Here is a 56,028-nt window from a genome sequence, read left to right on the forward strand (position 1 = left end):
GCCCCTGCTGTTCTTCTCGATCCTGACCCTGGTGGTGGTCTGGCACTCGTTCCCGTTCATCGCCGTCAGCGTGCTGGCGGGCCTGAAGAGCGTGCCGAGCGAGCTGCACGAGGCGGCCCGGGTCGACGGGGCCGGCCCGTGGAAGGTGTTCTGGAAGATCACCTTCCCGCTGCTGCGGCCGGTCTTCGGGATCCTGGTCGTGCTCTCCACGATCTGGGACTTCAAGGTCTTCACCCAGCAGTTCGTGCTGGCCGGCGGCACGCAGGACCGGCCGACGTTCATGCTCTCCATCTACTCGTACGCGGAGGCGTTCTCACCCCCGCCGAAGTACGGTCTCGGCGCCGCGATCGCGGTGATCCTCACCCTGATCCTGCTGGTGGTGACCGGCCTCTACGTCCGCATGGTGCTCAAGCAGGAGGAGGACGCGTGACGCGACGCGGAGGCGGCGGGGGCGCGAAGCGGCTCGCGCTCAACGGCGCGGGGCTGCTGGTGGCGCTCTTCGCCGCGTTCCCGGTCTACTGGATGATCGCGACCTCGCTGAAGCCGAGTTCGGAGATCTTCTCGTCCACCCCCCGGCCGGTGCCCACCGAGCCGACCCTGGAGCACTACCGGCAGATCCTCACCGGGAACCTGATCCCGGGCGTCACCTTCGCCGACTTCTTCCTCAACAGCGTGCTGGTCGCGGTCTCCACCGTGGTGCTCAGCGGCCTGGTGGCGCTGCTGGCCGCCACCGCCGTGGCCCGGTTCCGCTTCAAGCTGCGGACCACCTTCCTGATCATGCTGCTGGTGGTGCAGATGATCCCGCTGGAGGCGCTGGTCATCCCGCTGTTCCTGATGATCCAGCGGCTCGGGCTCTACAACACCCTGCCCAGCCTGATCCTCACCTACCTCGGCTTCTCGCTGCCGTTCGCGGTCTGGATGCTGCGCGGCTTCGTCGCCGCGGTGCCCAAGGAGTTGGAGGAGGCCGCCGCCATCGACGGGGCCAGCCGGGCGCAGACCTTCCGCAAGGTCCTCTTCCCGCTGGTGGCGCCCGGGCTGGTGGCCACGAGCATCTTCTCGTTCATCACCGCCTGGAACGAGCTGATCTTCGCGCTGACCTTCATCAACGACCAGGAGAGCTACACCCTGCCGGTCGCGATGACGTTCTTCTTCGGCCGCGACGACACCGCCTGGGGCCCGGTGATGGCCGCCTCCACGCTGTTCACCCTGCCGGTGATCGTCTTCTTCCTGCTGGTGCAGCGGCGGATGGTCTCCGGGCTGGTGGCCGGCGCCGTCAAGGGCTGACGCCCGCACGAGGACACGCGAAGGAAGGGCTCTCGTCGACGAGAGCCCTTCCTTCGCGTGTCGGGGGCATGCGTCCCGCGGGCTAGGCTGACCGCCATGACGGGCAGGCTGGCTTCGGTGAACCTCGGCGGGGTGACCGAGGCGGATTGGGCGGGCGACGCGAGCGGTCGCAGCGGCATCGACAAGCGGCCGGTCGACGGCCCGGTGCTGCTGCGCGCGGACGGGGTGGCCGGCGACTTCATCGGCGAACGCGCCCACCACGGCGGTCCGGACCGGGCGGTCTACGCGTACGCCGAGGAGGACGCGTCCTGGTGGGCGGAGGAGATGGGCCGCAGCATCCGCCCCGGCGGTTTCGGGGAGAACCTGACCACGTACGCGGTGGACGTGACGGGCGCCGTGATCGGCGAGCAGTGGGCGATCGGGTCGGCGCTGCTCCAGGTGACCAAGCCGCGCACGCCGTGCACCACCTTCGCCGGCTTCTGGGGCGTGCCCGACCTGATCAAGCGGTTCACGGCGCGGGCGACGCCCGGGGCGTACCTGCGGGTGCTGCGCGAGGGGGAGGTTGGCGCGGGGGACCCGGTCGAGGTGGTGGACCGGCCCGCGCACGGGGTGACTATCGGCGAGGTGTTCCGGGCCCTGAACCTGGAGCCGGAGCTGCTGCCCCGGCTGCTCGACGCGCCCGACCTGCCGGACCGGCTCCGGGAGAAGGCGCGCCGCCGGCTCGCCGGCCGGAGCTGACCCGACCGCCGCCATCGCGGCCCGCCCCCGCGCATGGAGGCGGGGCGCCGCATCCCCGAGAAGGATGGACGTGGGCGGCCGGGAACGGGAACGGGCCCCGTCCCGTGGGGGAGGGGGCCCGTCCGGCGTCGGCCCGGCGCGCGCCGGGTGACCGGGTCAGCGCAGCCAGGGCACGCTGCGGTCGAGCAGACCGCGCTGCTTGAGCTCCTTGCGCAGCGGGATCTCGTCGTCGATGTAGCCGTCCCAGTTGATGCCCCAGTAGTTGGCGGTGTGGGTGCCCTCACCGCAGAGCTGGCGCTGCACCGGCGTGCGGTTGGCCCACCACTCGCCGTCCTTGTCGATGTGCAGCTCGTCCAGCGGCCGGATCCACCGGTAGGTGTAGCCGACGAAGAGCATCTTGCGGGTGATGGTCGACAGGTTGGTCGACCGGGAGTGCCACTGGCGGCGGTCGAAGATGAAGGCGTCACCGGGGTTGGCGGTGATCTCCACCGTGCCCTCCGGGTCCGGGTTGTGCACGGAGGTGTCCTCGGGGCGGGGCAGCGAGTTCCACAGGTGGCTGCCCGGGATCACCTTGGTGGCGCCCCGGCCCTTCTCCGACAGGTCGGACAGGACGTAGGCCACCTTGAGCGAGAACATCGGCCGAGGCAGGTTCGGGTCCATCGTCTCCGGGTCGGAGTTCTGCCGGTACCCGTCCTGGTGCCAGCCCCAGTAGGGCTTCTCCGGCTCCGCCGCCGGCGGGGTGACGTCCAGGTGGTTGTGGTGGGTGTAGATGTTCCAGCCGGCCAGGCCCCACATGTACGGGAAGGCGATCGGGTGGGTCAGCAGGTCGCCGAAGAGCTCGTCGCGCTCCAGGAAGCCCAGCAGGTGCAGGGTGCCGTCCTTGGTGGTGGTGCCCTTCGCCTTCTCCTCGGCGTAGACGCGGTCCACCGCCGCCTCCAGCGCCGCCCGGTGGTCCTCCGTCAGCACGTTGCGCAGCAGGAGGAAGCCCTGCTCGTGGAACTCCTTGCGGTCGGTGTCACTGATCGGTTCGTAACCGGTCCGGTCGCCGTAGTCGAACACCTCGACGTACCCCTCCCCATGAGGCGAAACCATTGCTGGCACAGGCCGCCGATCGTAACCCGCTGGTCTCGGGGCGGGACACTGCCCAGCACGATATGCGACCGTTGCCCGGACTGTGGGGAGCGGCGCGGTGACGATTCGTCACGGCTGTGGAGCGCGCCGCGGGTTATCGCCGGGAATGCCGGATTGCGCGGTGACTGCCGGTAAGGAGATCGGGGCCACTACGCCTCGGCGAAGACCTCCGCGACGACCTGCCCGGCGGCCGGGGCCTCGTCGGTCCGGTTCCAGGTGCCGTCGCGGGCCGTCCACTCCAGGTCGCCGAAGCGCACCCGCTTCACGCCGTGGTCCTGCGCGTGGGAGACCAGCCAGTGCGCGTACCGCCAGCCCCGGCGCTCGTCGGCGGCCGGGACCGTCAGGCCCGTCAGGTCCGCCGCGGTGCTCGCGCCGGCCAGGCCCCAGTCCAGCAGGAGGCCGCGGGTCAGCGCGCTCGCCGCGGCCTCGCCGCGCATCGCCGGGTCGCGCCCCACCGTGCAGGCGACCGCGCCGGTGGCGTGTCCGACCAGGGCCCGGGTCAGCACCTCGGACTCGTCCGCCCATTTCTGGTACGCCTCCGGGAAGGCCGAGCGCTGCACCTTCTGCGCCGCGTCGGTGACCCGCATCCGCTCCCAGCCGCGCACCTTCTTCAGCCCGGCGTAGAACTTCCCGGCCGCGTAGCGGGGGTCACGGATCTGCTCCGGGGTGCCCCAACCCTGGCTGGGGCGCTGCTGGAACAGCCCGACCGAGTCGCGGTCACCGCCGGCGAGGTTGCGCAGGCCGGATTCCTGGTAGGCGGTGGCCAGCGCGACGACGACGGCCCGCTCGGGCATCTTCCGCTGGATGCCGATGGCCGCGATCGTCGCCGCGTTGGCCATCTGGTCGGGGTCCAGGGCCACGCGCCCGTCCGCCTGCACCGTGCAGGTCCGGCTGGCCAGGGGGAGGCGCAACTGCCCGCCCATCTGCCGGATGACGATCCAGATCCCGACCGCGGCGAGGACGACGAGGACGACGCCGCCCGCCACGACTGCCCGAGTACGCACCCACACCCCCTGATCGACAGTCCGACAAGCGTACGTCCCTCGTGGTGCCTTCCGGGGTCGTCCGACCGGTTCTCCACGCCTGCCCGCGCGACGCGCGCCGGCGTTACCGGTCGGCGCCCGCGGCGGCGTCGCCGTCGGCGGCGGGCACCCAGCTCGCCGGCCGCTTCTCCCGGAACGCCAGGACGCCCTCGCGTCCCTCCTCCGACAGGAAGTACCCGGTCGAGAGGGTGGACAGGCCGGCGATCTCCGTCCGCAGGTCCACGGCGGGCGGCCGGCGCAGCAACTGCTTCGCCCCGGCCAGCGCGCCCGGAGCCCCCCGCACCAGAGAGTCGCAGTACCCCGCAACCGCCGCTTCCAGTCCGTCCGCCGGCCCGGCGGCGGTGACCAGGCCGATCTCGGCCGCCCGCCGGCCGTCGAAGGTGTCGCCGGTCAGGTAGAGCTCGGCCGCCGCGCGGGGGTGCAGGCGGGGCAGCACGGTCGCGGAGATCACCGCCGGCACCACGCCGATCCGCACCTCGGTGAAGGCGAACGTCGCCTCCAGCGCGCACACCGCCAGGTCCGCCGCCGCGATGAGACCGAGGCCGCCCGCCCGGGCCGGGCCGGCCACCTTCGCCACCACCGGCTTCGGGCACTCCCAGACCGCCGCGAGCACGTCGCCGAGCATCCCGGCCGGCACGGTCCCGCTGGCGTACGCGGCGGCCGTCTCCTTCAGGTCCGCCCCGGAACAGAAGACCGGGCCCGTGTGGTCGAGCACGATCACGCGTACGGCGTCGTCGGCGACCGCCTCGGCGAGGCCGGCCAGCAGCTGGGTCATCAGCGGCGTGGAGAGCGCGTTGCGGTTGTGCGGGCTGTCCAGGGTGAGGGTGGTCACCCCACGGGCCGTGGCGGCCCGCACGAGCACGTCGGGAGAGGTCATGGAAGGGCACACTAGTGGCCATGCCCGGCGTCCTTCCAGAAGGCGAAACCGTCCCCGTCGACGGTTCGCTGCCCGCCACCGCCACCCGAGCCGTCGGCGCGCGTGGCTTCGGCGTCTACGTGCACGTGCCGTTCTGCGCCAGCCGCTGCGGCTATTGCGACTTCAACACGTACACCGCCGCCGAACTGGGCGGCGGGGCGGGCCGGGAGGGCTACGCCGACACCGTGCTGGCCGAGCTGTCCCTCGCCCGCCGGGTGCTGGGCGACGCCCCGCCGCCCCGGGTCGACACGGTCTTCGTCGGCGGCGGCACCCCGACCCTGCTCCCCGCCGACGACCTGGCCCGGATCCTCGACGGCATCGACCGCACCTGGGGGCTCGCGCCCGACGCCGAGGTGACCACCGAGGCCAACCCGGAGTCGGTCACGCCGGAGTCGCTGAAGGCGCTGCGGGCCGCCGGCTACACCCGGATCTCGCTGGGCATGCAGTCCGCCGCGCCGGGCGTGCTGGCGATCCTCGACCGTACGCACAGCGCCGGCCGGGCCGTCGCCGCCGCCCGCGAGGCGCGCGACGCCGGGTTCGACCACGTCAACCTCGACCTGATCTACGGCACGCCGGGGGAGACCGGGGCGGACTTCGCCGCCTCGCTGGACCAGGTCGTCGCCGCCGGGGTGGACCACGTCAGCGCGTACGCCCTGATCGTGGAGGACGGCACGCGGCTGGCCGCCCGGATGCGGCGCGGCGAGCTGCCGTACCCCTCCGACGATGTCGCCGCGGACCGCTACCTCGCCGCGGAGGCCGCCCTCGACGCGGCCGGTCTGTCCTGGTACGAGGTGTCGAACTGGGCCCGCGACGAGGCGGCCCGGTGCCGGCACAACCTGCTCTACTGGACCGGCGCCGACTGGTGGGGCCTCGGCCCGGGGGCGCACAGCCACGTCGGCGGCGTGCGCTGGTGGAACGTCAAGCACCCCACGACATACGCGAAGCGGCTGGCCGCGGGCGACTCGCCCGGCCTGGCCCGCGAGGTGCTCACCGCCGACGAGGCGCACATGGAGGACGTCATGCTCCGGCTGCGCCTCGCCTCCGGGCTGCCCCTGGCCGCCCTCGACGACGCCGGTCGGGCCGGCGCCGCGCGGGCCCTCGCCGACGGGCTGCTGGCCGCCGACGAGCACGCGGCCGGTCGGGCCGTGCTGACGCTGCGGGGCCGGCTGCTCGCCGACGCGGTCGTCCGTGACCTGCTGCCCTGAACCGCGTGCCGGGGCCGGCCGGGGGAGCGGCCGACCCGGGTCACCTGGTGAAGCCGTAGGTCATCGGGTAGCGGTAGAGCACGCCCTCGTTGGCCTTGACCCCGCCGACGATGCCGAAGATCAGCGGCACCAGCCAGACGAGCATCGGGACGAAGAACAGCACCCCGCAGGTGATCAGCGTGACCACCCAGCTCAGCACCCCGACGATCGTCCAGGTGAGCTGGAAGTTCAGCGCCGCGACGGCGTGCGCCCGGGCGGTCGGCGACTGCTGCCCCCGGGCCATCAGCGCGATGAGCGGCGCAAGCCAGCCGAGCAGGCCGCCGCCGACGATCACGCCGACCGCGCCGCCGAAGTGGGCGATCAGGGCCCAGTTCTTGTCGTCGTTGCTGGCGTAGCCGCCCGTCGGCGGTCCGTAGCCGCCACCGGCCGGGTAGCCGGCCCCCGGCGGGCCGTAGCCGCCGGGCGGCGGGAAGCCGCCGGGCGGGGGATAGTCACCGGGCGGCGGATAGTCACCGGGCGGGGGGTAGCCGCCCGACGGCGGCTGGTCGCCGGTGGGCGGCGGATAGCCACCGGGTGGAGGATGGCTGCCCGGGCCCGGCGCCCCGGACAGTGGTGCGGTGGGGTCGCCGGAGCCGGCGTGGCCGGGAACCCCCGACGGAGCGGTCGGGTCCGGCGGGAAGCCGGGGTCCCCCGCTCCGGGAGGGCGAGGTGGTTCAGTCATGGAGGTCACGGTAGGGGCAGCCGGCAAGGCGGCACCAGCGTGACACCGGCCGGGCACGCCCGGACGACCGGTCCCCGGGGCCGTCGGGCGGGCCCGCGCGGTCGCCGATCGGACTGATCGCCCCAGGTCGATCATCGCGCCGGCGGCCCTGCCGACGTAGACTGGCACTCGCTACAGTCGAGTGCCAGCAGCCCGCCCCGGCCCCCGCGTGCCGGGGCCGACGTGCGACAGGAGGTGGGGAGAATGGGTCTCGACGACCGCAAGCTCGCCGTACTGCGCGCGATCGTCGAGGACTACGTCGCCACGCAGGAGCCCGTCGGCAGCAAGGCGCTGGTCGAGCGGCACCAGCTGGGGGTCTCACCGGCGACCGTCCGCAACGACATGGCCGTGCTGGAGGAGGAGGGCTACATCCGCCAGCCGCACACCAGCGCCGGCCGGGTGCCCACCGACCGGGGCTACCGGCTCTTCGTGGACCGGCTGTCCCGGGTGAAGCCGCTCAGCCCGGCCGAGCGCCGGGCGATCGAGCGTTTCCTGGTCGGCGCCGTCGACCTCGACGACGTGGTGCACCGCACCGTCCGGCTGCTGGCGCAACTGACCCGGCAGGTCGCCGTGGTGCAGTACCCGAGCCTGGCCCGATCCTCGGTGCGCCACCTGGAGCTGGTGCCGATCTCCACCACCCGGCTGATGCTGGTCATGATCGCCGACACGGGCCGGGTCGAGCAGCGGCTGGTCGAGCTGCCCGCGCCGATCCCCGCCGATGACGTCACGGACCTGCGCCGGCTGGTCAACGAGAAGCTGGTCGGCACCCGGCTGTCGGAGACCCCGCCGCTGGTGCAGGCGCTGGTCGAGGAGTCGCTGCCGCACCTGCGGCCGGCGATGACCACCCTCTCCACCGTGCTGCTGGAGACGCTTATCGAGCGGCACGAGGAGCGGATCGCGCTGGCCGGCACGGCCAACCTCACCCGCGGCGGCCTGCTCGACTTCCAGGGCTCCCTGCGTCCCATCCTGGAGGCGCTGGAGGAGGAGGTCGTCATGCTCAAGCTCATCGGCGAGGCGGAGCCGAGCACGACGCGGGTGCTGATCGGCGACGAGAACGAGATCGACAACCTGCGCGCCGCCTCGGTGGTCAGCACCGGCTACGGGCCGGGCGCGACCAGCGTCGGCGGCCTCGGCGTGCTGGGGCCGACCCGGATGGACTACCCCGGCACCATCGCCACGGTGCGGGCCGTGGCACGCTACGTGGGCGAGCTGCTGGCCCAGAACTGACCAGTCAGGGCCGACGGCCGGCTCCGGCCGCCGACCGGCGCAACGCGAGACGAACATGAGGACACGGAACGCAGTGGCCAGGGACTACTACGGCATTCTCGGGGTGAGCCGGGAAGCCTCCGACGACGAGATCAAGCGCGCCTACCGCAAGTTGGCGCGGCAGTTCCACCCGGACGTGAATCCGGATCCGGAGGCACAGGAGAAGTTCAAGGACATCAACGCCGCGTACGAGGTCCTCTCGGACGACCGGAAACGGCAGATCGTCGACCTGGGCGGCGACCCGCTCGCCCCCGGCGGCGGGGGTGCGGGTGGCCCCGGCGGCCCCGGCGGCGCCGGGCCGTTCGTCGGCTTCCAGGACATCATGGACGCGTTCTTCGGCGGCGCGGCCGGCGGTTCGCGGGGTCCGCGACCGCGGACCCGGCCCGGCGCGGACGCGATCCTGCGGCTGGAGCTGGACCTGCACGAGACCGCGTTCGGCGTCGAGGCGCCGATCACCGTCGACACCGCCGTGCTCTGCACCACCTGCTCGGGCGCCGGCACGGCGGCCGGCACCCACCTGGCCACCTGTGAGGCGTGCGCCGGCCGGGGCGAGGTGCAGTCCGTGCAGCGCACCTTCCTCGGTCAGGTGGTCTCCGCCCGGCCGTGCACGGTCTGCCAGGGGTACGGCACCACCATCCCGCACCCGTGCCCGACCTGCGCCGGCGACGGCCGCGTCCGCACCCGGCGTTCGCTGACCGTCAAGATCCCGGCCGGTGTCGAGGACGGCATGCGCATCCGCCTCGCCCAGCAGGGCGAGGTCGGCCCGGGCGGCGGCACGGCCGGCGACCTCTACGTGGAGATCCACGAGCGGCCGCACGACGTCTACTCCCGCAAGGGCGACGACCTGCACTGCCGGGTCACGGTGCCGATGACCGCGGCGGCCCTCGGCACCCGGCTGACCATCAAGACGCTGGACAGCGAGGAGACGGTCGACGTCAAGGCCGGCACCCAGCCGGGCAGCACGCTGCGGCTGCGCGCCCGGGGCGTGCCGCACCTGCGCGGCACCGGCCGGGGCGACCTCTACGTCCACCTCGACGTGCGTACCCCCACCAAGCTCGACGCCGACCAGGAGAAGATGCTGCGCGACTTCGCCAAGACCCGGGGCGAGGAGGTCGCCGAGCTCACCAAGCAGGGCGGCTTCTTCTCCCGGATGCGCGACGCCTTCAACGGCCACGCCTGACCGGCCTGACCGCCCCGGCGCCCGCCGGGGCGGCTAGCCTGATCGTCGTGTCCGCGCCGCTGTTCCTGGTCGAGTCGCTGCCCACCGCCGACCAGCTCACCCTGGGCGGCCCCGAGGGGCACCACGCCGCCACCGTGCAACGGCTGCGCGTCGGCGAGGAACTGCTGCTCGCCGACGGTCGGGGCGGCACCGCGTCCGCGGTGATCACGGCCGTCGGCAAGGGCACCCTCGACCTCGACGTCACCTCCCGGGGGTACGTCGACGCGTCCGTCCCCCGCCTCGTGGTGGTGCAGGGCATCGCCAAGGGCGACCGGGGCGAGCTGGCCGTGCAGGCGATGACCGAGGCCGGGGTGGACGAGATCGTGCCCTGGGCGGCGTCCCGCTCGGTGGCGCAGTGGCGCGGCGACCGGGGCGTACGGGCGCGGGAGAAGTGGGTCGCCACGGCCCGGGAGGCGGCGAAGCAGGCCCGCCGGTCGTGGCTGCCGGTGGTGGCCGGCGCCCCCGACGAGTCGACGACCCGGGTGGCCCACCGGATCGCCGGCGCCGCCGCGGCGTTCGTCCTGCACGAGGAGGCGGGTGAGCGGCTGACCGCCGTCGAGCTGCCCGCCGCCGGTGAGATCGTGCTGGTCGTCGGCCCGGAGGGCGGCATCGCCGACGCCGAGCTGACCGCCTTCACCGAGGCCGGCGCCCGGCCGGTGCGCCTGGGGCCCTCGGTGCTGCGTACGTCCACCGCCGGCGTGGCCGCCCTCGCGGTCCTGGCCACCCGCCTCGGCCACTGGTGACCGGCGGGCGGTCACGACACCCCGCCCGCCCCGCCCCACTCCCGCGTCGATGATGCAGTTGTGGTGGGCGAGATGTGTGTTTTCGCGCCCTTGGTCAGGCACCACAACTGCATGATCGCCCGAGACCTGGCGGTGTCGCCGCCCGGCGGGGTCAGCTGCGCAGGTAGGACGCGCCGTTGAGGTCGACGATGGTGCCGGAGGCCCACTCCGCCTGGGGGGAGGCGAGCCAGTGCACGGCGGCGGCGATCTCCTCGGGGCGGGCCACCCGGTTGAACGGGCTCTGCGCCCGGATGGCGGCGCCCCGCTCCCCGCTCAGGTGCCCGGTGGTCATGTCGGTCTCCACGAAGCCCGGGGCGACCGTGGCGATCGTGATGCCGTACGGGGCGAGGGCCACCGCCAGCGACTGCCCCAGCGCGTTCAGCCCCGCCTTGCTCGCCCCGTACGCCGGCTGCTCCGGCTCGCCCCGGAAGGCTCCCCGGGAGGAGACGTTGACGATCCGGCCGCCCCGGTCGCGCATGTGCTGCGCGGCGCACCAGATGACGTTGCCCGCGCCGGTCAGGTTGGTCTCCAGCACCTGCCGCCACTGCGCGCGCCACTGCTCGTAGGAGGCGCCGAAGACCGGGTGCGGGGCGTCCCGCTCGCCGTACACCCCGGCGTTGTTGACCAGCACGTCGAGCCCGCCGAGCAGGCCGGCCGCCTCGTCGACCATGGCCCGTACGGCGTCCGGGTCGGTGAGGTCGGCGCGGACCACGACGTGCCCCTCGCCGGGCAGTTCGGCGCGTAGCCGCTCGGCCAGCTCGGCCGAGTCCCGGTGGTGGATCGCCACCCGGTCGCCGCCTGCCGCGAACGCGGTCGCCACCGCCCGTCCGATGCCGCGCGAGGCCCCCGTCACCAGTACCGCCCGTGAAGTCACGCCGGCCATCATGCCTGGCCCACCCCGGGTGCAAGGAAGGGACCCTTCCTCTACCGGAGGCGTTAACAAGGTGCCCTTCCTTACACTGCCCCGCATGGGAACCGACTGCCTCTTCTGCCGCATCGTCGCCGGCGAGATCCCGGCCACGATCGTCCGGGAAACCGCCACCACGCTCGCCTTCCGTGACATCGACCCGAAGGCGCCGGTGCACGTGCTGGTCATCCCGAAGGAGCACTACGCCGACGTGGCGACGCTCGCCCAGGGCGATCCCGCGCTGGCCGGGGAGGTCCTCGCCACGGCCGCCGCGGTGGCCGAGGACGAGGGACTGCTCGGCGACGGCTTCCGGCTGATGTTCAACACCGGCGCGTACGGCGGCCAGGAGGTCTTCCACGTGCACGCGCACGTGCTCGGCGGCGCGCCACTGGGCCCGATGCTGGCCCGGAACCTCGCGTGACGCCGATCGGCGACCGCCTGTCCCGGCTGGTGCGCACGGTCCAGGCGCAGGCCCGGGTGCCGGCGGTGTCGGCGGCCCTGCACCGCGCGGACCGCCCCCTCTGGACGTGCGCCGTCGGTGGGACCGGCAACGACACCGAGCTGGGGCCGGGCACCCGGTTCCGGATCGGGTCGGTAACGAAGACGTTCACCGCCGTGCTGACGCTCCAGTGCCGCGACGACGGCCTGCTGGACCTGGACGACCCGCTGGGCCGGCACCTGGACCTGCCGGCCCACGGCGAGCTGACGGTGCGCCGGCTGCTGTCGCACACCGCCGGCCTGCAACGCGAGCCGTACGGCGACGTCTGGGACACCCTGCGCGCGCCGGACGTCGACGGGCTGGTCGCCGACCTGGCCCGGGCCGAGCGGGTGCTGCCCCCGGCCCGCCGCTACCACTACTCGAACCTGGGCATGGCGCTGCTCGGCCGGCTCGTCGGCCACCTGCGGGGCGGCACCTGGGCGGAGGTGCTCGGCGAGCGGGTGCTGACCCCGCTGGGGCTGGCCGGGACCTCGACGACGCCCGGGCCGCACGCCGCGACGGGGTTCCTGGTCGACGCCTACTCCGACGAGGCGCACCCCGAGCCGCCGACCGACTTCGGGGCGCTCGGTCCGGCGGCGCAGCTGTGGAGCACCGCCTCCGACATGGCCCGCTGGGCGGCCTTCCTCGCCGACCCGGCGGCGCTGGACCCGGCCGGCGCCGTGCTCGCCCCGGCCACGCTCGACGAGATGCGCTGGCCGGCGACGGTCACCGACGAGACGCTCTGGGCCGGCGGCTTCGGGCTGGGGCTGATCCTGGTGCCGCAGGGCAAGCGGATCATGCACGTCGGCCACGACGGCGCGATGCCCGGATTCCTGGCCGGCGTCTACGGCCGGCGGGGCGGGGAGGGCACCCCCGGCGCCATGGGGGTCGCGGTGCTCGGCTCCTCCGGCACCGCCGGCGAGGTGCTCGACCTGCCGCACCGGCTGCTGGCCGCCGCGGTCGAGCACGATCCCGCCGACATCACGCCGTGGCAGCCGGGCCCGCCCGCCCCGGAGGGCGTACGCGGGCTGCTCGGCCGCTGGTGGGGGGAGGGTTTCGAGTACGTCTTCTCCTGGCACGACGGCGAGCTGCGGGCCCGGGGCGCCGACGACCCGGCCGGCAAGCCGCCGTCGGTCTTCGTCCCGCTGCCGGAGCGGCCGGACGTGTTCCGCACGGTCTCCGGCCGGGAGGCGGGGGAGCTGCTCCGGCTGACCCGGGACGAGCACGGCATGGTGGTCCTGATGCACTGGGCGACCTACCGGTTCACCCGGCACCAGGAGACCTTCGAGCGGTACGACTTCCGCGCCGGCTCCTGACGGGCGCGCGTGACCGGACGGGTCGGGGCCGGGGAGCCGCCCCGTCCGGTCCGCCCCTGCCGCGGACGGGGTGACCGGTCCGCTCGTGCCCCACGCGCGGAAATGGGCAGGGTGCCACCGCTGTTGGAAAGATAAGATGGCAGGAACGTCAGCGCGTCGCGCCAGCAGGCCGGCGCCGAGATCGAGAGCAGGTGGCGCAGGGCCCCTCGGCCCGACCTATGACCGGCACCCCACCTCCCGGCCCGCCCCGGGTGCAGACCAGGATCACCGTCCCGGATTCCAAGATCATGGTCAACCTGCTCGGCGCGGGTGACGAGATCCTGCGACTGGTCGAGCGCTCGGTCGACAGCGACGTGCACGTCCGGGGCAACGAGATCACGATCACCGGCGCCCCCGCGGACAACGCCCTCGCCGAGCGGATCTTCAGCGAGCTGCTGGAACTCATCGAGAAAGGCGAGACCCTGACCACTGACGCCGTCCGGCGTACCGTCGGCATGCTCGAGCAGGGCGGCGCCGAGCGGCCCGCCGAGGTCCTGACGCTCAACATCCTCTCCCGGCGCGGCCGCACCATCCGTCCCAAGACGCTGGGGCAGAAGCGCTACGTCGACGCGATCGACGCGTATACCATCGTCTTCGGCATCGGCCCCGCCGGCACCGGCAAGACCTACCTGGCGATGGCGAAGGCCGTCCAGGCGTTGCAGGCCAAGCAGGTCAACCGGATCATCCTGACCCGGCCGGCGGTCGAGGCGGGGGAGCGGCTCGGCTTCCTGCCCGGCACGCTCAACGAGAAGATCGACCCCTACCTGCGCCCGCTCTACGACGCGCTGCACGACATGCTCGATCCGGATTCCATCCCCAAGCTGATGGCGGCGGGCACGATCGAGGTCGCGCCGCTGGCGTACATGCGGGGGCGTACCCTCAACGACGCGTTCATCATCCTCGACGAGGCACAGAACACCACGCCCGAGCAGATGAAGATGTTCCTCACCCGGCTCGGCTTCAATTCCAAGATCGTCGTCACCGGTGACGTCACCCAGGTGGACCTCCCCGGCGGCACGACCAGCGGCCTGCGGGTGGTCCGGGAGATCCTGGAGAACGTCGAGGACGTGCACTTCGCCGAGCTCTCCAGCTCCGACGTGGTCCGCCACCGGCTGGTCGGGGAGATCGTCGACGCGTACGCCCGCTGGGACGAGCGGGAGAACCAGCAGGCGCAGAGCGTGCACGCCGTGCCGGGGCGGTCCGCCCAGGGCGGCCGGGCCGGCCGGCGCCGCTAGACCGAGGGAAGACTGTTGTCCATCGAGATCGCCAACGAGTCGGGTGTCGACGTCGACACCGACGCCGTGCTCGCCGTGGCCCGGCACGCCCTCGACGAGATGGGGGTCAACCCCCTCGCCGAGCTCTCCGTGCTGCTGGTCGACATCGACTACATGACCGAGCTCAACCACCGGTGGATGGGCGGCGACGGCCCGACGGACGTGCTCGCCTTCCCCATGGACGAGGGCAGCGTCGACCACGGGCCCGGCGAGACGTCCGCCGCCGGCGGCGAGCCCGCGCTGCTCGGCGACATCGTGCTCTGCCCGGAGGTGGCGGCCAAGCAGGCGGCCACCGCCGGTCACGCCCCCGCCGACGAGCTGCACCTGCTCACCGTGCACGGCGTGCTGCACCTGCTCGGCTACGACCACGCCGAGCCGGAGGAGGAGCGGGAGATGTTCGCCCTCCAGGCCCGGCTGCTGGCGAGCTGGCGGTCGACCCGGTCCCGGTGATGACCACCCCGACGCTGGCGGCCGGCGCCACCGGCCTGCCCGACCTGCAACTGCTGGTCTTCGCGGCAGGCCTGGTGGTGCTGGCCGGCCTCATCGCCATGACCGAGGCGGCCCTCGCCGCCGTCTCGCCCGCCCGCGCCGCCGAGCTGGCCCGTGACGGCGCGCGGGGCGCGCGCACGCTCCAGGCCGTCGCCGGGGACGTGGTCCGCCACCTCAACCTCCTGCTCCTGCTGCGGCTGCTCGCCGAGCTGACCGCCACCACCCTGGTGGCGCTGGTCGCGGTGGACACCTTCGGCGCGGGCTGGCGCGCGGCACTGATCACCGCCGGCGCGATGACCGTGATCAGCTTCGTGGTGGTCGGGGTCGGCCCCCGGACCATCGGCCGGCAGCACGCGTACGTGGTCGGTCGCTCCGTCGCCCCGCTGGTCCGCTGGCTGGGCCGGGCGCTCAACCCGCTCGCCTCGCTGCTGATCCTGATCGGCAACGCGGTCACCCCGGGCCGGGGCTTCCGGGAGGGTCCGTTCGCCACCCAGGTGGAGCTGCGCGAGCTGGTCGACCTGGCCGAGCAGCGCGGCGTCGTGGAGCACGGCGAGCGGCAGATGATCCACTCGGTCTTCGCGCTCGGCGACACCATCGCCCGGGAGGTGATGGTGCCGCGTACCGAGATGGTGTGGATCGAGGAGCGCAAGACGCTCTCCCAGGCGTTGGCGCTCTTCCTGCGCTCCGGCTTCTCCCGGATCCCGGTCATCGGCGAGAGCGTCGACGACGTGCTCGGCGTGCTCTACCTCAAGGACCTGATCCGACGCACCCAGGGCGGCGCCCCGGAGGACCGGCAGCTCCCGGTCGCCGAGCTGATGCGCCCCGCCACCTTCGTGCCCGAGTCCAAGCCGGTCGACGACCTGCTCTCGGAGATGCAGGCCGCCCGCAACCACCTGGTCATCGTCGTCGACGAGTACGGCGGGACCGGCGGGCTGGTCACCATCGAGGACATCCTGGAGGAGATCGTCGGTGAGATCACCGACGAGTACGATGTCGAGCGCCCGCCGGTAGAGCACCTCGACGACGGGGCGGTGCGGGTCACCGCGCGGCTCCCGGTGGAGGACCTGGGCGAGCTGTTCGACACCGACCTGCCCACCGACGAGGTGGAGACCGTCGGCGGCCTGCTCGCCCAGTCCCTGGGCCGGGTCCCGATCCCCGGGGCGCAGGTCGAGGTCGCCGGGCTCCAGTTGATCGCCGAGGGCACCACCGGCCGGCGCAACCGGATCGACACCGTGCTGGTGAGCCGGGCGGAGTCGACCGACACACAGAACGACCCGGGCCGTGGCGAGCACGCCGAGCCCCGGGACGACACGAACCGATCCGAGGAGAGGCAACCCGCCGATGCCTGAGTCACCCGCCGTACCGGCCGCCCGGCCCACCCCGTCCGACCCGGTCGAGCTGAGCGCCGAGGACGGCAAGCTGGTCGTCCTGGCGCGGGGCGCGCGTGGCCGGGTGGGCGCCGTGGAGGGCGCGGCGGTCCGCGACCAGGACGGTCGGACGTACGCCGCGGCCAGCGTGTCGCTGCCCTCGTTGACGGTCACCGCGCTCCAGCTCGCGGTGGCGTCCGCGGTGGCGGCCGGCGCGACCCGGCTGGAGGCCGCCGTGGTGGTCACCGAGGCGTCGACGCTGGACGGGGCGGGGCACGCGGCGGTCCGCGACCTCGCCGCGGACGCACCGATCCACGTGGCTGCCCCGGACGGGTCCGTCCTGGGCACGGTGGTCGAGTGAGCGATCTCCAGCCGCGCCCCTACCGGGCCGGATTCGCCTGTTTCGTCGGCCGGCCGAACGCCGGCAAGTCGACGCTGACCAACGCGATCGTCGGGCAGAAGATCGCCATCACCTCGAACAAGCCGCAGACGACCAGGCACATCATCCGGGCCGTCCTGCACCGCCCGGAGTCCCAGCTCGTGCTGGTCGACACCCCGGGCCTGCACCGCCCCCGCACGCTGCTCGGCGAGCGCCTCAACGACCTGGTCCGGCAGACCTGGAGCGAGGTCGACGTGATCGGCCTCTGCATCCCGGCGGACGAGCCGATCGGGCGCGGTGACCGGTTCATCACCGGCGAGCTGGCCGAGCTGAAGGCCACCGTGCTGGCGGTGGTCACGAAGACCGACCTGGTGGACCGCAAGCGGCTGGCCGAGCAGTTGCTCGCGGTCAGCGAGCTGGGCGAGTTCGCCGAGGTGGTGCCGGTCAGCGCGGTCTCCGGGCACCAGGTCGACGTCCTGGTCGACGTGATGACCGGCTACCTGCCCGAGTCGCCGCAGCTCTACCCGGACGACATGCTCACCGACGACCCGGAGCAGGTGCTGGTGGCCGAGCTGATCCGCGAGGCCGCCCTGGAGGGCGTCCGCGACGAGCTGCCGCACTCCATCGCGGTGGTCGTCGAGGAGATGGTCCCCGAGGGGCAGCTCATGAAGATCTACGCCGACGTGTACGTCGAGCGGCCCAGCCAGAAGGCGATCGTGATCGGCCACCGGGCGAGCCGACTCAAGCACGTCGGCACCACCGCCCGCCGGCAGATCGAGGAGCTGCTCGGCACCCGGGTCTACCTCGACCTGCACGTCCGGGTGGCGAAGGACTGGCAGCGGGATCCGAAGCAGCTGCGCAAGCTGGGCTTCTGACGCCGAGGGCCGGGACGCGGCGCGTCCCGGCCCCCGAGCCCGTCCGGCGCATGATCGGTATCGGTCGGACGTATGGAAGATGTCACCTTCTGGTGGGTTCCCTTCTGTTTGGCGTGTTCGGCCCGGAGGGTAGGGGATAGGACAGCCCCCGTATCCCCGGACATAGATGCAGGCTGATGCGAAACCGATACCTGGACCTGCTCCGCTTCCTGGCCATCGTTCGAGTCGTCGTCTACCACGTCACCGGTTGGGCCACGCTGACCCTCGTCTTCCCGGCGATGTCGGTGATGTTCGCGCTCGCCGGCTCGCTGATGGCGGCCTCACTGCACCGCTGGGGACCGGGGGCGGTCGTACGCCGGTTGCGGCGCCTGCTGCCGTCGCTGTGGGTGCTCGCCGCCGTCTTCGTACCCGCCATGCTGCTCACCGGGTTGCCGCTGAGCCCGAAGGTGCTGCTCTGGCTCTTTCCCATCGCCGACCCGCCGGCCAACGGCTGGGGCGCGATCGCGCTCAGCGTGATCTGGTACCTGCGCGACTACCTCTGGTTCGTGCTCGCCTCGCCGGTGGCCCTCTGGCTGTTCCGGCGCGCCCCGGTGCCCACCCTGATGGCCCCGTACGCCCTGCTCGCGGCGGCCGAACTGGGCCTGCTCCCGGCGCTGCCGGTGGCGCTGCACCAGTTCGGGCTCTACTTCGGGGCCTGGCTGCTCGGCTTCGCCCACCAGGCCGGCATGCTGCGCCGCCTGACCAACCGGGTGCTGGTGCCGGTGGCGCTGGCCCTGGCCGCGGCCGGCGCGGCCTGGATCCTCACCCACCCCGGACCGCGCGGGTACGACCTGAACGACAACCCCCTGGGCAACGCCCTCTGGTCGGCGGCCTTCGTCCTCGTGCTGCTTGGCCGGGGGCCGGCGAGCGCGCCCTGGGTGGACCGCAGCGCCGCGTTCGGCCGGGTGGTGACCGTGTTCAACCGGCGGGCGCTCACCGTCTACCTCTGGCACATGCCGTTCGTGGTGGCGCTCACCCCGCTGGTCGACGTGGTGGGCTGGTCGCACCAGGACCCGCTCGGCCTGGCGATCCGGGTGGCGCTGGTCTTCGCGCTGGTCGCGGTGGTGACCGCCCTGGTCGGCTGGGTGGAGGACGTGGCGGCCCGCAGGCCGCCGGAGCTGGTCCCCGGCCGCGCCCGCCCCGCCCCGGCCACCGTCCACCCGCCCGCCGCCGGCAGGGCCGGCGAACCGGCCACCGGTCACCCGCCCGCCGCCGGGACGGTCGACGGACCGGTCACCGGGCGGGCGGCGGTGCCGGCGCCCCGCGCCGCGCGGGAGCCGGAGACCGTCGAGATCAGCGCTGGGTGACCGTCACGTTGCCGCTGCCGGTGGAGAGGTCGAGCACCAGCGTGGCGGACGGGTCGTCGGTCACGCCCAGTTCGGCGTCGCCGCTGTCGGTGCTGGAGCGGACCCGGTAGCGGCCCGCCGGCACGACCAGCTCGACGTTCCCGCTGGAGGCGTGCACCCGCGCCGAGGCGGGCGTCGTCAGGTCGACGGTGATGTCGCCGGAGCCGGCCTCGGCGTCCACCCCGCCGCCGAGGCGGTGCCCGGTGATGTCGCCGGAGGAGGTGCGCAGCGTGACCGCGGCGGCGACCTCGTCGACCTCGACGTTGCCGGAGCCGGTCTGCGCCCGGACGGGACCGCCGGCACCGGCCACCTGGATGTTGCCGGAGCCGGTCTCCGCGCGGACGGGGCCGCTGGAGGCGGTCACCCGGATGTTGCCCGAGCCGAGCCGCATCTCCACCGGGCCCACCCTGCTCAGGTCGACGTCACCGGAGCCGGTCTCGCCCTTCACGCTCACCCCGTCCGGGGCGGTGACCTCGTAGGAGACGCTGCACCGGGAGCCGCAGTCGGTGTCCAGCACCAGTTCGGTGCCCTTGATCTCGTACGTCGCGTCGGGTTCACCGCCCTGGTAGCGCACCACCCGCTTGATCCGCACCTCGTCCTGCGCGCCGATGGCGCGGACGGTCACGTCGCCGGCCCCCGGCAGCACCCGGATGCTGTTGATCCGGACCGCCTCGGTGTTGTCGTAGTCGAGCCGGCGGAAGGACAGGTTGTCGCACCCGGCGGCGACGATCAGGGTGGTGGCCGCAGCGAGCGCGGCGGCGGTGCGGTGCAGAGCCATGCGAGCACGCTACGAGGCGAGGCCCGCCCCACGCATCGGGGTTCCGCGCGCGGACACCCCGAGCTGACCCTGATTCCGCACCCCGAGAGAGAATGGTCCGATGGCCGGGTACCGCCGACAGCTCTACCGCGACGACGCGGTGGTCCTGCGCGTGCAGAAGCTCGGCGAGTCCGACCGGATTATCACCCTGCTCACCCGCCGGCACGGCCGGCTGCGCGCGGTGGCCCGGGGAGTCCGCCGCACCACCAGCAAGTTCGGTGCCCGGCTGGAGCCGTTCGGCCACGTCGACCTCCAGCTCGCCGGCGACCCGAAGGGCAACCTCGGCAGCTCGCTGCACACGGTCAGCCAGGTCGAGGGCATCGACCTCTACGGCAAGCGGTTCCTCGGCGACTATTCCCGCTACACGGCCGCCAGCGCGATCGCCGAGACCGCCGAGCGGCTCACCCCCGTCGAACGGGAGCCGTCGCTGCGGCTGTTCCAGCTCACCCTGGGCGCGCTGCGGGCGCTCGCCGAGGGCAGCCATGCCACCACCCTGGTGCTCGACGCGTACCTGCTGCGGGGCATGACGCTGGCCGGTTGGGCGCCGGCGCTGACCGCCTGCGCCGTCTGCGGCACGCCGGGGCGGCACCGGGCGTTCTCGGTGCCTGCCGGGGGCGCGGTCTGCCCGGACTGCCGGCCGCCCGGCGCGGCCCATCCCGCCCCGGCCACCATCGACCTGATGTCCGCGCTGACCAGCGGCGACTGGCGGGTCGCCGACGCCACCGAGACCGGCGTACGCCGGGAGTGCAGCGGCCTGGTCGCGGCACACCTGCAGTGGCACCTGGAGCGCGCGCTACGCTCGCTGCCGCTGGTCGACCGGGGCGCCCCGGCGGCCGGCCCGGTCCCGCCGCCGCGTGGCAGCGGGGCCGGTGCGGACGGCGTGAACAGGGGGAAGACCGAGTGATCCGATCGATGAGGGCCGGGCGTCGCGAGCCGGTGCCGCCGACACCGCACCCGTCGGGCGCCCGCCCGCCGGCGCTGCCCGCCGACGCGGTGCCCAAGCACGTCGCCGTGGTGATGGACGGCAACGGCCGGTGGGCCAAGGACCGCGGGCTGCCCCGCACAAAGGGCCACGAGGCGGGGGAGTTCTCCCTCTTCGACACGGTCGAGGGCGCCATCGAGCTGGGGATCCCCTACCTGTCGGCGTACGCCTTCTCCACCGAGAACTGGCGGCGCTCGCCGGACGAGGTCCGGTTCCTAATGGGCTTCAACCGGGACGTCATCCGCCGCCGCCGCGACCAGCTGGTCGACCTGGGGGTGCGGGTGGTCTGGTCTGGCCGGGCCGGCCGGCTCTGGAAGAGCGTCATCTCCGAGTTGCAGACGGCGGAGGAGATGTCCCGGGGCAACTCGACGCTGACCCTCCAGTTCTGCGTCAACTACGGCGGTCAGGCCGAGATCGCCGACGCCGCCGCCGCCATCGCCCGCGACGTGGCGGCGGGCCGGCTGGACCCGGAGAAGGTCAACGAGAAGACCGTCGCGAAGTACCTCTACCACCCGGAGATCCCCGAGGTGGACCTGTTCCTGCGTCCCTCGGGCGAGGAGCGGATCTCGAACTTCCTGCTCTGGCAGACCGCGTACGCCGAGCTGATCTTCCTCGACACACTCTGGCCCGACTTCGACCGCCGTCACCTCTGGTACGCCTGCGAGCTGTACGCGCAGCGGGACCGGCGTTTCGGCGGCGCGCTGCCCAACCCGGTCGCCCCGCCGCCCGCCTGAGGCTTACCGCCCGGTCGTACGGGGTACCACGGGTGGTCAGCAGCCACCGACGGAGGTGAACCCACATGATCCAGAAACGTATTGCCCAGTGGGCGATGATGGCCGTCGCCGTGCCGTTGGCGGCGGCGGGCGCGCGCCGGCTCAGCCACACGATCGAGGCCCGCCGCGGCCCGTCCGGCATGAGCCGCCTACTCACCAAGGGCGCCGACATGCTTCGCCCGCAGAAGGCCAAGCGTCGCCGCTTCTTCTGACCGTTTTCACCTAACCGTGACCTGACCCCGAACCCCCGACCCGCTCGCCGATCATGCAGTCGTGGTGCCCCGCGAAAGCCCCGCATCGGGGCGTTTCGCCCACCGAAAGTGCATGATCGACTCGTGGGTCGGGGGTTCGGCGTTTCGGGGGTGGGCCAGGGGCGGGGTGGTTAGGGTCGGGGTGGGCCTGTGGTTCCGGGTGGTCGCGGCGAGTCTCGGGGGTGGGGATGCGGGATCTTCGGGACAAGATGATCGTGGCCTTGGACGCCGCCGACCTCGGTGACCCGGTCCGCGCGCAGGTGGCCGAGATCTGTGCCGGGGTCGCCGAGCAGCACTGCCGGGAACTCGGCCACGCGGCGCAGCCGCGTTCCGGGGAGATCGGCGAGCTGGCCAGCGGCGAGCCGGCGCTCACCTGGGCGCCCACCGAGACCGGGCAGCGGGCCTGGTGACGGTCCCCGCGCCGGCCTAGCCGGGGAACCCGGCGGCCGGGTCCAAGCGACGGCCTGTGGTGTGGTGACCGCCCCCTCGCCGGTCGAGAGCCCGCAAGGCCACGGAGCGGGACGCGCTGGCCGTGCAGGTGCGCGAGCTGGCGCCCGGGAGATGCGGGCCGCCGTCGCCTGACGCCCACGGGAGCGGGCGGGGTCAGGCCTCGATCTCGGTGCGGTCGGTGGGCCAGCGGGTGTGGAAGGTGCCCTCGCGGTCCACGCGCTGGTAGGTGTGCGCCCCGAAGTTGTCCCGCAGTGCCTGGATCAGGGCGGCCGGCAGCCGCTGGGCGCGCAGCGCGTCGAAGTACGCCAGCGACGAGGCGAACGCGGGGACGGGCACCCCGGCCCGGGCGGCCTCGGCCACCACCCGCCGCCAGCTCGGCACGCCGTCGTTCACGGTGTCCGCGAACCACGGCGCCACCAGCAGCGTCGGCAGGCCGGGCCGCTCGTCGTACGCCTGGCGGATGCGGTCGAGGAAGCGGGCGCGGATGATGCAGCCGCCCCGCCAGATCGTCGCGGTGCCGCCCAGGTCGATGCCCCAGTCGTACTCGCGGGAGCCGGCGCGGATGTGGTCGAAGCCCTGCGCGTACGCGACGATCTTCGAGGCGAGCAGGGCGCGGCGGACGTCCTCGACGAAGGCGTCGGAGTCCTCGACCCGCCAGGTCGCGCCCGCGTCCGGGAACGCCCGGCGGGCCGCCTCGCGTTGGTCGGCGTGCCCGGAGAGCGACCGGGCGAAGGTCGCCTCGGCGATACCGGTGATGGGGATGCCCAGGTCGAGCGCGCTCTGCACCGTCCAGCGGCCGGTGCCCTTCTGCTCGGCGCGATCCAGCACGACGTCCACGAACGCCCGCCCGGTGGCCGCGTCCGTGTGCGCCAGCACGTCCGCGGTGATCTCGATCAGGAAGGACTCCAGCTCCCCGGCGTTCCACCCGCGGAAGATCTCCGCGATCTCCGCCGGCTCCGCGCCCAGTCCGGCCCGGATCAGGTCGTACGCCTCGGCGATGAGCTGCATGTCGGCGTACTCGATGCCGTTGTGCACCATCTTGACGAAGTGCCCGGCGCCGTCCGGCCCGATGTGCCGGCAGCACGGCACCCCGTCCACCTGGGCGGCGATCCGCTCGAAGATCGGCCCGAGCGTGCGGTACGACTCCGCGGATCCGCCCGGCATGATGCTCGGGCCGCGCAGGGCGCCCTCCTCGCCACCGGAGACGCCGGTGCCGACGAAGTGCAGGCCGTGGGCCCGCAGCGCCTCCTCCCGCCGGCGGGTGTCGGCGAAGTGCGCGTTGCCGCAGTCCACGACGATGTCGCCGGCGTCGAGCAGCGGGACCAGCTCGTCGACCACGGCGTCGGTGGGCCCGCCCGCCTTGACCATCACGATGACCGCCCGGGGCCGCTCCAGCGACGCGACGAAGTCGGCCATCGACTCGGCGGGCAGGAACGTCCCCTCGTCCCCGTGCTCCGCCACGAGGCTGCGGGTGCGCTCGGGCGAGCGGTTGTGCACCGCCACGGCGAAGCCGTTGCGGGCCAGGTTGCGGGCCAGGTTCCGGCCCATCACCGCCAGCCCGGTCACGCCGATCCGTGCCGTCGCCCGCCCGGCCATCCGTCCGCCCTCCGCCGTCGACACCCGCCGGTGCGACCGTATCGCGGGCGGGGCGGCCCGGAGGTCGTGTCGGGCGGCCCGTCACCACCACGTGGCGGCCGCGCCGGGGGTGACGGGGCTGGCCGACGATCCGCCGCCGGGCCGCCTCCACGGGGCGCGACCGGCCAACTGCGGGCCCCGCCGGTAATTCGGGTGCGCGCGAACGGTCGGGCGGTTAGCGTGTGGGCATGCGCAACTGACGCCCCACTTCCGAGCCGACCCGCCGCTGTCTCGCCGCGGGTCCGCGTGCTCCCGGGCGTCCGCATTCCGCACCCGCCGTCGAGGCGGCGGTGTTCCTCGTGGTCGATCCCGGGCAGCAGTCCCGATCCCGCCCGACCGTCGCGTGACGGTCGCCGAACGAGGCGGGTCCCCGTCACCGGACGTCGCTCCGGTGCGGGAGGACCCGCAGACCGAGGAGGCACCGGATGCCAGCCAGGCGCAACCCGAAGAAGTCCCGTACCACCGTCCCCACGCCGTCCGTCGCGGACCTGACGCCCGTCAACCTCGACGAGGTGGCGGTCGCGCCGGTCGTGCCGGCACTGCCGGTCGACCGGCCCGCCGCGCCGAAGGCCGGTCCGCCGGTCTCCGGCGTCGGCCGTTCCGGCCCGCTGCGCGACCAGAAGGCCGGGCAGGCCCGTCGGTACGCCTTCCGGCGCAGCTGACGGTGCCGGCCGGGTGGAGCCGTCGTCACCGGCGACTCCACCCGGCCCTTCCGCGCTCGGCCACCCGGACCGGCGACTCGGCCGGGCCCGTCCGCGCTCGACCACCCGCGCGCCGGCGACTCCGCCCGGTCCGTCCGCCGATCAACGGACGCCGTCAGCCGATCAACGGGCGGAAGGTGCCGAGCAGCACGCTGACGGTCAGCGCGGCCCCGGCGAGCACCGCCGCGCCGGCGATCAGCAGGCCGTCGGCGGCGACGAAGCGCTGCCGCCGGGCGACGGTGCGCGGGACCCCGGCGTCGAAGCCCCGGGCGTCCATCGCCACGGCCAGCCGGGTGCCCCGGCGGATCGCCCCGACGAGCAGCGCGAAGGCCGTCGACACGAACAGCCGCAGCTTCGCCAGCGGGTTGCGGCCGGCCTCGACCCCCCGGGCGCGACGGGCCATGGAGATCATCTGCCACTCCTGCCCCAACAGCGGCACGAGCCGGAACGCGGCCAACGCCCCGATGGCGAACCGGGCCGGCGCCTTCGCGTTCTGGATCAGCGCGTCCGCCAGGTCGGTCGGGTCGGTGGTGGCGAAGACGATCACGCCGGGCAGCGCCACCGCGAACATGCGCAGCACCAGGCCGAGCGCGGTGAGCAACACCCCGGAGGTGACCACCACCGGGCCGGCCTCGACCAGCACCCGGCCGGAGCGCTCGGCCGCGAAGAGCACCAGCGTCACCACCACGCCGACCGCGCCGACGAGCAGCGGCCAGGCCCGTCGCGCCAGCACCCGCAGGCGTACCCCGAACAGCGGCAGCAGGGCCAGCTCGACGGCGATCGCGATGGCCGGCGCCACCGGGTCGAGGGTGGCGATCAGGATGAACGAGAACACCAGCGCCGCGGCGAGCTTGGCCACCGGGTTGCGCCGGGCCAGCAACGCCTCCGGCGCGGCGACCGGCTCGAAACTGATCACGCCCGCTCCAGGGTGTGGCGGCGGTCTGGGTGGGTGACCGGTGCGGCGGTCCGGTCGCTGGTCACGGGCGCTCCAGGGTGAGGCGGCGGTCTGGGTGGGTGACCGGTGCGGCGGTCCGGTCGCTGGTCACGGGCGCTCCAGGGTGAGGCGGCGATCCGCCAGGGCGGCGACGAACTCCGCATCGTGGGTGACGGCGACCAGGCCGTGACCTGCGTCGCGCAGCTCGGCGAAGAGGTCCACCAGCTCCAGCCAGGTGCGCCGGTCCTGGCCGAAGGTCGGTTCGTCGCAGACGAGCAGGCGGGGCGCGGTGGCCAGGGCGGTCGCCACGCTCAGCCGCCGCGCCTCCCCGCCGGAGAGGGTGTACGGGTTGGCCGCCGCGAGCTTCGTCAACCGCAGCCGGGACAGCAGGCCGTCCACCGTGGCCCCGACCGCCGCCTCGGGCTGGCCGGTGCGGCGCGGACCGAGCGCCAGCTCGTCGAAGACGGTGTTGGTGACGAACTGGTGCTCCGGGTCCTGGAAGACCGAGCCGATCCGGCGGGCCAGTGCCGGGGCGCGCCAGCGGTGCGGGGGCGTGCGGGCGTCGCCACCGGCCAGTGCCGTCGTCGCCGTGACCCGGCCGACCCCGGGCTTGAGCAGGCCCCCGAGCAGCAGGGCGAGGGTCGACTTGCCGGCCCCGTTGGGCCCGAGGACGGCGAGCGCCTCGCCGGCGCGTACCGCCAGGTCGACGGGGGCCAGCCGGGGCGGCAGGCCGAGCCGGTCGGCGGCGAGCAGCACGTCGCCGGCCGGCGTGGTCGCGTGGCGGGGCGGTACCGGGCGGCCGGGCACCCAGACGCCCTCGTCGGCGAGCGCGTCGCCGTGCGTGCCGAAGACGGCCTCGGGCGTGCCGTCGGCGCGGACGCCGCCGCCGGGTTCGAGCACGACCACCCGGTCGACCAGGGGCAGCGCCTCGGCGACCCGGTGCTCGACCAGGATCAGCGTGGTGTCGGCGTCCAGCGCGCCGGCCACCGCCGCCCGGATCAGCGCCGCGCCGGTCGGGTCGAGGTTGGCGGTCGGCTCGTCGAGCAGCAGCAACCCGGGGCGCAGGGCCAGCACGCCGGCCAGGGCGAGCCGCTGCTGCTCGCCGCCGGAGAGGGCGGCGGTGGGGCGGTCCCGGGGGTACGGGAAGCCGACCCGCATCAGCGCCTCGTCGACGCGGGGCCAGATCTCCCCGGCGGGGGTGCCGCGGTTCTCCAGCCCGAACGCCACGTCGTCGCCGCTGCGGGCCATCACGAGCTGGGTCTGCGGGTCCTGGAAGACGATGCCGACCCGCTCCCGGCCCTTGCGGGGGTCGAGCCCGTCGATCTCGACGGTGCCCTCCTGCTCGCCCGAGTCCTCGGGCAGCAGCCCGGCCAGCGCGGCGAGCAGCGTGCTCTTGCCGGCCCCGGAGGGGCCGAGTAGCAGCACCCGCTCGCCAACCTCGACGCGCAGGTCGACCCCCCGTACGGCCCACGCCCGCCGCCCGGCGTGCCGCCACCCGAACCCCCGCAACGTCACCGCCCCCACCGCAACCCCTCCCTCCCGGCCCGCCCGCGAGCGTCGATCATGAGGTTGGCGGCAGCCACGGAGATCCACATCGCCGTCAACCTCATGATCGACCTCGATCTCGGTGGGGGGTGGGGGCGGGGTCAGACGGGGGTGCGGTCGCGGGCGGCGGGGAAGCGGTCCAGGGCCCCCGTGGTGGCCAGGGCGCGGGTCAGGGCCCAACCGCCGGCACCGGCGACGACGGTGGCGCTGACGATGGTGAGCAGGGCGTACGGGATCCGGTAGCTGCCCAGGGCGTACTCGCTGTTCCAGACGAAGAAGTCGAACAGGGCGGCGCCGAGGCCGGTCAGCGCGCCGGCGATCAGCGCGGTGGGCAGCCGGAACGAGCGGTACCGGAACGCGGCGAAGGCCAGCTCGGCGCCGAGCCCCTGGATCAGGCCCTGCACGATGGTGACGCCGCCCCACTCCGAGCCGAGCAGCGCGGAGACCGTCGCCGCCACCGCCTCGCAGAAGAGCGCCGCGCCGGGCTTGCGGATCACCAGGCCGCCGAGGACGGCCGGGACCAGCCACACGCCGTACATGATCGCCTGGCCGGCGGGGAAGAAGGCGAACGCCGGGTCGACGGCCCGCCACAGCAGGCCCCAGGCCCAGAAGATGACGCCGAAGGCCACCGCGATCACGGCGGCGACGACGACGTCGACGGTACGCCACCGGGTGGCGGTGTTGTTGTCTCGCATGATTGCTCCCAGTCCCGAACGAGAACCAGGAGAAGACGCACGCCGCGCCCGGAACGTGCCGGACGTCGACGCGGCTGGAGGTCGACCGAACTCCCTGCGCTGGCATTACCCAGATCAGGTTCGAGGGTCTGCGGGCGGTGCCCGCACTCTCAGCGCTGTGCGCTCCCCTGTCGGATGTGAAGTTGTGGCCCGACGCTAACACCTTCGAAGATCATCGGGCAAAGTGATCTTTGCGCAGCTCACCAGCGCGTTCGATCGACGCCCCCGATCCCGGCCCGGTACTCTCGGGCGGCCACTGGGAATCCGGCAGAGGGACACGTACGTGACATCCGAGGCTGACCGCCGCGCGCCGGACGGGCCGCGCCCCGGCGCGGTGGACGTGGCCGCCCCGGGCGTACGCGAGGAGACGCCGGCGGCGCCCGGCGGCCCGGAGCGGCGGATCGGGTCGGTGGAGGTCCTCGCCGGCCTGCTGATCCTGCTGGTCGTCTTCCGCGAGCCGCTCGCCCGCGCCCTCTCCGCGCCCCGGTTGCAGACCTGGACCACCGTCTTCGTCTCGGTCATGGTGCAGGCGGTGCCGTTCCTGGTCTTCGGGGTGCTGCTCTCCGCGGTGATCGCCGTCTTCGTGCCCCGGTCGTTCTGGGCCCGGGCGCTGCCGCGTCATCCCGCGCTCGCGGTGCCGGTGGCCAGCGCGGCCGGCGTGGTGCTGCCCGGCTGCGAGTGCGGGGCGGTGCCGATCGCCGGGTCGCTGATCCGGCGCGGGGTCACCCCGGCCGCGGCGTTGGCGTTCCTGCTCGCCGCCCCGGCGATCAACCCGATCGTGCTCACCGCCACCGCGGTGGCCTTCCCCGACGACCCGGCGATGGTCCTGGGCCGGGCCGTCGCGAGCCTGGTCGTCGCGATGGTCATGGGCTGGCTGTGGCTGCGCCTCGGCCGGGCCGACTGGATCCGGCTGCCGCGCCGGCCGGAGCTGGACGACGGCCCACGCGGGCGGGCGTTCTGGGGGGCGGTGCGGCACGACGTCACGCACGCCGGCGGGTTCCTGGTGATCGGCGCGGCGGCTGCGGCCACGATCAACGTCGTGGTGCCGGAGCGCTGGTTGCAGACGCTCGCCGACGACCCCGTGCTCTCGGTGCTCGCGCTGGCCGTGCTCGCGGTGCTGCTCTCCCTCTGCTCGGAGGCGGACGCCTTCGTCGCCGCCTCGCTGTCGCAGTTCTCGCTGACCTCCCGACTGGTCTTCCTGGTGGTGGGGCCGATGGTCGACCTCAAGCTCATCTCGATGCAGGCCGGGGTCTTCGGCCGGCGGTTCGCGCTGCGGTTCGCCCCGACCACCTTCGCGGTGGCCGTCGCGGTGGCCGTCGGGACCGGGGCGGTGCTGCTGTGAACCGGCAGGCGCAGGCGGTCGTCCTGCTGCTGCTCGGGGGCGCGGTGGTCCGGGCCAGCCTCACCGACCTGCACCTGCGCTACGTCAAGGAAGGGCTGCGGCCCTTCCTGATCGCCGCCGGCCTGCTGCTGGTGGCCGCCGCGGTCATGACCCTCTTCTACGAGCTGCGCCCGCTCCTGCGGCGCACGCCCGCCGGCCACCACGACGGCCACGACGCTCAGGGCGACCAAGGCGCTCAGGGCGGCCACGACGGTGACGGCGGGCACGACGGCCACGGCCACGGCCACCACGAGCCCCGGGTCGGCTGGCTGCTGATCCTGCCCGTGCTGGGCCTGCTGCTGGTCGCCCCGCCGGCCCTGGGCTCGTACGCGGCCGGGCAGGCCGGCACCGCCGTCACCACCCGGCAGCAGCCGTCCGACTACCCGCCGCTGCCCGACGGCGACCCCGTGCGGGTGGCCGTGCTCGACTACGCCTCCCGGGCCCTGTTCGACCGGGGCACCTCGATCGGCGACCGCCGGGTCCAGCTGACCGGCTTCGTCACCACCGGCCCCGACGGCCGGCCGCTGCTGGCCCGGATGGTGCTCTCCTGCTGCGCCGCCGACGGGCGGCCGGTCAAGCTGGGGCTGACCGGCGCGGCCCCCGACGGGCTCGCCGACGACACCTGGATCGAGGTGATTGGCCGCTACAGCGACCGCATCGCCCGCGACCCGGTCAACGACGCCGAGATCCCCTACCTGGACGTGGAGTCCTGGCGGCAGGTGCCCGTCCCCCGGCAACAGTACGAGTGACCCGTGGGCCCGGCAGTCCCGGGCGGCCGGGTGCGACGCTGGGTAGGCTCACGATCATGCGGATCGAGGCCCGGGGGTTCACGTTCGACGTGCGCGTCGGCGGACCGGAGGGCGGCACGCCCGTCCTGCTGCTGCACGGGTTTCCCCAGCACGGCGGGGAGTTCGACGACGTGGTGCCCGCGCTGCACGCCGCCGGCCTGCGCACGTACGCGCCGGACCAGCGCGGCTACTCGCCGGGCGCGCGGCCCGAGGCGGTCGAGGCGTACCGGCTGCCGGAACTGGTCGCCGACGCCGTGGGCCTACTCGACGCGCTGGGCGTCGACGCGGCGCACCTGGTGGGGCACGACTGGGGCGCGATCGTGGCCTGGGCCGTCGCGGCCCACCACCCCGAGCGTGTCCGCACGCTGACCGCGGTCTCCGTGCCGCACCCCGGCGCCATGGCGTGGGCGCTGGCCGAGGACGCGGGGCAGAAGGCGCGCTCGGCGTACATGACGGTGTTCCGCAAGCCGGGCACGGCGGAGAAGGCGCTGCTGGCGCTGAACGCGACCGGGCTGCGCCGGATGCTGCACGGGGTCGGCGGCGACGCGCGGGTGGCCGCGTACGCGGACCCGATGCGCGAGCCGGGCGCGCTGACCGCCGCCCTTAACTGGTACCGCGCGATGTCCCGCCGGGACCTGGCCGCCACCGGGCCGGTGGCGGTGCCGACCACGTTCGTGTGGAGCGGCCGCGACATCGCGATCGGCCGGACCGCCGCCGAGGCGTGCGCCGAGCACGTGACCGGGGACTACCGCTTCGTCGAGCTGCCCCGGGTGAGCCACTGGATCCCCGACGAGGCGCCCGCCCCGCTGGCCGAGGCGATCCTGGCCCGGGTGCACGACCCGGTCTGACCTTCCCCGCGACGCCGGCCGGCGGACGCCGGCCCACCCCTGACGGAGGTACGACATGGACCGAGCAGACACGACGGTGAAGGCCGAGGACTTCCTGGCCGTGGTGACCGACACGATGAACCGGGTGGCCGAGAGCCAGCGCGAGGCGGTGGGGCGGGCCGCCGACCTGATCGCCGAGGCGGTACGCGCCGACGGCGTGGTGCACGCGTTCGGCACCGGCCACTCCGAGGCGCTGGCCATGGAGATCGCCGGGCGGGCCGGCGGGCTGGTGCCCACGAACCGGATCGCCCTGCGGGACCTGGTGCTCCGCGGCGGGGCCCCGGCGGACGTGCTCGGGCCGCTGCTGGAGCGCGACCCGGCGGTGGCGCACCGCCTCTACGAGCTGGCCCCGGTCGGCCCCCGGGACGTCTTCATGCTCGCCTCCAACTCGGGCGTGAACGGCGCGATGGTGGAGTTCGCGTCGCTGGTCAGGGAGAAGGGCCACGGGCTGGTCGCGATCACCTCGGCGCAGCACTCCGGGCAGATGACCTCGCGCCACCCGTCGGGGCGCAAGCTCGCCGACTTCGCCGACGTGGTGCTCGACAACGGCGCCCCGTACGGCGACGCGACGCTGCCGTTGCCCGGCGGTGGCGCGGTCGGCGCGGTCTCCTCGATCACCGCGGCGCTGCTGGCACAGCAGATCACGATCGAGGTGGTGGCCCGGCTGCTGGCGGCGGGGGAGCGTCCACCGGTCTACCTGTCGGCCAACATCGCCGGGGGCGACGAGCACAACAACGCCCTGGAGGCCCGGTACGCCGGCCGGATCCGGCGCGGCTCCTGACCGGACGGGACCGGCGCCCCGGGCAGTGACGTGAGTCGGTTTCGCGCGTCGGCCGGTGGGGCATCAGCGATGCTGCCGCCGGCCGCCCCCGCCGGCAGTACCGTCTGACCGGAGGTAGCGCGTGTCCAAGGAAACCGAGAAGCAGCGCTGGCAGCGCAACTTCGCCGACCTGCTCCAGGAGCTTCGGGTCGCCCAGACCGGCGTGCAGATCCTCTTCGCCTTCCTGCTCACCCTGCCGTTCAGCAACGGTTTCACCCGTACGAGTGGCTTCCAGAAGGACGTCTACATCGTCGCGTTGCTGTCGGCGGCCGCGGCAACCGCGATGATCATCTCTCCGGTGGCGTTCCACCGCGCGCTGTTCCGGCAGGGCCGCAAGCCGGAGCTGGTCCGGTTCGCGCACCGGATGGCCAGTGGTGGGCTCGCCTTCATGCTGATCTCGATGGTCAGCGCGGTGCTGCTGATCACCGACTTCGTGCTGGACCGGAGCATCGCCCTGGTGCTCAGCGGCCTCATCTGCCTCTGGTTCCTCACCTTCTGGGTGTTCCTGCCGTTCTCCCGGCGCAACTGGGGCGACGACGACGCCGACGACGACGAGAACGAGCCGCGGTCCCTCAGCGACTGACCGAGGTCGACGCAACTCGATATTTACCGATCGCTACCCCTGGGTAACACCCGGGGGTAGCGTGCTGTTCGTCGAGCACGTTGACGCATCCGGACCGAGGTTCGAGGGGGCCGCCGTGACCACGACAGAGAACAGCCGACCCGCGCCCGACGGATCAGGCGCCGACCGGCCCGCGCAGACCACCGCCGACGACCCGCCGGCGGCCGGCGCGGCCGGGCCCCTGCCGAAGGAGGCCGGCCAGGTATCCGAGAAGGAGGCCCGACAGGTCGCGGAGGCGGCCCGGGAGTCCTCCTGGGACCGTCCCAGCTTCGGCAAGGAACTCTTCCTCGGCCGGTTCCGGCTCGACCTGATCGACCCCTGGCCGCGCTCCGACCCGGAGGACGTCGCCCGCGCCGACGAGTTCCTCGGCCGGTTCCGCGAGTTCCTCGCCTCCGAGGTGGACGGCGCCGCCATCGAGCGGGACGCGTCCATCCCGGACGAGGTGTTCCAGGGCCTGGCCCGCCTCGGCGCCTTCGGCATGAAGATCGACCGGTCGTACGGCGGGCTCGGGCTCAGCAACCTGCACTACTGCCGGGCGCTCATGCTGGCCGGCTCGGTCAGCCCGGCGATCGGCGCGCTGCTCTCGGCGCACCAGTCGATCGGGGTGCCGCAGCCGTTAAAGATGTTCGGCACCGCCCAGCAGAAGCAGCGCTTCCTGCCCCGGCTCGCCGCCGGCGAGGTCTCCGCGTTCCTGCTCACCGAACCGGACGTCGGCTCCGACCCGGCCCGGCTGGCCACCACCGCCGAGCCCACGCCCGACGGCACCGGCTACCGGCTCAACGGCGTGAAGCTGTGGGCCACCAACGGCACCGTCGCCACCCTGCTCGTGGTGATGGCCCGGGTGCCCGCCGCCGAGGGACGGCGCGGCGGGATCACCGCCTTCGTCGTCGAGGGCGACACCGAGGGCATCACGGTCGAGCGGCGCAACGCCTTCATCGGCCTGCGGGGCCTGGAGAACAGCCTGACCCGCTTCCACGACGTCTTCGTGCCGAAGGAGAACGTGATCGGTGGCGAGGGCAAGGGCCTGAAGATCGCGCTGACCACCCTGAACACCGGGCGGCTGTCGCTGCCGGCGATGTGTGTCGGCGCCGGCAAGTGGGCGCTGAACGTGGCCCGGGAATGGGCCGTCGACCGGGTGCAGTGGGGGCGGCCCGTGGGCGAGCACGAGGCGGTGGCCCAGAAGCTCTCCTTCATCGCCGCGACGACGTACGGCATGGAGACCATGCTGGACCTCTGCTGCCTGCTCGCCGACGACGACCGCAACGACATCCGGATCGAGGCGGCGCTGGTCAAGCTCTACGCCAGCGAGATGGCCTGGAAGATCGCCGACGAGCTGGTGCAGATCCGGGGCGGTCGCGGCTACGAGACGGCCGACTCGCTCGCCGCCCGGGGCGAGCGACCCGCCGCCGTCGAGCAGATGCTGCGCGACCTGCGGATCAACCGCATCTTCGAGGGCTCCACCGAGATCATGCACCTGCTCATCGCCCGCGAGGCGGTCGACGCGCACCTGTCGGTCGCCGGCGACATCATCGACCCGGACGCCGGGCTCGGCCGCAAGGCCAAGGCCGGGGCGAAGGCCGGCGCCTTCTACGCGAGGTGGCTGCCCACCCTCGCCGTCGGCAGGGGACAGCGCCCGTCGGCGTACGCCGAGTTCGGCCCGCTCGCCGCCCACCTGCGGCAGGTGGAGCGCGCCTCGCGCAAGCTGGCCCGCTCGACGTTCTACGCGATGTCTCGCTGGCAGGGGAAGATGGAGCGCAAGCAGGCGTTCCTCGGCCGGGTCGTGGACATCGGCGCGGAGCTGTTCGCCATGTCCGCGGTCTGCGTACGCGCCCACGCCGAGCGGGAGGCCCGGCCCGAGAACGTCGAGCTGGCCGACCTGTTCTGCCGGCAGGCCCGGGTCCGCATCGACGCGCTCTTCACCGCACTGTGGGACAACACCGACTCCGTCGACACGGTCGCCGCGAAGCGGATCCTCGCCGGGCGCTACGCCGCCCTGGAGGACGGCGTGATCACCCCCGCCGACGACCTGCCCTGGGTGGCCCCCTGGTCCCCCGGCCCGTCCACGACGGACGACGCCCGCCGCCGCCTCCCACCCACCCCTGCCTCCTGACCCTGCCCCCAGACCCAGGTCGATCATGCAGTTGTGGTGCCCCGCGTAAGGGGCGAGTGCGGGCGCTCCGGGCACACAACTGCATGATCGCCGGGGTGGAGGGCTAGCGGGCGCGCCGGAGGCCCAGGTGGCGTAGTTCCAGGGCGGCCAGCGCGTCGACGGTGGCGTCGTCGCCGCGGCGCCACGCCTCGGCCACGTCGGGCGCGATCCTGGTCAGCCGCCCCAGCGGCTGGGTGGCCAGGGCGCGCAGCGCCAGCAGGTCCCGGCCGGCGGGGGCGGCGGCCAGCTTCGCCGCCGAGCCGGCCCGGCGCATCCAACGCACCCGCAGCGGCAGCCAACCGAAGAGCACCAGGCCGAGCGGGAAGACCAGCACGGCGACGGCCAGCGCGAGGGCGAGCTGGTCGACCAGCTCCTGCTGGTCGCGCCCCGCCTCGGCCAGCGAGCGGGCGGCGGTGGCGGCCCGCTCGAACGGCGCGGTCAGCTCGTCGCCGACCAGTGGCACCCGGTCGACCTTGCCGCCAGCCTCGGCCAGGTTGTCGGCGAGGCCGCTGCCGGCCCCCTCCAGCTTCTGCCCGGGTACGGCGAGCTTCTGGACCAGGTCGTGCAGCCACAGCGCGCCACGGATCGCGCCGTACACCCAGGCGACGACGAGCAGGTCGGTGATCAACTGTCGGACGGCGGTCGGGAAACGATCGGCGTAGATCTTCACGCCGGACAGCGTGCCACGCGTACCCGTCCCCGGCACGCGACGCGAACGGCGGCGCACCGCCCGGCGCCCGGCGGACGGCACGACGGTGGACGGCGCCAACGGCGGCACGACGGTGGACGGCGCAACGGCGGACCCGCGGCCGGCGCAACGGCGGCCGGCGCGACGGGCGGACCCGCAATCGGCGCGGCGGCGGTCGGCGCTACGGGCGGGGTCAGCCCGCGCAGGCCGGGCAGGTGCCGAAGATCTCCAGGGTGTGGCTGACGTCGGCGTAGCCGTGCTTCGCCGCCACCCGCTCGGCCCAGCTCTCCACCGTCGGCCCCGCGACCTCCACCGTGCGGCCGCAGGACCGGCAGACCAGGTGGTGGTGGTGACCCTCGCTGCACCGGCGGTAGAGGTGCTCGCCGCCCGGCGGGCGCATCACGTCGATCTCGCCGGTGTCGGCGAGCCCCTGGAGCGTGCGGTAGACGGTGGTCAGCCCGACCCGCTCGCCGCGCTCGCGCAGCATCGCGTGCAGCTCCTGCGCGCTGTGGAAGCCCTCCAGCTCGCCGAGCAGCGCGCTCACCGCCGAGCGCTGCCGAGTGTTGCGGACCGTGGCACCCGTCATGATCATGATCCCTCCCCGGCGTGGCTCACCGCGTCGGCCACGATGTGTGCGACGTGCTCGTCGACCAGCGCGTACGCGATCTCGCGACCCCGCCGGGAGCCGCGCACCACACCGGCGCCCCGCAGCACCCGCAGGTGCTGGGAGACCAGCGGCTGCGCGGCGCCGAGCTTGTCGACCAGCTCGTGCACGCAACGCTCGCCCTCGGCGAGCTCGCTGACGATGGCCAGCCGGATCGGCGCCGAGAGGGCACGCAAGAGCTCGCTCGCGCCCTCGAAGGCGTCGTAGCCTGATCCGTCGGTCACCCCGTAACGGTAACCAATCCCACCGACACGCCGCTGACCAGGATCAGTGGAGCACCACCTCGTGCGGCTCCGGCGCGGGCGCGGCGGCGGGGGTACGCCGCCGGCGCAGCACCCGCCACACCGCGCCGAGGACCGCGACCACCCCGAACGAGGCGATCGCCATCAGCACCACCGAGGCGCCGGGGGCGGTGTCGGCGTTCGCCGCCACGTAGACCCCGGAGCCGGCGGCGAAGAGCCCGAGCGCCATCGCCGCCGTCATCGTGCTGCGGAATCCCCGGGTCACCTGCTGCGCGGTGGCCACGGGCACCACCATCAGGGCGCTGATCAGCAGCACGCCGACGGCCCGCATGGCGATCGTCACGGTGACCGCGGTGGCCACGGCGAGCAGCAGGTTGAGCGTGCGTACCGGCAGGCCGGAGACCCGGGCGTACTCCTCGTCGTGGCAGACCGCGAAGAGGGCCGGGCGCAGCGCCAGCATGGTCACCCCGATCGCGACGCCGAGCACCGCGATGGTGGTCAGGTCCTGCGGGGAGATCGTGGTCAGCGACCCGAACAGGTAGGCGTTCAGGTTGGCGCTGGTGCTGTCGGAGAGCCCGACCAGCGTCACGCCGCCGGCGATGCCGCCGTAGAAGAGCAGGGCCAGGGCCAGGTCGCCGGAGGTGCGCCCCCGGGCGCGGACCAGCTCAATGGTGATCGCGCCGGCGGTCGCCACGGCCACCGCGACGAGCACGGGGGAGCGGTTGAGCAGCAGGCCCGCGCCGACGCCGGTGAGCGCCACGTGCCCCACCCCGTCGCCGATCAGGGCGAGCCGCCGCTGCACCAGGTAGATGCCGAGCGCCGGGGCGGCCAGGCCGATGATCAGCGCCCCGATCAGGGCCCGCTGCATGTAGGGGTACTGGAAGAGTTCCATCTCAGCTGCTCCACAGCCCGGCGGGCTCGTCGGGGCCGTGCGGGTGCACGTGGTCGTGGTCGGGCTCCGCGTGGTGGCCGGCGGGCTCGGGCACCGGGCCGTCGTGACAGATCCCACCCTGGTGTACGACGACCGCCCGGCTGATCAGCGACCGCAGCGGCCCGAGCTCGTGGGCCACCAGCAGCACCGTGCCGCCACCGCCGACGAAGTCGTGCAGCGCCGCGGCGAACGCCTCCTGGCTGGCCGCGTCGACCCCGGCGGTCGGCTCGTCGAGGACCAGCAGCTCCGGCTGACCGGCCAGCGCCCGGGCGATCAGGGTGCGCTGCTGCTGCCCGCCGGAGAGGGTGCCGACGGGGTCGCGGGCCCGGTCGGCGAGCCCGACCGCCTCCAGTGCGGCGGTCACCGCCGCCCGGTCCGCCGCGCCGGGCGGGCGCAGCACCCCGCGCCGGGCGAGCCGGCCGGAGGCCACCACCTCGCGGACGGTGGCCGGTACGCCGCTGCCGGCGCCGAGGCGCTGCGGGACGTACCCGATGCGGTGCCACTGCCGGAAACGGCGCAGCGGGCGGTCGAAGAGGGTGACCGAGCCGGAGCTGAGCGGCACCAGGCCGAGCGCGGCGCGGACCAGGGTGGACTTGCCGGAGCCGTTGGCGCCGAGCACCGCGACCACCTCGCCGGCGGTCACGGTCAGCGAGACGTCACGCAGCACGGGGCGGCCGTCGTAGCCGACCACCCCGTGCGCGACGGTGATGACTGGGGATGTCACGAGCAGCTCAACGCCGTCCTCAGGGTCGCAAGGTTGGTACGCATCACCGAAAGGTAGTCGCCGCCGCCGGTCGACAGCCCCTCCAGGGGGTCCAGCACCGCGGTCTTCGCGCCGACCTCGGCGGCGATGGTCTGGGCCACCTTCGGGCTGACCAGCGTCTCGAAGAAGATCGTGGTGGCCTTGTGCTCCCGGGCCTCCTGGGCGACCTCGGCCAGGCGCTGCGGGGCGGGCTCGTTCTCGGGGCTGAGCCCGGTGATGCCGATCTGCTCCAGCTTGTAGCGCTCGGTCAGGTAGCCGAAGGCGGTGTGGCTGACCACGATCTCCCGCCGCTGGCAGGTCTTCAGCCCGGCCGTGAACTCGGCGTCCAGCTTCTCCAGCTCGGCGCGCAGCGCTCCGGCGCGGGCGGTGTAGTCGGCGGCGCGGTCCGGGTCGGCCTGGCCGAGGCGCTCGGCGAGCTTGTCGCCGACCGTGGCGAGGCGGGTGGGGTCCAGCCACAGGTGCGGGTCCTTGGTGCCGCCCTCCTCGTGGCCGGGCTCCTCGGCCTTGCCCGACTCCTCGGGGTGGGCGTGCTCCTCGCCCTCGTGGTCGTGGTCGTGGCCGCCCGCGGCGGCGTCCATCAGCGGCTGCACGGTCGACACGTCGAACGCGCGGTCCTTGGCGTTCTGCTCGACGGCCTCGTCCAGCGCCGGCTGGAAGCCCTTGAGGAGCACGACCAGCTCCGCCTCGGCGACCTGGCCGACCTGGCCCGGGTTCAGCTCCAGGTCGTGTGGCTCCGCGCCGGGCTTGACCAGGTTGCTCACCCTCACCGCGTCACCGCCGATGCGCTCCGCGAGGAACTGCAACGGGTAGAAGGCGGCCACCACGTCGACCCGCTGCGGGTCGGCGCCGGCCGGGCCGTCGTCGGAACAGGCCGTGACACCACCCAGGGCGAGCAGGGCGGTGGTGGCGACGGCCAGGGTGCGCGGGGCGGTGCGGATGTTCATGCCATGAACTGTCCGCGACAACGATAATGATTGTCAAAAACGCATGCTTGCATGTCAGAACAGCTTCACCAGGCCCGCGGTGACCAGCAGGGTGAGCGCCACCAGCCGGATCACCCGCGTCGGCGCCGTCTGCACCGACCAGGTGGTGACCAGCAGCGCGGCCACGGCCGCGGCGAGCAGCAGGGTGAACAGCCCGCCGACCACGCCGGGGGTGAAGAACGCGACAAGCACCATCACCAGGGTGACCAGGAACACCGTCGTCGGGTTCGCCCGGGCCAGCCGGGCCGGCAGGGGGCTCTGCGTACGCTGCATCCCACAGACTCTACGAGGAGGAACCCCGTGCTGGTGACGAACCGGTTCGTGGTGGACGTCGATGTCGCCGACGAGTTCACCGAGCGGGCGCACGCCGCCCTCGCCGCGCTCGCGGCCCGCCCCGGTTACCTGCGCGGCCAACTGGTCCGGGCGTTGGACGACCCCCGGCACTGGTGCCTGGTCACGGAGTGGGAGTCGGTCGGCACCTACCGGCGGGCCCTGGGCGGCTTCGACGTCAAGATCACCGCTGTGCCGCTGCTCGCCGAGTCGCTCGACGAACCGTCGGCGTACGAGGCGCTCGCCAGCGCCGCCCCCGGCGGGGACGTCGTCCCGGCCGCCAGCGATCGGGCCGCTGGTCCTTACCGCTGAGCCCGTGGGCACTACATTGCTTGCATGACCGCTCCCGGACCGGCGACCCCGCCGGCGTACCCTCCGTCGCCCGGCCAGCAGTGGGCGCAGCCGCCCGCCGTGCCCGGCCCGCCGGGGGATCCGGGCGTGCCCGCCCCGCCTGCCGGGCCGGGGGTCACCCCGCCGTTCGCGGCGCCGCCCACCGAGGGGCGCAACACCCGGCTCTGGCTCGGGCTGGGCGCGGGGGCGCTCGCCGTGCTGCTCTGCTGCGGCGGTGGCGGCGCCGCCGTGGTGGGGCTGGCCGTGACCGGGGTGCAGGCCGTTCGCGAGCAGGGACGCACCGTCTCCACCGACTACTACCAGGCGCTCGTCGAGCGCAAGTACGGCGCGGCGTACGACCAGCTCTGCGACGACGCGCAGCGGCGCGAGTCACGCCGCGAGTTCGAGCGCCGGGTGGCCGCCGAGCCGCAGATCGCGGACTTCCGGGTGGGCGACGTGGACGCCGTCTCCCTCACCGTGCCCGTCGACGTCACCTACGCGGGCGGCCGGCAGGACCGGCAGGAGGTCACCCTCGGGCAGGACCAGCAGACCGGCGGCATGGAGGTGTGCGGGGTGAGCTGACCCGCCCCCGGTATTCTGCTGGGCCCGGGACGGCACGGGTCGTACCGTTGTCCCGAACTGTTCCTTCCGTCCTTACCGCGTCCCCGCCGACCGCCAGTCGGCGTAGGAGGAAACATGCCAGCCGACCGTATCGACGCCGTCGTCAGCCTCGCCAAGCGCCGAGGCTTCGTCTTCCCCTCCAGCGAGATCTACGGAGGCACCCGGTCGGCGTGGGACTACGGTCCGCTCGGCGTGGAACTGAAGGAGAACGTCCGCCGGCAGTGGTGGAAGACGATGGTCCAGCAGCGCGACGACGTGGTCGGCCTCGACTCCGCCGTGATCCTGGCGCGCGACGTCTGGGCCGCCTCCGGCCACCTGGACGCCTTCGTCGACCCGCTGACCGAGTGCCAGTCGTGCCACAAGCGGTTCCGGGCCGACCACCTCGAGGAGGCGTACGAGGCCAAGCACGGCAAGCCGCCGGCCTCGCTGACCGAGCTGAACTGCCCGAACTGCGGCAACAAGGGCACCTTCACCGAGCCGAAGATGTTCAACGGCCTGATGAAGACCTTCCTCGGCCCGGTCGAGAGCGAGGAGGGCATGCACTACCTGCGGCCCGAGACCGCCCAGGGCATCTTCGTCAACTACAAGAACGTGGAGACGGTCGCCCGCAAGAAGCCGCCGTTCGGCATCGCCCAGACCGGCAAGTCGTTCCGCAACGAGATCACCCCGGGCAACTTCATCTTCCGCACCCGCGAGTTCGAGCAGATGGAGATGGAGTTCTTCGTCGAGCCGGGCTCGGACGAGCAGTGGCACGAGTACTGGCTCTCCGAGCGCTGGAACTGGTACCTCGACCTGGGCCTGTCGGAGAGCAACCTGCGCTTCTACGAGCACCCGAAGGAGAAGCTCTCCCACTACTCGAAGCGCACTGTCGACATCGAGTACCGCTTCCAGTTCGGCGGCACCGAGTTCGCGGAGCTGGAGGGCATCGCCAACCGCACCGACTTCGACCTGACCACGCACAGCAAGCACTCCGGCGTCGACCTGTCCTACTTCGACCAGGCCAAGGGCGAGCGTTGGATGCCGTACGTCATCGAGCCGGCCGCCGGCCTCACCCGCGCGGTGCTCGCGTTCCTGCTGGAGGCGTACGACGAGGACGAGGCGCCCAACACCAAGGGCGGCGTGGACAAGCGCACGGTGATGCGCTTCGACCCGAGGCTGGCCCCGGTCAAGGTGGCCGTGCTGCCGCTGTCGCGCAACGAGGCGCTCTCGCCGAAGGCGAAGGGCCTCGCCGCCGACCTGCGCAAGCGCTGGGTGGTGGAGTTCGACGACTCGCAGGCGATCGGCCGCCGCTACCGCCGCCAGGACGAGATCGGCACCCCGTTCTGCGTGACGGTCGACTTCGACACCCTGGACGACAACGCGGTGACCGTCCGGAACCGGGACACCATGGCCCAGGAGCGCATCGCGCTGGACCAGGTCGAGCGCTACCTGATCGAGCGCCTCCCCGGCTGCTGAGCTGCGACGGGGCCCCGGCCGGCGCGGAAGTCGCGCCGGCCGGGGCCCCGTACACTTGTCCGGTGACCGCGCCGACCGTTCCCGCACTGCGCCCGCTGACCATCGGGCGGCACGAGGTGTGGCCGCCGGTGGTGCTCGCGCCGATGGCCGGCATCACCAACGTCGGCTTCCGGCAGCTCTGCCGGGAGCAGGGCGGCGGCATCTACGTCTGCGAGATGATCACCACCGTCGCGCTGGTCGAGCGGAACCCGAAGACGCTGCGCATGATCGCGTTCGGCGACGAGGAGCGGCCCCGCAGCCTCCAGCTCTACGGCACCGACCCGGAGATCACCGCCGCCGCCGTGCGGATCGTGGTGGAGAAGGACCTCGCCGACCACATCGACCTCAACTTCGGCTGCCCGGTGCCCAAGGTCACCCGCAAGGGGGGTGGCTCGGCGCTGCCGTGGCGGCGCCGGCTCTTCGCGCGGCTGGTCAGGGCCACGGTGGACGCCGCGTCACCCGCCGGGGTGCCGGTCACGGTCAAGATGCGCAAGGGCATCGACGACGACCACCTGACGTACGTCGAAGCGGGCCTCGCCGCCCAGGACGCCGGCGTGGCGGCGGTCGCCCTGCACGGGCGTACGGCCGCGCAGCGCTACTCCGGCACGGCGGACTGGGACGCCATCGCCACGCTCAAGCAGGCCCTCGAAGTGCCGGTGCTCGGCAACGGCGACATCTGGGAGGCCGACGACGCGCTGCGGATGGTGGCGCACACGGGCGTCGACGGGGTGGTGATCGGCCGGGGCTGCCTGGGCCGCCCGTGGCTCTTCGCCGACCTGGAGGCGGCGTTCGACGGCCGCCCGGAACGCCGCCTGCCCACCCTGGGCGAGGTGGCGCGGACCATGCGCCGCCACGCCGAACTGCTGGTCGACCAGTTCACCGCGGGCTCGCGTACCCCCGCCCGAGGCGAGCGGGACGGCTGCACCGACTTCCGCAAGCACGTCGCCTGGTACCTCAAGGGCTTCCCGGTCGGCAGCGAGCTGCGGCGCGAGCTGGCCATGATCGAGAGCCTGGCCCAGCTCGACGACCTGCTCGGCAAGTTGGACCCGACGGAGCCCTTCCCGGTGGCCACGTTGGGCCAGCCACGCGGCCGCACCAACTCGCCCGGCAAGGTCTTCCTGCCGGACGGCTGGCTGGCCAGCCGCGACGACGACACCGTCCCGGAGGGCGCCGAGCTGGCCGACTCGGGCGGCTGAACCCTTGCCCCCGGCCCACCTCGGCCTCGCCCCACCTCTACCTCGCCCCGCCTCGGCCCGACTCAGGTCCGGGCGCGCGCTGTCCGCCTCGGCCTGACTCCGGTCCGGCCCTGGCCCGGCGGCGACAGCCGGTGGGCGGGCAAGCGCCCCGGGCGTGACGAAAGGGCCGGACCCCTGTGCGGGGTCCGGCCCTTGTCGTCTTCGTGCGGGTGTCGTCGCCGGTTGTCGGTCAGGCCGTGTAGCCGCGGGTGGCGATCCAGTCGGCCAGGTTGTCCACGCTCATCCGGTAGGAGGCCTGGTTCGGGTCGGCCGAGTCGGCGATCGTCACGGTCGCACCGTTGTCGCGGTAGCCGACGACGCTGATGTAGTGCCCGCCCTCGAAGGAGTGGGTGACTCCGTCGGTGTCGGTGGCGGTGCCGGCGATGTTGGCGACCACGGCGTGGCCTTCGTCGATGGCGGTGACGATGTCGGCGCGCAGCTTGTCGGTCTGCGTGTCGTCGGCCTTGGGGTCGCGGATCTCGACGGACTGGTAGGCGTCGGAGCCGGTCTCCTTGTTCAGTACGGGGGTGATGTCGTTGATGGAGTTGGTGCCGGCTTCGGTGGTGCCCATGCGCTGGGCCATGGCGTCGACGTCGATGTTCTTGCCCTGGACGCTGAGGGCGTTGCGGGCGGCGGCGGGGCCGCAGTAGTAGAAGTTGGGCTGGGCTTCGTAGCGCACGCCCAGCTCACGCTCGCCGTGCTTGCGGTCCTGGGCCGCAACCGAGACGGGTGTGGTCTCGGCGGGGGCGGCGAAGGCGGTGGTGACGGGGCCGGCGATGGCGCCGCCGGTGAAGGCGAGCCCGGCAGCGGTCAGAGCGGTCTTACGCAGCATGTCGATACGCATGGTGATGGCACCTTTCGATCGGGGGTGCGCGGACGCGCGAGGGAGCGGCGTGCCGCGAAGGGGGAGGTCAGAACGGATCGCTCCGGCGGCGGGGGGCCTGCTCGGGCGTCCGGGATGTCTCAACGACCCGGGTCGGCCAGCCATTCCGCCGGTCGGTCGGGCCACCCGTGGCGCGGGGGAGCGCCGTGGGTATGCCATGTTCAACGACCCGCGCCGGCCCACGATTCCGCCGCCCAGGTGGCGCCGACCACGGGGACGCACCGGACGAAGGCCACGCCCGGGGCACCCATCCGGACATCCGAAACCCGACAAACGCCCCAAGGGATCGCAGTCCGCCGCCATCGGTCCGTCCGGTGAGCATGGGGTGGCGCGACCGCGCTGTCGAGCTGATGTCGTAAACGACTCACGCTGCCGCGCCGGCACGAACCGCACGGCACCCGGGGCGAGTTGTCGGAGCCGGCCCGGGGTGACTCCTCCCCGCGCTGTCGAACCGTCTCCCCGGCCGCTCTGGGCCGGGACATCGCTGAATCGTCTACGACATCAGCTCGACAGCGCGCGAGGAGCCCACCCGCTCCGGCGTCGGGGACCGCGCCGTCGGCGGGCTGGGCCAGCGAGCCATGCCCGCGTGCCCGCCAGCAACCGACGGCAGCGACCCGTTGGCGATGCCGCCGATGATCCGGTCGGTGGCCTGCCGCGCGACGCCGTCCGCAGCGGCGCACTGGGTGTTCCGCAAGCGCATCGGGGTGGCCCACATCGCGCGGGCGCTGGGCGCCGGGGGGCGGGCGTCAGGCGGACGGGGCGGGCGCGGGGGCCTCCTCGGGGCCGGCCTGGGCGGGGATTGCCGTGTGTAGCCCGGCGCGAGTCCGCCGCTCGGTCTGGGTGGGGATCGCCGTGCGTGGCCCGGCCTGAGTCGGCCGCTCGGCGGGCCAGGGGATCTCCGGCGAGCGGTGGAAGGCCGTGCCGGCCGCGGTCCAGCGCGGGCCGTGCCCGGCCAGCCGGTCGCGGAACCCGGCCCAGTCGTGCGTCGCGCGGGGCGACCAACCCAGCTCGGCGATCGCGGGCAGGCGCGGGAAGAGCATGAACTCGACCTCGGCCCGCGAGGTGACCGACTCGGTCCACAGCGGCGCCTCCACGCCGAGCACCGCGTCGGCCGGTACGCCGGCCAGGTGGGTGCCGGGATCCCAGTCGTACGCCCGCCGTACGTCGATCAGGCCGGCCCAGTCGTGCCCGATGGGGGTGTCCGGGGCGTACTTCATGTCGAGGTAGGCGTGGTTGCCGGGGGAGAGGACGAGCCGCGCCCCCCGCTGGACGGCGTCCGCCGTGACCGGGTCCTCGCCCTTGGTGCCCCACCACTGGAGCACCCGCCCCTCGGCGTGCGCGACGGGCGCGATCTGGTGCCAGCCCACCACCGTCTTGCCGGTCCCGGCGACGATGCGCTGGGTCCGCTCGACGAAGGCCGCGTACGCGTCGGGGCGGACCTTGAACGCCTCGTCGCCCCCGATGTGCAGCCACGGCCCGGGAGTGAGCGCGGCGATCTCGCCCAGCACGTCGGCGACGAACTCGTACGTCCGCTCGTTCGTGGGGTCGACGTAGCTGAAGCCGACGTCGGTGCCGGTGTACGGCGGCGGCGCGATACCGTCCGGGGCCAGCTCACCGTATGCGGTCAGCGCGGCGTTGGTGTGCCCCGGCAGGTCGATCTCCGGCACCACGGTGACGTACCGCTCGGCGGCGTAGGCCACGATCCGCCGGTAGTCGTCGCGGCTGTAGTGCCCGCCCGGACCGCCGCCCACCTCGCTCGCCCCGCCGACCTCCGTCAGCCGCGGCCAGGAGTCGACCGCGATCCGCCAGCCCTGATCGTCGGTGAGGTGCAGGTGCAGGTGGTTGATCTTGTAGCGGGCCAGGTGGTCGATCACCCGCAGCACGTCCGCTACGCCGAAGAAGTGCCGGGCGACGTCGAGCATCGCCCCCCGGTACGGGAACCGGGGCCGGTCGGTGATCGAACCGCCGGGCACCGCCCAGCGCTCGGCGACCGGCACCGGGCTCTCGATGGCGGCGGGCAGGAGCTGACGCAGCGTCTGCGCGCCGTGGAAGAGCCCGGCGGGGGTGGCGGCCTCGATCCGTACGCCGTCGGACGTCACGTCGAGCCGGTAGCCCTCCGCGCCGAGGTCGTCGGAGGCGGCCAGAGTCAGCGTGATGCCGCCGGCCGGCTCCGGTCGGGTGGCGTCGGCCACCGGCAGCGGGTAGCCGGTGGCCGGCCGGAGCAGGGTGGCGAGCTGCCCGGCGACGGCGCGGGCGGCGTCGTCGGGGCTCACCCGGATCGCCGCGTCGGGAGGGAGGACGAAGTCGGCGCCCGGGACCGGCGCGACCCGTTCCGGGGCGGGCACGACGTCGCCCAGCCGGACCGGGGCCGGCGGGGCGGGCAGGTCGTCGGCGGCCCCGGTCGGCGGAAGGAGCAGGTCGTCGGCGGCCCCGGTCGTCGGGGCGAGCAGGTCGTCGGCGGCCCGGGCCGCTGCCTGGGCCAGCTCGGTGGCGGTCGGTTCGTGGACCGGCAGGTCGTGGTGCGCGGGGGTCCGCTCGTCCACCCCGGCGGCGCGGGACGGGTCGAGCGGCTCCGGGGCGGCGGTGGGAACGGCTGGCACGGCGTCGGCTCCGAGGGGTGTATTTGCGGCGGTTATGGCAAAGGTGAGGTTCACCGAAAAGCGTGCGGCCAAGAATACGAGGCGAAGCGGGAAATGCGTGATCGTGCGCGTGGAAGCGTTCCCAAAAACCCGTACGAACGCGGATAGTCGTGATAGCTGTGCCTATTGTCACCGAACGGTCCCGGGTCACCCGAAGTTCGCTTAGCCTTCGCCCACCGGCCGGCTTGGCACCGGGATTGCCGGTGGTCCATCCCGGGGTATGAGAGCAACTGAACCTTCGTTAAGTGTCGGACCGGCGCGCGTGGGAGGGCTCTGGTGGCAAAGCAGGAGACGGTGGAACACAAGTACGTCTACGCCTTCGCCGAGGGCAACAAGGATCTCAAGGAGCTGCTCGGCGGCAAGGGGGCCAACCTGGCCGAGATGACCAATCTCGGCCTGCCGGTCCCACCGGGCTTCACGATCACCACGGAGGCCTGCAAGGCGTACCTCGCCACCGGGGAGGAGCCCGACGGCCTGGCCGACCAGATCGCCGCGCACCTCGCGTCGCTGGAGCAGGCGATGGGCAAGCGCCTCGGTGACCCGGAGGACCCGCTGCTGGTGTCCGTGCGCTCCGGCGCCAAGTTCTCCATGCCCGGGATGATGGAGACCGTCCTCAACGTCGGCCTCAACGACCGCAGCGTCCAGGGGCTCGCCCGACAGGCGGGCGGCGCGGACCAGCAGGCCAGCGGCGGCGCGGACCGGTTCGCCTGGGACTCCTACCGCCGTCTGATCCAGATGTTCGGCAAGACGGTGTGCGAGGTGCCGGGCGAGGAGTTCGAGCACGCGCTCGACGACGCCAAGCGGGCCAAGGGCACCGGGAACGACCTCGACCTCGACGCCGACGACCTGCGGGGGCTGGTCGACGCGTACAAGAAGATCTTCTTCAAGCACACCGGCCGGGAGTTTCCGCAGGAGCCGCGCGAGCAGCTCGACCTGGCCATCCGCGCGGTCTTCGAGTCGTGGAACGCCGAGCGCGCGGTGCTCTACCGCCGCCAGGAGCGGATCCCGGCTGACCTGGGCACCGCGGTCAACGTGGTGGCGATGGTCTTCGGCAACCTCGGCCCGGACTCCGGCACCGGCGTCGCGTTCACCCGCGACCCCGCCAGCGGCGCCCAGGGCATCTACGGCGACTACCTGGCCAACGCCCAGGGCGAGGACGTGGTCGCGGGCATCCGCAACACCGTGCCGTTGCAGGAGCTGGAGCGGCTGGACAAGAAGTCCTACGACGAACTGCTCGGCATCATGGCCCGGCTGGAGGGCCACTACAAGGACCTCTGCGACATCGAGTTCACCATCGAGCGCGGCAAGCTCTGGATGCTCCAGACCCGCGTCGGCAAGCGCACCGCCGCCGCGGCGTTCGTCATCGCCGGGCAGCTCGTCGACGAGGGCCTGATCGACCTCGACGAGGCGCTGCACCGGGTCAACGGCGCGCAGCTCGCCCAGCTGATGTTCCCGCGGTTCCGGCTCGACCACGAGTTCCAGCCGGTGGCCAAGGGCATCGGGGCGTCGCCGGGCGCGGCGTCGGGCAAGGTGGTCTTCACCTCCGCCCGCGCGGTCGAACTGGCCGCCGAGGGGGAGTCGGTGATCCTGGTCCGGCGCGAGACCAACCCCGACGACCTGAACGGCATGATCGCCGCCCAGGGCATCCTCACCTCGCGCGGCGGCAAGACCAGCCACGCCGCCGTGGTGGCGCGGGGGATGGGCAAGACCTGCGTCTCCGGCGCCGACGAGATCGACGTCAACGTCCCGCAGCGCCGCTTCGTCGTCGGCGGGCAGACCGTCGTCGAGGGCGACATCGTCTCCATCGACGGCACCACCGGCAAGGTCTACCTCGGCGAGGTGCCGGTCATGCCGTCGGAGGTGGTGCAGTACTTCGAGGGCAGCCTCGACCCCGAGCACGTCGACAACGCGCTGGTCCGGGCCGTACACCGGATCATGTCGCACGCCGACGCCAGGCGGCGGCTGGCGGTACGCACGAACGCCGACACCGGCGCGGACGCCGCCCGGGCCCGGCGCTTCGGTGCGGAGGGCATCGGCCTGTGCCGCACCGAGCACATGTTCCTCGGCGACCGGCGCGAGCTGGTCGAGCGACTGATCCTGGCCCGCGACAACGCGGACCGGGAGGCCGCGCTGGCCGCGCTGCTGCCGTTGCAGCGCGCCGACTTCGAGGAGATCTTCCGGGAGATGGACGGGATGCCCGTCACCGTCCGGCTGATCGACCCGCCGCTGCACGAGTTCCTGCCCCCGCTGGAGCAGCTCGCGGTCAACGTGGCGGTCGCCCAGGAGCGCGGCGAGGACGTGGCGCAGGAGGAGGCGCTGCTCGCCGCCGTCCGGCGGATGCACGAGGAGAACCCGATGCTGGGTCTGCGTGGCGTCCGCCTCGGTTTGGTCATCCCCGGCCTGTTCGCCATGCAGGTCCGGGCGATCGCGGAGGCCGCGGTCACCGTCACCCGCAGCGGCGCGGTGGCCAGGCCGGAGATCATGGTCCCTCTGGTCGGCGCGGTGCAGGAGCTGGAGACGGTACGCGCCGAGGCCGAGAAGATCATCGCCGAGGTGGTCGGGGACAGCGGCGTCGAGGTGCTGATCGGCACGATGATCGAGGTGCCCCGGGCGGCGCTGACCGCCGGCCAGATCGCCGAGGCGGCGCAGTTCTTCTCCTTCGGCACCAACGACCTGACCCAGATGGGCTGGGGCTTCTCCCGCGACGACGTGGAGGGCGCGTTCTTCTGGCGCTACCTGGAGCTGGGCATCTTCGGCATCTCGCCGTTCGAGTCGATCGACCGCGACGGCGTGGGCCGGCTGGTGCGCATCGCCGCGGAGGAGGGCCGGGCGGCCCGGCCGGAGCTGAAGCTCGGCGTCTGCGGCGAGCACGGGGGCGACCCGGAATCGGTGCACTTCTTCCACGAGGTCGGCCTGGACTACGTGTCCTGCTCGCCCTTCCGGGTGCCCGTGGCCCGGTTGGAGGCCGGCCGCGCGGCGGTGGAGACGGACGGCTCCGACAGCCGCTGACGCGGACGGTACGACAGGCCGGCGGCGGACCCGGGGGAGCGGATCCGCCGCCGCTGCCGTGCGGGCGGCCCGTGCCGGCGCGACCGCACCGTGGGGCGGGAGTCGGCCGCGACCGGCTCCCGGAGGTTGCTCAGACCGGCGGGCGGCGCCAGGTGTGGGGCGTGACGCGTCGGGGCAGCCTGCCGCCCGAGGTGCGGGCCGTGAGCCGGGCGTGCGCCTCGGGCACCGTCGCCGCCCCGATCAGGCGGTTGGTGTCCAGCACCGAGCCGGTGCGCCGGGCCACCGCCCGCGCGTCGGCGTGCAGCTCCTCCAGGTCGGCGCCGGCGTCGGCGACCAGTGTCAACAGGGCGTTGCGCCCGGCGGGATAGGTGACGACGGCACCGGTCGAGGTGCGGACCACCGATTCGCGGAACTCGCCGTGCCGCACGGTGTCGGCCACCCGGTGGCCGAGGCCGAAACTGGCCGCCGCGAGCGCCGCCAGGTGGGTGGCATCCGTCGTCGGCAGGTCGCTGGAGATCAGCAGCCCGTCGGTGCCGGCCAGCACCGTGCCCGCCACCTCCGGGCGGCGCCGGCGCAGTTCCGACAGTTCCGTTCCCATCATCGTGTCCGCGTTCACGGGCGTCTCCCCACCGTCGGGCCCTCAGTCTGGTCACGTTCCGCGCTGGGAACGCTACCGGCGGCCATGCCGGACCGCGATCCCGTAACCGTCGGCGATCGGTCGACAACTCTCGACTGTTCGGAGGTTGCGTAGCCGTCGGGCGCGCGCCGGCGGCGCGCCGTTCGCGGCGCGCGGGCGTAACCTGATCGGCATGAGCAGCGCCTGGGAGAGCCTGACCGTCGACGCCCGGGACCCCGCCCGGCTCGCCCGCTGGTGGGCCGAGGCGCTGGGCTACCAGGTGGTCAACGAGCAGCCGGACGAGGTGGAGATCCGCCGGTCCGCCGACCGGCTGCCGGGCATCGTCTTCGTGCCGGTGGCCGACGACAAGACGACCAAGAACCGGCTGCACATCGACCTGCGCCCCGACGACCAGGAGGCCGAGGTCGAGCGGCTGGTCGACATGGGGGCCCGGCACGTCGACGTGGGGCAGGGCGACGGCGGGTGGACCGTGCTGGCCGACCCGGAGGGCAACGAGTTCTGCGTGCTGCGGCAGCGTGAGGACTGAGCCTTCCGGGCCGGGGGATCCGGACGTCGCCCGCTGGGTCGACGAGCCGCCGAAGGACACCGGGTACGGGCGGTCGGCGTACGAGCGGGACCGCGCGCGGGTGCTGCACTCGGCGGCGTTCCGGCGGCTGGCCGCGAAGACCCAGGTGCACACGGCCGGCACGGACGACTTCCTGCGTACCCGGCTGACCCACTCGCTGGAGGTCGCGCAGATCGCCCGGGAGATGGGGGCCCGGCTGGGCTGCGACCCGGACGTGGTCGACACCGCGGGGCTGGCCCACGACCTCGGTCACCCGCCGTTCGGGCACAACGGCGAGGACGCGCTGGACGACCTCGCGGCCGGGTGCGGCGGCTTCGAGGGCAACGCGCAGACGCTGCGGGTGCTGACCCGGCTGGAGGCCAAGGTGGTCGCCCCGGACGGCAGGTCCGCCGGCCTCAACCTGACCCGCGCCTCGCTCGACGCCGTGAGCAAGTACCCGTGGCCCCGCCGCCGGGAGCAGCGCAAGTTCGGGGTGTACGACGACGACCTCCCGCTCTTCGCCTGGCTGCGCGCGGGCGGCCCGGGTGACGACCGGCGCTGCCTGGAGGCGCAGGTGATGGACTGGGCCGACGACGTCGCGTACTCGGTGCACGACGTCGAGGACGGCATCCACGGCGGGTACGTGGCGCTGCGTACGCTGCTGCGCGACCCCGAGGAGCGGGCCGCGCTCTGCGCCGACGTCGCCGCCACCTACTCCGGCGAGTCCCCCGCCGACCTCGGCGACGTGCTGCTGGAACTGCTCGACGACCCGGTGCTCGCCCCGCTGGCCGGCTACGACGGCAGCCACCGCGCGCAGGCGGCGCTGAAGGCGACCACCAGTGTGCTGACCGGCCGCTTCGTCTCGACGGTGGTGGCGGCCACGCAGGAGCGGTACGGCCCCGGGCCGCACCGCCGGTACGCCGCCGACCTGGTGGTGCCCCGGCGGATCCGGGCGCGGTGCGCGCTGCTCAAGGGCATCGCCCTGCGGTACGTGATGCGTCGCCCCGGCGCGGAGGGCCGCTACCGGCGGCAGCGGGAGGTGCTGGCCGAGCTGGTGCACGCCCTCGCCGACCGGGCGCCGGACGGGCTGGATCCCGTCTTCGCCCCGCTCTGGTCGGCCGCGCCGGACGACGCGGCCCGGCTCCGGGTGGTGGTCGACCAGGTCGCCTCGCTGACCGACCCGGCGGCCGTCGCCTGGCACGCGCGGGTGGTGCGCGGTGGGCGCGGGCACCAGCCGACGGGAGATGGGGGATGGGCTACCGCGCAAACTTAGGCTAACCTAACCGGCATGACGGAGCGCCCCATCAAGGTCACCACCGCCCGGGTACTGCGCACCGAGCGGCCCACCCCCCACGTCGTCCGGCTGGTGCTCGGGGGTGAGGAGCTGGCCGGCCTGCCGGTGGGCGAGTTCACCGACCACTACATCAAGATCGTCTTTCCGGCGCCGGGGACGGAGTATCCAATCCCGTCGGACCTCAACGCGATGCGCCGCGACCTGCCCCGGGAGCGGTGGCCCCGGCTGCGCGCGTACACGGTGCGGGCCTGGGACGCGTCGGCCGGCGAGCTGACCGTCGACATCGTGCACCACGGTGACGTGGGGCTGGGCGGGCCGTGGGCGGCCGCGCTGCGCCCCGGCGACCCGGTGCCCTTCGTCGGCCCCGGCGGAGACTACGCCCCCAGCCCCGACGCCGACTGGCACCTGTTGGTGGGCGACGAGAGCGCGCTGCCGGCCATCGCCGCCGCCCTGGAGCGGCTGCCCGCCGGCGCCCCGGCCACCGTCTTCGTCGAGATCGACGACCCGAGCGAGGAGCAGCCGCTGGCCAGCCCGGGCGCGGTGCGCCTGACCTGGCTGCACCGGGGCGACCGCCCGGTCGGGGAGGCCCTGGTCGCGGCCGTCCGCGCCCTGGAGTTCCCGCCCGGTGACGTGCAGGCCTTCGTGCACGGCGAGGCCACCTTCGTCAAGGAGCTGCGCCGCCTGCTCCGCATCGAGCGCGGCGTTCCCCGCGAGCGGCTCTCCATCTCCGGCTATTGGCGCCGGGGCCTGGACGACGAGGGCTGGCGCGCCAGCAAGCCCGACTGGAACCGGCAGGTGGAGGCCGAGGAGGCCGCCGCCGTTCCGGCCTGACCGGCCACTTCCGCACCTGACCGGCCGCCGTCACACCTGACCGGCCACGGCCGCACCTGACGCCATCGTCCCGGCCAGCCGGCCGGCTCCCGTGCACGCGGTCCGGCCGGGCGGGTTCTGCCCGATATCGCCGTGTGCCGCCTCCCTGCCCAGCAGGATGGGCAGGGGGTGGCCATGAGCGGGCAGGTACGGGACCGGGCGCAGGCCGTGGGCCGGATCGACCGGACGGTGCTGGCGCTCAGCGTCGGCGGCGTCCTGGCCGTGGTGGCGTGGGGCGTGCTGGCCCGGGGCTCCCTGGCCGGCTTCGGCGAGTCGGGCCTGGCCTGGGTCATCGACACCTTCGGCTGGTTCTTCGTGGTGGCCGCCGACGCCTTCCTGGTGCTCTCGGTGATCATCGCGGCGACGAGGTTCGGCCGGATCCGGCTCGGCGCCGACGACGACGAACCGGAGTTCAGCACGCTGGCCTGGGTGGCCATGATGTTCAGCGCCGGGATGGGGATCGGCCTGGTCTTCTTCGCCGTCGCCGAGCCCATCCAGCACTACGCCGCGCCCCCGCCGGCCACCGGCGTCGCACCGCAGACCGGCGCGGCCGGTGCCACGGCGATGCAGTACACCCTCTTCCACTGGACGCTGCACCCCTGGGGGATCTACGCCGTCGTCGCGCTCGCGCTGGCGTACTCGACCTTCCGCAGGGGCCGGGAGAACCGGATCTCGGCGGCCTTTCACCCCCTGCTCGGGGACCGCGCCGACGGCGCGGCCGGGCGGGCGATCGACCTGCTGGCCGTCTTCGCCACCGTGTTCGGCTCGGCGACCAGCCTCGGCCTCGGCGCGCTCCAGGTCGCCGCCGGCCTCGACCTGGTGGCGGGTGTTCCGGACACGACCGCGGTGGAACTGGTGGTGATCGGCGCGCTCACCCTGGCCTTCGTCATCTCCGCCTTCTCCGGGCTGCACCGCGGCATCAAGTGGCTCTCCACCACCAACGTGCTGCTGGCGGTGCTGCTGATGATCTTCGTCTTCGTGGTCGGGCCGACCATCTACACGCTGGAGGTCCTGCCGGCTGCGGTCGGCGACTACCTCAGCAACCTGGTCTTCATGTCGACCCGCACCGGCGCCTTCTCCGATCCGTCGTGGCTCGGCTCCTGGACGATCTTCTACTGGGCGTGGTGGATCTCCTGGGCGCCCTTCGTGGGCACCTTCATCGCCCGCATCTCCCGGGGCCGGACGGTCCGGCAGTTCGTCGTCGGGGTGCTGCTGGTGCCGAGCGGGGCCAGCGCGGTCTGGTTCGCCGTGATGGGCGGGAGCGGGCTGCGGGCGCAGGCCACCGGAGCCCGGGACCTGGTCGCCGACGTCGGGGCGGGCACCGAGCAGGCCCTCTTCGGCCTGCTGGACGCGCTGCCGCTGGCGACGCTGACCAGCGTGCTGGCCATGGTGCTGATCGCGCTGTACTTCGTCACCAGCGCCGATTCGGCGTCACTGGTGCTCGGCTCGCTGACCTCCCGGGGCGCGCTGCGCCCGCACCGCGTGCTGGTGGTGGTCTGGGGTGTGCTGATCGGCGCGGTCGCCGCCGTACTGCTGCTGGTGGGCGGGCTGGACGCGCTGCAACAGGCGACCATCCTCGTCGCCCTGCCCTTCGTCGTGGTGATGCTCGGCCTGGCCGCCGCACTGGTCCGGGACATGGCCCGGGACCCGGCGGTCAACCCGCCGCCGCGGGTCCGCCGCTCCGGCCTGGCCGCGGCCGTGCGGGCCGCCCGGTCGTACGACGAGGAGGACCCGCCGCCGGTGCGGCGCTACCTGCGGCGCCCACGCTGAACCGGCGCGGCCGGTCCGGACGCCGCGCCGGGTGGCCGTGACCCGGTCGACGCGGGCGCGGGCGTCGAGGTGACGGCGGTGGTCGCCACACGCGGCGTCCCCCGGCGGCGCGGCGTCGGTGCGGCAGGGCAGGATGTACGCCGAGGGGGTGGCGGACATGGCTGGGCGGATCCGGGACGAGGACATCGCGCTGGTCCGGGAGCGCAGCTCGATCGCCGAGGTCATCTCCGAGACGGTGACCCTGCGGTCGGCCGGCGGCGGCAACCTCAAGGGGCTGTGCCCGTTCCACGACGAGAAGAGCCCGTCGTTCAACGTCTCGCCCGCCCGCAACGTCTGGTACTGCTTCGGCTGCGGCGCCGGCGGCGACGCGATCAAGTTCCTGATGGACGCCGAGCACCTCAGCTTCGTCGAGTCGGTCGAGCGGCTCGCCGACCGCGCCGGCATCCAGCTGCGCTACGTCGAGAACGACTCCGCCGCGCCGCGTCCGCGTCCCCAGCAGGGGCAGCGGCAGCGCCTCGTCGCCGCGCACGCCGCCGCCGTGGAGTTCTACCGCGGCCAGCTCACCACCGCCGGCGCGCGTCCGGCCCGGGAGTTCCTGGCCCGGCGCGGCTTCGACCGGGCCGCCGCCGAGCGCTACGGCTGCGGCTTCGCACCCGACGCCTGGGACCTGCTCACCAAGCACCTGCGCCAGCAGGGCTTCAGCCACGACGAGCTGGTCACCGCCGGGCTGTCCCGGCCGTCGCGTTCCGGCACGCTGATCGACCGGTTCCGCCGCCGGCTGATGTGGCCCATCCGCGACCTCGCCGGCGACGTGATCGGCTTCGGTGCCCGCAAGCTCTTCGACGACGACGACGGCCCGAAGTACCTGAACACCCCCGAGACGCCCATCTACAAGAAGTCGCACGTCCTCTACGGCATCGACCAGGCCAAGCGGGAGATCGCCAAGCAGGGCAAGGTCGTCGTGGTCGAGGGCTACACCGACGTGATGGCCTGCCACCTGGCCGGGGTGCCGACGGCCGTGGCGACCTGCGGCACGGCGTTCGGCGGGGACCACATCGGGGTGCTGCGCCGGCTGCTGCTGGACACCGACGCCGTGGCGGGCGAGATCATCTTCACCTTCGACGGGGACGCCGCCGGCCAGAAGGCCGCGCTGCGCGCCTTCGAGGACGACCAGCGCTTCGTCGGGCGTACGTTCATCGCGGTCAGCCCCGACAACATGGACCCGTGCGACCTGCGCCTGGCCAAGGGTGACCTGGCGGTCCGCGACCTGGTGGCCCGCCGCGAGCCGCTTGTCGACTTCGCGCTGCGGCACGTCATCAACCGCTTCGACCTCGACACCGTCGACGGCCGGGTGGAGGCGATGCGCCGGGCCGCGCCGCTGGTCGCCAAGCTCAAGGACCGGGAGAAGCGTCCGGAGTACGTCCGCAAGCTCGCCGGCGACCTCGGCATGGAGATCGAGCCGGTGCAGCGGGCCGTGCTGGCCGCCGCGTCGCCCACCCCCGGCCGGGAGGCCGCGCCGGCGCCCCGACCCGCTCGGCCGGAGCCGGTCGTCGACAACCCGCATTCGATGGTCGAGCGGGAGGCGCTGAAGCTCGCCCTCCAGGAGCCGGTGCTGGCCGGGCCGATGTTCGACGCGGTCGAGGCGTCGGAGTACCGGCACCCCGTGCACGTGGCGGTGCGGGCGGCCGTCGCGGCGGTCGGCGGGGCCGCCACGGCCACCGGCGGGGCGGTCTGGATCGAGTCGGTCCGCGACGCCTGCGAGGACCTCGCCGCCCGGGC

The 56,028-nt window shown here is 73.7% G+C and carries 57 protein-coding genes and 1 riboswitch (2 of these 58 running past the window's edge); of the genes, 36 read left to right on the plus strand and 21 right to left on the minus strand.

Going from position 1 to position 56,028, the window contains the following annotated elements; all coding sequences use genetic code 11:
* From DER29_RS25455 to DER29_RS25465, 3 genes are all read left to right on the plus strand, one after another.
* A protein-coding gene (locus tag DER29_RS25455; RefSeq protein ID WP_121400217.1) for a carbohydrate ABC transporter permease crosses the window boundary here: on the plus strand, positions 1-430 show its end. It extends 557 nt beyond the left edge of the window; the window shows 430 of its 987 coding nt (coding positions 558-987); the start codon falls outside the window, past its left edge; its stop codon occupies positions 428-430.
* Positions 427-1,284 (plus strand): carbohydrate ABC transporter permease, encoded by an 858-nt coding sequence (locus tag DER29_RS25460; protein ID WP_121400218.1) that lies wholly within the window; start codon positions 427-429, stop codon positions 1,282-1,284. Before DER29_RS25455 ends, DER29_RS25460 begins: the two co-directional genes overlap by 4 nt.
* Before the next feature lie 96 nt (positions 1,285-1,380).
* Entirely contained in the window at positions 1,381-2,022 is a 642-nt protein-coding gene (locus DER29_RS25465; protein WP_121400219.1) for an MOSC domain-containing protein, read from the plus strand.
* Positions 2,023-2,178: 156 nt separating this feature from the next.
* Here the strand turns inward: DER29_RS25465 and DER29_RS25470 are convergent, their stop codons facing one another.
* The 3 genes from DER29_RS25470 to DER29_RS25480 form a co-directional block, all read right to left on the minus strand.
* Positions 2,179-3,114, minus strand: a complete 936-nt coding sequence (locus DER29_RS25470; protein ID WP_121400220.1) for a phytanoyl-CoA dioxygenase family protein — start codon at positions 3,112-3,114, stop codon at positions 2,179-2,181.
* 188 nt (positions 3,115-3,302) lie between these two features.
* Entirely contained in the window at positions 3,303-4,163 is an 861-nt protein-coding gene (locus DER29_RS25475; protein ID WP_199729548.1) for a hypothetical protein, read from the minus strand.
* A gap of 97 nt (positions 4,164-4,260) precedes the next feature.
* Positions 4,261-5,073 (minus strand): enoyl-CoA hydratase-related protein, encoded by an 813-nt coding sequence (locus DER29_RS25480; protein WP_121400221.1) that lies wholly within the window; start codon positions 5,071-5,073, stop codon positions 4,261-4,263.
* 20 nt (positions 5,074-5,093) lie between these two features.
* On the opposite strand from DER29_RS25480, the gene hemW reads away from it, so the two are divergent.
* Complete coding sequence (hemW, locus tag DER29_RS25485; protein WP_121400872.1) at positions 5,094-6,317, plus strand: radical SAM family heme chaperone HemW; 1,224 nt, start codon at positions 5,094-5,096, stop codon at positions 6,315-6,317.
* Between the two features lie 40 nt (positions 6,318-6,357).
* Here hemW and DER29_RS25490 read toward each other — a convergent pair whose 3' ends face one another.
* Entirely contained in the window at positions 6,358-7,038 is a 681-nt protein-coding gene (locus DER29_RS25490) for a DUF4870 domain-containing protein (RefSeq protein WP_121400222.1), read from the minus strand.
* Positions 7,039-7,281: 243 nt separating this feature from the next.
* Here DER29_RS25490 and hrcA point away from each other — a divergent pair, with 243 nt between their 5' ends.
* The 3 genes from hrcA (at position 7,282) to DER29_RS25505 (ending at position 10,305) form a co-directional block, all read left to right on the plus strand.
* Positions 7,282-8,304, plus strand: a complete 1,023-nt coding sequence (gene hrcA, locus DER29_RS25495; protein ID WP_121400223.1) for a heat-inducible transcriptional repressor HrcA — start codon at positions 7,282-7,284, stop codon at positions 8,302-8,304.
* Positions 8,305-8,377: 73 nt separating this feature from the next.
* A complete protein-coding gene (gene dnaJ, locus DER29_RS25500) occupies positions 8,378-9,523 on the plus strand; it encodes a molecular chaperone DnaJ (protein ID WP_192581261.1) in 1,146 nt (381 codons plus the stop codon).
* Positions 9,524-9,570: 47 nt separating this feature from the next.
* Positions 9,571-10,305 (plus strand): 16S rRNA (uracil(1498)-N(3))-methyltransferase, encoded by a 735-nt coding sequence (locus tag DER29_RS25505; RefSeq protein WP_121400225.1) that lies wholly within the window; start codon positions 9,571-9,573, stop codon positions 10,303-10,305.
* Positions 10,306-10,456: 151 nt separating this feature from the next.
* Here DER29_RS25505 and DER29_RS25510 read toward each other — a convergent pair whose 3' ends face one another.
* Positions 10,457-11,218, minus strand: a complete 762-nt coding sequence (locus tag DER29_RS25510) for an SDR family NAD(P)-dependent oxidoreductase (RefSeq protein WP_121400873.1) — start codon at positions 11,216-11,218, stop codon at positions 10,457-10,459.
* Positions 11,219-11,312: 94 nt separating this feature from the next.
* Between DER29_RS25510 and DER29_RS25515 the strand changes: the two genes are divergently transcribed.
* The 8 genes from DER29_RS25515 (at position 11,313) to DER29_RS25550 (ending at position 18,814) form a co-directional block, all read left to right on the plus strand.
* Entirely contained in the window at positions 11,313-11,672 is a 360-nt protein-coding gene (locus DER29_RS25515) for a histidine triad nucleotide-binding protein (protein ID WP_088998892.1), read from the plus strand.
* Positions 11,669-13,045, plus strand: a complete 1,377-nt coding sequence (locus DER29_RS25520) for a serine hydrolase (RefSeq protein ID WP_121400226.1) — start codon at positions 11,669-11,671, stop codon at positions 13,043-13,045. Before DER29_RS25515 ends, DER29_RS25520 begins: the two co-directional genes overlap by 4 nt.
* A gap of 218 nt (positions 13,046-13,263) precedes the next feature.
* Positions 13,264-14,319: a PhoH family protein gene (locus tag DER29_RS25525; protein ID WP_121400227.1), complete on the plus strand. Its 1,056-nt coding sequence runs from the start codon at positions 13,264-13,266 to the stop codon at positions 14,317-14,319.
* Positions 14,320-14,334: 15 nt separating this feature from the next.
* The gene (ybeY, locus tag DER29_RS25530) at positions 14,335-14,808 is read left to right on the plus strand and encodes an rRNA maturation RNase YbeY (protein WP_121400228.1); all 474 of its coding nucleotides are present in this window, start codon (positions 14,335-14,337) and stop codon (positions 14,806-14,808) included.
* Complete coding sequence (locus DER29_RS25535; protein WP_121400874.1) at positions 14,784-16,196, plus strand: hemolysin family protein; 1,413 nt, start codon at positions 14,784-14,786, stop codon at positions 16,194-16,196. Before ybeY ends, DER29_RS25535 begins: the two co-directional genes overlap by 25 nt.
* The gene (locus DER29_RS25540; protein ID WP_121400229.1) at positions 16,189-16,575 is read left to right on the plus strand and encodes a cytidine deaminase; all 387 of its coding nucleotides are present in this window, start codon (positions 16,189-16,191) and stop codon (positions 16,573-16,575) included. Before DER29_RS25535 ends, DER29_RS25540 begins: the two co-directional genes overlap by 8 nt.
* Positions 16,572-17,468, plus strand: a complete 897-nt coding sequence (era, locus tag DER29_RS25545; protein WP_121400230.1) for a GTPase Era — start codon at positions 16,572-16,574, stop codon at positions 17,466-17,468. The genes DER29_RS25540 and era overlap by 4 nt, the downstream gene beginning before the upstream one ends.
* A 176-nt stretch (positions 17,469-17,644) precedes the next feature.
* On the plus strand, positions 17,645-18,814 hold the full coding sequence (locus tag DER29_RS25550; protein ID WP_121400231.1) for an acyltransferase: 1,170 nt from the start codon (positions 17,645-17,647) through the stop codon (positions 18,812-18,814).
* On the opposite strand, the gene DER29_RS25555 is transcribed toward DER29_RS25550, so the two are convergent.
* Positions 18,801-19,631: a DUF4097 family beta strand repeat-containing protein gene (locus tag DER29_RS25555; protein WP_121400232.1), complete on the minus strand. Its 831-nt coding sequence runs from the start codon at positions 19,629-19,631 to the stop codon at positions 18,801-18,803. The two genes, DER29_RS25550 and DER29_RS25555, sit on opposite strands and share 14 nt — an antisense overlap.
* Positions 19,632-19,731: 100 nt before the next feature.
* On the opposite strand from DER29_RS25555, the gene recO reads away from it, so the two are divergent.
* From recO to DER29_RS25575, 4 genes are all read left to right on the plus strand, one after another.
* Entirely contained in the window at positions 19,732-20,574 is an 843-nt protein-coding gene (gene recO / locus DER29_RS25560; RefSeq protein WP_121400233.1) for a DNA repair protein RecO, read from the plus strand.
* 8 nt (positions 20,575-20,582) lie between these two features.
* The gene (locus DER29_RS25565; RefSeq protein ID WP_121400234.1) at positions 20,583-21,386 is read left to right on the plus strand and encodes an isoprenyl transferase; all 804 of its coding nucleotides are present in this window, start codon (positions 20,583-20,585) and stop codon (positions 21,384-21,386) included.
* Positions 21,387-21,451: 65 nt separating this feature from the next.
* The gene (locus DER29_RS25570; RefSeq protein ID WP_121400235.1) at positions 21,452-21,637 is read left to right on the plus strand and encodes a hypothetical protein; all 186 of its coding nucleotides are present in this window, start codon (positions 21,452-21,454) and stop codon (positions 21,635-21,637) included.
* A 227-nt stretch (positions 21,638-21,864) separates the two neighbouring features.
* Positions 21,865-22,086, plus strand: a complete 222-nt coding sequence (locus DER29_RS25575) for a thioredoxin reductase (RefSeq protein WP_121400236.1) — start codon at positions 21,865-21,867, stop codon at positions 22,084-22,086.
* Between the two features lie 193 nt (positions 22,087-22,279).
* On the opposite strand, the gene gndA is transcribed toward DER29_RS25575, so the two are convergent.
* Positions 22,280-23,722 (minus strand): NADP-dependent phosphogluconate dehydrogenase, encoded by a 1,443-nt coding sequence (gndA, locus tag DER29_RS25580; RefSeq protein ID WP_121400237.1) that lies wholly within the window; start codon positions 23,720-23,722, stop codon positions 22,280-22,282.
* Between the two features lie 464 nt (positions 23,723-24,186).
* On the opposite strand from gndA, the gene DER29_RS25585 reads away from it, so the two are divergent.
* Entirely contained in the window at positions 24,187-24,423 is a 237-nt protein-coding gene (locus DER29_RS25585; protein WP_121400238.1) for a hypothetical protein, read from the plus strand.
* Positions 24,424-24,577: 154 nt separating this feature from the next.
* On the opposite strand, the gene DER29_RS25590 is transcribed toward DER29_RS25585, so the two are convergent.
* The 3 genes from DER29_RS25590 to DER29_RS25600 form a co-directional block, all read right to left on the minus strand.
* Positions 24,578-25,378 carry an energy-coupling factor transporter transmembrane protein EcfT gene (locus DER29_RS25590; RefSeq protein WP_121400239.1) on the minus strand — a complete coding sequence of 267 codons (801 nt, stop codon included), beginning with the start codon at positions 25,376-25,378 and terminating at the stop codon, positions 24,578-24,580.
* Between the two features lie 126 nt (positions 25,379-25,504).
* A complete protein-coding gene (locus DER29_RS25595) occupies positions 25,505-26,920 on the minus strand; it encodes an ABC transporter ATP-binding protein (RefSeq protein ID WP_121400240.1) in 1,416 nt (471 codons plus the stop codon).
* Between the two features lie 122 nt (positions 26,921-27,042).
* A complete protein-coding gene (locus DER29_RS25600; RefSeq protein WP_121400241.1) occupies positions 27,043-27,636 on the minus strand; it encodes an ECF transporter S component in 594 nt (197 codons plus the stop codon).
* Between the two features lie 73 nt (positions 27,637-27,709).
* A riboswitch (TPP riboswitch) is annotated at positions 27,710-27,815 on the minus strand.
* Positions 27,816-28,015: 200 nt separating this feature from the next.
* Here DER29_RS25600 and DER29_RS25605 point away from each other — a divergent pair.
* From DER29_RS25605 to DER29_RS25630, 6 genes are all read left to right on the plus strand, one after another.
* Positions 28,016-29,017 (plus strand): permease, encoded by a 1,002-nt coding sequence (locus tag DER29_RS25605; protein WP_199729577.1) that lies wholly within the window; start codon positions 28,016-28,018, stop codon positions 29,015-29,017.
* Positions 29,014-29,805 (plus strand): TIGR03943 family protein, encoded by a 792-nt coding sequence (locus DER29_RS25610; RefSeq protein WP_121400243.1) that lies wholly within the window; start codon positions 29,014-29,016, stop codon positions 29,803-29,805. The genes DER29_RS25605 and DER29_RS25610 overlap by 4 nt, the downstream gene beginning before the upstream one ends.
* A 56-nt stretch (positions 29,806-29,861) precedes the next feature.
* Positions 29,862-30,692, plus strand: a complete 831-nt coding sequence (locus tag DER29_RS25615; RefSeq protein ID WP_121400244.1) for an alpha/beta fold hydrolase — start codon at positions 29,862-29,864, stop codon at positions 30,690-30,692.
* A 55-nt stretch (positions 30,693-30,747) separates the two neighbouring features.
* Positions 30,748-31,512 (plus strand): sugar isomerase domain-containing protein, encoded by a 765-nt coding sequence (locus DER29_RS25620; RefSeq protein WP_121400245.1) that lies wholly within the window; start codon positions 30,748-30,750, stop codon positions 31,510-31,512.
* A gap of 121 nt (positions 31,513-31,633) precedes the next feature.
* On the plus strand, positions 31,634-32,134 hold the full coding sequence (locus tag DER29_RS25625) for a DUF6328 family protein (RefSeq protein ID WP_121400246.1): 501 nt from the start codon (positions 31,634-31,636) through the stop codon (positions 32,132-32,134).
* A 115-nt stretch (positions 32,135-32,249) separates the two neighbouring features.
* Positions 32,250-34,283, plus strand: coding sequence for an acyl-CoA dehydrogenase family protein (locus DER29_RS25630; protein ID WP_121400875.1), 2,034 nt, complete (start codon positions 32,250-32,252; stop codon positions 34,281-34,283).
* Positions 34,284-34,386: 103 nt separating this feature from the next.
* Here the strand turns inward: DER29_RS25630 and DER29_RS25635 are convergent, their stop codons facing one another.
* From DER29_RS25635 to DER29_RS25665, 7 genes are all read right to left on the minus strand, one after another.
* Positions 34,387-34,992, minus strand: a complete 606-nt coding sequence (locus DER29_RS25635) for a hypothetical protein (protein ID WP_121400247.1) — start codon at positions 34,990-34,992, stop codon at positions 34,387-34,389.
* Positions 34,993-35,203: 211 nt separating this feature from the next.
* Positions 35,204-35,596 carry a transcriptional repressor gene (locus DER29_RS25640; protein ID WP_199729578.1) on the minus strand — a complete coding sequence of 131 codons (393 nt, stop codon included), beginning with the start codon at positions 35,594-35,596 and terminating at the stop codon, positions 35,204-35,206.
* Between the two features lie 2 nt (positions 35,597-35,598).
* On the minus strand, positions 35,599-35,898 hold the full coding sequence (locus DER29_RS25645) for a metalloregulator ArsR/SmtB family transcription factor (protein WP_088998913.1): 300 nt from the start codon (positions 35,896-35,898) through the stop codon (positions 35,599-35,601).
* A gap of 43 nt (positions 35,899-35,941) precedes the next feature.
* Positions 35,942-36,808, minus strand: a complete 867-nt coding sequence (locus DER29_RS25650) for a metal ABC transporter permease (RefSeq protein WP_121400249.1) — start codon at positions 36,806-36,808, stop codon at positions 35,942-35,944.
* 1 nt (position 36,809) lies between these two features.
* Positions 36,810-37,571: a metal ABC transporter ATP-binding protein gene (locus tag DER29_RS25655; RefSeq protein WP_121400250.1), complete on the minus strand. Its 762-nt coding sequence runs from the start codon at positions 37,569-37,571 to the stop codon at positions 36,810-36,812.
* Complete coding sequence (locus DER29_RS25660) at positions 37,568-38,554, minus strand: metal ABC transporter substrate-binding protein (protein ID WP_121400251.1); 987 nt, start codon at positions 38,552-38,554, stop codon at positions 37,568-37,570. Before DER29_RS25660 ends, DER29_RS25655 begins: the two co-directional genes overlap by 4 nt.
* Before the next feature lie 54 nt (positions 38,555-38,608).
* Positions 38,609-38,866 (minus strand): hypothetical protein, encoded by a 258-nt coding sequence (locus tag DER29_RS25665; protein ID WP_121400252.1) that lies wholly within the window; start codon positions 38,864-38,866, stop codon positions 38,609-38,611.
* 27 nt (positions 38,867-38,893) lie between these two features.
* On the opposite strand from DER29_RS25665, the gene DER29_RS25670 reads away from it, so the two are divergent.
* The 4 genes from DER29_RS25670 to dusB all read left to right on the plus strand — a co-directional run bounded on the left by DER29_RS25670 (position 38,894) and on the right by dusB (position 42,564).
* The gene (locus tag DER29_RS25670) at positions 38,894-39,235 is read left to right on the plus strand and encodes an antibiotic biosynthesis monooxygenase (protein ID WP_121400253.1); all 342 of its coding nucleotides are present in this window, start codon (positions 38,894-38,896) and stop codon (positions 39,233-39,235) included.
* 126 nt (positions 39,236-39,361) lie between these two features.
* Positions 39,362-39,835 (plus strand): hypothetical protein, encoded by a 474-nt coding sequence (locus DER29_RS25675; protein WP_121400254.1) that lies wholly within the window; start codon positions 39,362-39,364, stop codon positions 39,833-39,835.
* Between the two features lie 114 nt (positions 39,836-39,949).
* Positions 39,950-41,329, plus strand: a complete 1,380-nt coding sequence (locus DER29_RS25680; protein WP_101412337.1) for a glycine--tRNA ligase — start codon at positions 39,950-39,952, stop codon at positions 41,327-41,329.
* A 62-nt stretch (positions 41,330-41,391) separates the two neighbouring features.
* Positions 41,392-42,564 carry a tRNA dihydrouridine synthase DusB gene (gene dusB, locus DER29_RS25685; RefSeq protein WP_121400255.1) on the plus strand — a complete coding sequence of 391 codons (1,173 nt, stop codon included), beginning with the start codon at positions 41,392-41,394 and terminating at the stop codon, positions 42,562-42,564.
* 229 nt (positions 42,565-42,793) lie between these two features.
* Here the strand turns inward: dusB and DER29_RS25690 are convergent, their stop codons facing one another.
* The 3 genes from DER29_RS25690 to DER29_RS25700 all read right to left on the minus strand — a co-directional run bounded on the left by DER29_RS25690 (position 42,794) and on the right by DER29_RS25700 (position 46,086).
* Complete coding sequence (locus DER29_RS25690) at positions 42,794-43,447, minus strand: C39 family peptidase (RefSeq protein ID WP_121400256.1); 654 nt, start codon at positions 43,445-43,447, stop codon at positions 42,794-42,796.
* Positions 43,448-43,979: 532 nt separating this feature from the next.
* Positions 43,980-44,186, minus strand: coding sequence for a hypothetical protein (locus DER29_RS25695; protein WP_148710104.1), 207 nt, complete (start codon positions 44,184-44,186; stop codon positions 43,980-43,982).
* A 46-nt stretch (positions 44,187-44,232) separates the two neighbouring features.
* A complete protein-coding gene (locus DER29_RS25700; protein WP_370040592.1) occupies positions 44,233-46,086 on the minus strand; it encodes a beta-N-acetylhexosaminidase in 1,854 nt (617 codons plus the stop codon).
* Positions 46,087-46,401: 315 nt separating this feature from the next.
* Between DER29_RS25700 and ppdK the strand changes: the two genes are divergently transcribed.
* Complete coding sequence (gene ppdK / locus DER29_RS25705) at positions 46,402-49,134, plus strand: pyruvate, phosphate dikinase (RefSeq protein ID WP_121400258.1); 2,733 nt, start codon at positions 46,402-46,404, stop codon at positions 49,132-49,134.
* Between the two features lie 130 nt (positions 49,135-49,264).
* Here ppdK and DER29_RS25710 read toward each other — a convergent pair whose 3' ends face one another.
* The gene (locus DER29_RS25710) at positions 49,265-49,750 is read right to left on the minus strand and encodes a roadblock/LC7 domain-containing protein (RefSeq protein ID WP_121400259.1); all 486 of its coding nucleotides are present in this window, start codon (positions 49,748-49,750) and stop codon (positions 49,265-49,267) included.
* 193 nt (positions 49,751-49,943) lie between these two features.
* Here DER29_RS25710 and DER29_RS25715 point away from each other — a divergent pair, with 193 nt between their 5' ends.
* The 5 genes from DER29_RS25715 to dnaG all read left to right on the plus strand — a co-directional run.
* The gene (locus DER29_RS25715) at positions 49,944-50,297 is read left to right on the plus strand and encodes a VOC family protein (protein ID WP_121400260.1); all 354 of its coding nucleotides are present in this window, start codon (positions 49,944-49,946) and stop codon (positions 50,295-50,297) included.
* Positions 50,287-51,588, plus strand: a complete 1,302-nt coding sequence (locus tag DER29_RS25720) for a deoxyguanosinetriphosphate triphosphohydrolase (RefSeq protein ID WP_121400261.1) — start codon at positions 50,287-50,289, stop codon at positions 51,586-51,588. Before DER29_RS25715 ends, DER29_RS25720 begins: the two co-directional genes overlap by 11 nt.
* A gap of 15 nt (positions 51,589-51,603) precedes the next feature.
* On the plus strand, positions 51,604-52,440 hold the full coding sequence (locus tag DER29_RS25725) for a siderophore-interacting protein (RefSeq protein ID WP_121400262.1): 837 nt from the start codon (positions 51,604-51,606) through the stop codon (positions 52,438-52,440).
* 174 nt (positions 52,441-52,614) lie between these two features.
* Complete coding sequence (locus DER29_RS25730; protein ID WP_121400263.1) at positions 52,615-54,249, plus strand: BCCT family transporter; 1,635 nt, start codon at positions 52,615-52,617, stop codon at positions 54,247-54,249.
* Between the two features lie 133 nt (positions 54,250-54,382).
* Positions 54,383-56,028: the 5' portion of a DNA primase gene (dnaG, locus tag DER29_RS25735; RefSeq protein ID WP_121400264.1), read on the plus strand. It continues 247 nt past the right edge of the window; the window shows 1,646 of its 1,893 coding nt (coding positions 1-1,646); it begins with the start codon at positions 54,383-54,385; its stop codon lies off the right edge, out of view.

This window comes from Micromonospora sp. M71_S20 (genome assembly GCF_003664255.1).
Classification (GTDB): domain Bacteria; phylum Actinomycetota; class Actinomycetes; order Mycobacteriales; family Micromonosporaceae; genus Micromonospora.

Bases quoted from the DNA above. Each gene is read 5' to 3' on its own strand.
- DER29_RS25465 (WP_121400219.1), top strand. From the start codon at position 1,381: ATGACGGGCAGGCTGGCTTCGGTGAACCTCGGCGGGGTGACCGAGGCG.
- DER29_RS25470 (WP_121400220.1), bottom strand. From the start codon at position 3,114: ATGGTTTCGCCTCATGGGGAGGGGTACGTCGAGGTGTTCGACTACGGC.
- DER29_RS25480 (WP_121400221.1), bottom strand. From the start codon at position 5,073: ATGACCTCTCCCGACGTGCTCGTGCGGGCCGCCACGGCCCGTGGGGTG.
- hemW (WP_121400872.1), top strand. From the start codon at position 5,094: ATGCCCGGCGTCCTTCCAGAAGGCGAAACCGTCCCCGTCGACGGTTCG.
- DER29_RS25490 (WP_121400222.1), bottom strand. From the start codon at position 7,038: ATGACTGAACCACCTCGCCCTCCCGGAGCGGGGGACCCCGGCTTCCCG.
- hrcA (WP_121400223.1), top strand. From the start codon at position 7,282: ATGGGTCTCGACGACCGCAAGCTCGCCGTACTGCGCGCGATCGTCGAG.
- DER29_RS25515 (WP_088998892.1), top strand. From the start codon at position 11,313: ATGGGAACCGACTGCCTCTTCTGCCGCATCGTCGCCGGCGAGATCCCG.
- DER29_RS25525 (WP_121400227.1), top strand. From the start codon at position 13,264: ATGACCGGCACCCCACCTCCCGGCCCGCCCCGGGTGCAGACCAGGATC.
- DER29_RS25540 (WP_121400229.1), top strand. From the start codon at position 16,189: ATGCCTGAGTCACCCGCCGTACCGGCCGCCCGGCCCACCCCGTCCGAC.
- DER29_RS25550 (WP_121400231.1), top strand. From the start codon at position 17,645: ATGCGAAACCGATACCTGGACCTGCTCCGCTTCCTGGCCATCGTTCGA.
- DER29_RS25555 (WP_121400232.1), bottom strand. From the start codon at position 19,631: ATGGCTCTGCACCGCACCGCCGCCGCGCTCGCTGCGGCCACCACCCTG.
- recO (WP_121400233.1), top strand. From the start codon at position 19,732: ATGGCCGGGTACCGCCGACAGCTCTACCGCGACGACGCGGTGGTCCTG.
- DER29_RS25565 (WP_121400234.1), top strand. From the start codon at position 20,583: ATGAGGGCCGGGCGTCGCGAGCCGGTGCCGCCGACACCGCACCCGTCG.
- DER29_RS25570 (WP_121400235.1), top strand. From the start codon at position 21,452: ATGATCCAGAAACGTATTGCCCAGTGGGCGATGATGGCCGTCGCCGTG.
- DER29_RS25575 (WP_121400236.1), top strand. From the start codon at position 21,865: ATGCGGGATCTTCGGGACAAGATGATCGTGGCCTTGGACGCCGCCGAC.
- gndA (WP_121400237.1), bottom strand. From the start codon at position 23,722: ATGGCCGGGCGGGCGACGGCACGGATCGGCGTGACCGGGCTGGCGGTG.
- DER29_RS25585 (WP_121400238.1), top strand. From the start codon at position 24,187: ATGCCAGCCAGGCGCAACCCGAAGAAGTCCCGTACCACCGTCCCCACG.
- DER29_RS25600 (WP_121400241.1), bottom strand. From the start codon at position 27,636: ATGCGAGACAACAACACCGCCACCCGGTGGCGTACCGTCGACGTCGTC.
- DER29_RS25615 (WP_121400244.1), top strand. From the start codon at position 29,862: ATGCGGATCGAGGCCCGGGGGTTCACGTTCGACGTGCGCGTCGGCGGA.
- DER29_RS25620 (WP_121400245.1), top strand. From the start codon at position 30,748: ATGGACCGAGCAGACACGACGGTGAAGGCCGAGGACTTCCTGGCCGTG.
- DER29_RS25640 (WP_199729578.1), bottom strand. From the start codon at position 35,596: ATGACGGGTGCCACGGTCCGCAACACTCGGCAGCGCTCGGCGGTGAGC.
- DER29_RS25650 (WP_121400249.1), bottom strand. From the start codon at position 36,808: ATGGAACTCTTCCAGTACCCCTACATGCAGCGGGCCCTGATCGGGGCG.
- DER29_RS25660 (WP_121400251.1), bottom strand. From the start codon at position 38,554: ATGAACATCCGCACCGCCCCGCGCACCCTGGCCGTCGCCACCACCGCC.
- DER29_RS25665 (WP_121400252.1), bottom strand. From the start codon at position 38,866: ATGCAGCGTACGCAGAGCCCCCTGCCGGCCCGGCTGGCCCGGGCGAAC.
- DER29_RS25680 (WP_101412337.1), top strand. From the start codon at position 39,950: ATGCCAGCCGACCGTATCGACGCCGTCGTCAGCCTCGCCAAGCGCCGA.
- DER29_RS25690 (WP_121400256.1), bottom strand. From the start codon at position 43,447: ATGCGTATCGACATGCTGCGTAAGACCGCTCTGACCGCTGCCGGGCTC.
- DER29_RS25695 (WP_148710104.1), bottom strand. From the start codon at position 44,186: ATGCGCTTGCGGAACACCCAGTGCGCCGCTGCGGACGGCGTCGCGCGG.
- DER29_RS25715 (WP_121400260.1), top strand. From the start codon at position 49,944: ATGAGCAGCGCCTGGGAGAGCCTGACCGTCGACGCCCGGGACCCCGCC.
- DER29_RS25725 (WP_121400262.1), top strand. From the start codon at position 51,604: ATGACGGAGCGCCCCATCAAGGTCACCACCGCCCGGGTACTGCGCACC.
- DER29_RS25730 (WP_121400263.1), top strand. From the start codon at position 52,615: ATGAGCGGGCAGGTACGGGACCGGGCGCAGGCCGTGGGCCGGATCGAC.